Origin of the sequence: Micromonospora sp. NPDC048170, assembly GCF_040652795.1 — a bacterium.
Classification (GTDB): Bacteria; Actinomycetota; Actinomycetes; order Mycobacteriales; family Micromonosporaceae; genus Micromonospora.
Genome location: NZ_JBEZMR010000018.1, coordinates 1 through 57337, shown reverse-complemented (window position 1 = coordinate 57337; position 57337 = coordinate 1). Strand labels below are relative to the sequence as shown.

Genomic DNA, 57337 nt, shown 5'->3' with positions numbered 1-57337 from the left:
TCACCGGGCTCGGCGTGGAGCGGGTCACCGCGAACACGATGACCGTCAACGCCGCGTCCCGCCGGGTGATGGAGAAGTCCGGGCTGCGGTTCGTACGGACGTACGCCGGGGACTGGCCGGAGATGATCGACGGCGCGGAACACGGCGAGGTGGAGTACGCGCTGACCCGGCAGCAGTGGCTGCTCGCCACCGACCGACGTGACACCGACGGGCGAGCGGCCGACCACGCCGCCGGAGGTGCCGGCCCGCCCGGTCGGGCATGATCGAGGCGCACCCGCCGATCGTCGGCGGACGGGACCGGGGAAGGTGCGCGGGATGCGGGTCGTGTCGCTGGTGCCGTCGCTGACCGAGGCCGTGGCCCTGACCCTGCCGGGTCTGCTGGTCGGCGCCACCGACTGGTGCACCCACCCGGCCGGGCTGGACGTGGCACGGGTCGGCGGGAGCAAGTACCCCGACCTGGACCGGGTGCTCGCGCTGCGGCCCGACCTGGTCCTGCTCAACGTCGAGGAGAACCGCCGCGAGGATGCCGACGCGCTGGCCGCCGCCGGCGTACCGGTGCGGGTGACCTATCCGCGCACCGTCGACGAGGCACTGACCGAGTTGGCGGACCTCCTCCGCGACCTGGGCGCCTCGGCCGAACCGGAGTGGCTCACGGTGGCCCGTCGGGAGTGGGCCGGGCTGCCCGTGTTCCGGCCGGCCCGCACGGCGGTGGTGCCGGTCTGGCGACGGCCGTGGGTGGTGCTGGGCGCCGACACCTTCGCCGGCGACGTGCTGCGCCGGCTCGGCGTGACCAACGTGTACGGCGACGACGCCGAGCGCTATCCCCGGCCGACCCTCGACGAGCTGCGCGCCCGGGCACCGGAGCTGGTGGTGCTGCCCGACGAGCCGTACCGGTTCACCGCCGACGACGGGCCGGAGGCGTTTCCCGGCACCCCCTGCGCACTGCTCTCCGGCAGGCACCTGACCTGGTACGGCCCGTCGCTGGCCGAAGCGCCCGACATCCTCCGCGCCCAGCTCGCCGACCCGGTCGTCCGGTCGGGCTGACCCCGTCGCGGCCCGGCCTCGACCGGGTGGACACGCCGGTCAGCCGGCCGCGCGCCGGCGCCGTTCCCGGCGGGCGTCGACCACGCTCCACCCGATCGCGACGGACAGCGTCAGCACCACCACCGCGAGGGTCGACCAGACCGGCAGCTTCCCGACCGGCGTCTCGGCCAGGATCAGCTTCGCCCCGGCGAAGGCCAGCAGCACGGCCAGCCCGTACCGCAGGTAGCCGAAGTGGCGCAGCAGGCCGGCCAGGCAGAAGTACAGGCTGCGCAGGCCGAGCACCGCGAACGCGGTCGCCGTCCAGACGAGGAACGTGTCGGTGGTGATGGCCAGGATCGCCGCCACCGAGTCGATCGCGAAGACGACGTCGGTGGCCTCGATCGCGACCAGCGCCACCAGTAGCAGGGTGGCCCTGCGCCGGCCGTCGACCCGGACGGTGAACCGGCCGTCGTGGTAGCGGGACTCCGTGGGCACCAGCCGCCGGAACGCCCGGACCACGACGTTGCGGTCCGGGTCGACGTCCGGTTCGCCGCGTACGGCGAGTCGCCACCCCGTCCAGATCAGGAAGGCGCCGAGCACCACGCCGGCCCAGGTCAGCCGCTCCAGCAGCTCCGCACCGGCGAAGATGAAGGCCAGCCGGAACGCGAGCGCGCCGACGACCCCCCAGAAGAGCACCTTGTGCTGGTACTCGGCGGGTACCCGGAAGTACCCGAACAGCAGCGCGAAGACGAAGACGTTGTCGACGGAGAGCGCCTTCTCCAGCAGGTAACCGGAGAAGTACGCCACGGCCGGCTCGCCACCCCGCCACAGCAGGATCACCAGGCCGAAGGTGAGCCCCGCGGTGATCCAGACGCCGCTCCACAGCAGCGCCTCGCGCAGCTCGATCACATGGTTGTCGCGGTGGGAGAGCATGTCCACGGCGAGCATGACGGCGATGACCGCGCCCACCGCCGCCCAGGCCCAGAGAGGGGCAGCGAACGTCGCGTCGTCCACCCGGCGTCCTCCGCATCCCCGACGGCGGCTCCGCTCCCGGCGCGCGGCCCGGCCACGCCCCTACGGTCTGCCTCGCGGGTACGCCCCGGCGGCCACACCACGGGTACGCCCCCGGGCGGCGGCCCGGCTCGGGACCGGAGCGCGTCCGATCCCGAGCCTAGGCGAGCCGCCCACGGGCCGACGCCGGTCCGGGCAAGTCGACGCCACGGGCGGCCCGCCCCCGACGCGGCCGTCAGGCCACCGGGGTGGCCCGGGCCGCGTCCAGCCCGACGGGCGTGGTGTCGTCGACGTCGTAGGCGAGGGTGCTGGTCACCAGAACCACGCCGCTGACCTGCCCGGCCAGCCGGGCCGCCAGCTCGACTGCGCTGCGCCGGTCCAACCGGCCGTCGAGCGCCACCTCGCCGTCGCGCACCCGGACGGTGACCAGCCCGTCCCGTACCGCGAGCACCCGGCGCAGTACCTCCTGCACCACGTCCTCGCGGATCTCCGCGTCGGTGCGCAGGTGCACCCGCAGCAGGTCACCACGCGTGACGATGCCGACGAGCCGGCCCAGGTCGTCGAGCACCGGCAGCCGTTTCACCGACTCCCGGTCCATCTGCCGCGCGACGGCGGAGATCGTCGCCCCGGGCCAGGTCGTCACCGGCGGCGCGGTCATCAGGTCGCGCGCCAGCAGCGCGTCGGCCTTCTCCCGGGCGGTACGGCGGCGGCGCCCCTCGAAGACCCGTCGCTCGTCCGGGCGGCCGGCCCGCTCGACCTTGTGCAGCAGATCCGACTCGGACACGACGCCGAGGACCCGGCGGAACCCGTCCACCACTGGCACCCCGCTGATGCCTCGACGGACCAACGCGTCGACGATCTCCCGGTAGGGGGTCTCCTCCCCCACCGTCGCGACCTCCCGGGTCATCACGTCGCCCACCTGCCACGTCCTCATCACGACCTCCCTGTCGTTCCCACCTGCGACGCTACGGCCGCGGCGGCCCGTCGGGGCAGGGCCGCCGGACCGGTACGGCAGGGGTCCAAGGTCCCGGTCAGGTGGGGCCCGGTCGGCCCTGCCCGGCGCGCGCCGGCGGGCGTCCAATGGAGATGCCACCGGGAAGGCCCGGTGAGAGGCACGAAGGGACGTGGAGACAATGACCGCGACGATCGAGCGAACCACCGCCAGGACCGACGCTCCGGTCGCGGAGACCCGGCACATCGCCGAGACCACCCGGGAGCGGGCCGCCCGGTACGTCTTCGGCGGCATCCGGATCGCCCTCGGATGGACCTTCCTCTGGGCGTTCCTGGACAAGGTCTTCGGCCTGGGGTTCGCCACCGAGGCGAAGAACGCCTGGATCAACGGCGGCAGCCCCACCAAGGGCTTCCTGACCTTCGGCGCGGCGGGTCCGTTCGCGGACTTCTACAACGGCATCGCCGGGGCCGCCTGGGCTGACGTGCTCTTCATGGCCGGCCTGGCCGCGATCGGCGTGGCGCTGCTGCTCGGCATCGGCATGCGCGTCGCCGCCGTCGCCGGCGCGGTGCTCTACGTGATGATGTGGACGGTCGTCCTGCCTCCCGGGAACAACCCCTTCATGGACGAGCACCTGATCAACGCGGCGCTGCTGGTCGGTCTCGCACTGGTCAACGCCGGCGCCACCCTCGGCCTGGGCGCGACGTGGGCGAAGCTCCCCATCGTGCGGCGGTTCCCCTGGCTGCGGTGACCGGGCACAGCACCTCCCCTCAGCGGGCGTCACCACCGGTGACGCCCGCTTCCGCGTGCCCGCCCGGCCGCACGGGCGTGTCTCCCGGCCGCTTGCAGCTCGGCCACCGGGGCCGGGTGACCGGCCGCTCCCGGGTGGGTCTTCCGCCCGGTGGCGGCCGGCGGCGCCGGGACCGCCACGCGTCGGCCGGACGCCATCGGGCAGGATCTCGGGTGACGGACATCAGTACCGAAATGGCAGGAGACTCCCGAATGAACCAGGCAGCAGACGCCCGCTCGGGCAAGCCCGAGGTGGGTCCGATCGAGGGCGCGCCGCCCGCCGACCTCGTCATCGAGGACATCACCGTCGGCGAGGGGCCGGAGGCCCAGCCGGGTCAGCTGGTCAGCGTCCACTACGTGGGGGTCGCGCATTCCACCGGCCGCGAGTTCGACTCTTCGTGGAACCGCGGCGAGACGTTCACGTTCGGGCTCGGCGGTGGGCAGGTCATCTCCGGCTGGGACCAGGGCGTCGCGGGCATGCGGGTCGGCGGTCGCCGCCGGCTGACCATCCCGCCGCACCTGGGCTACGGCAACCGGGGTGCCGGCGGCGTCATCAAGCCGGGCGAGACCCTCGTCTTCGTCGTCGACCTGCTCGGCGTCCGCTGACCCGGCGGTGCACGACTGAGCGGGCGAGCCGGTGCGGACGGTGGACAGCGCCGTCGGCACCGGCCCGCCCGCCACGGCGCCCCGGATTCTCAGGCACCGAATTCAGCAGGGCACCAACTCGCGGTCGGCACACGGATCCACGATCGGGATGACGCGGTGCAGGCCGGTGGCCCGCAGCACCCGCTCGACCACCGGATCGGGGCGGAGCAGCACCAGCTCCCCGCCCCGGGCACGGACGCGCAGGTGCGCGGCGACCAGCGCCCGCACCCCGGCCGCCGAAAGCAGGCGGACGCCGGAGAGATCGAGCCGGAGCACGGGCCGGGCCGGAGCGGCCCAGAGCGCGGAGCGGAACGCGGCCACCGTGGCGATGTCGACCTCGCCGGTCGCCCGCACCTCCACCAGGTGGTCGCCCACGGTGGTCTCCACGTGGAGCCGGTCGTCGCGCTGTCCCATACCGACGAACCTATCCCCCACCACCGACATTTCCGCCCTGCTGAGGGACGGGATCCGGGTACGCCCAGGGTCATCCCCGGGGCCTCCCGGATCATCCTCAGGGATGACACGCCGACCGGTGGCTCAGTCCCGGCTGGCGCGGGTGCCGCCGGGCTGAGCCGCGTCGAGCGACGCGCCGGGGACCGGCCCGCGCGGTGACGGGCCGGTCCCCGGATGTGCGTACCGCCGGATCAGCCGCCGCGGACGGACGGCACCGGCGCCGGTGAGCCCCCGGCCACCGCGCCCGGATGCGGCGCGGCCGACGGGGACGGCCGCAACCCGGCCGGCACCGGCAGCGCGCTGCCCTTGACGAACTCGTCCCAGCTGACGTTCCAGGCCGTCCAGCCGTTGCCCTCGGTCAACTGCACCTCGGTGCCCTTGACGGTGACCAGGTCGCCGACCTGGGTGGCCCCCATCAGCCAGTCCGCGGCGGCGGCGCCGATGTTGGTGCACCCGTGCGAGACGTTGGTGTTGCCCTGGTCGCCCTCCGACCACGGTGCACCGTGGATGAACTCGCCGCCCCAGGTCAGCCGCTGGGCGTCCTCGACGTCGACCACGTAGGGGTCGGCCGACCCGCGGGTGTCGAACGTCGTCTGCTGGTGCTGCTCCATGATCACCATCTTGCCGCTGGAGGTCGGCGTGCTCGGCTTGCCCAGGCTGACCGGGATCTTGCGCACGACCTTGCCGTCATGCAACACCGACATCTGCTTGGTCGCGTTGTCGATCTCCAGCGCCGACTGCCGGCCGATCTTCGAGGTGGCGGTGCGGTCGGAGTCGCCGACCCGGTCCTTGCCGATCGGCAGGCCCTCCAGCCCGGCCCGCACGCTGATCGTGGTCCCCGGGCGCCAGAAGTCGGGGGCCCGGTAATAGACCTGACTGCCGTCGGACACCCACGACCAGGCACCCGGCTGGGGCGGGTTCGTCTTCACGAACAATCGGCGCTGAACGTCGCCCCTGGCCTCTTTCGGAATGGGCGGGTCGAAGGCGACGGTCACCGGCATCGCGGTGCCGTACGTCCGTTTGCCGGCGAAATACAGCGTGCTGGTGACTTCCGGCTTCTCCGATTTCGGCATCGTCGTGAAAGTGGTCTTCCGGGTGGTTGTCTTCCCCGAGTCGCCCGTTGCGGTCACCTCCGCGGTGTAGGTGCGTTTCGGCTTCAGGGGCGCCGTCGGCACCCAGCCCGAACCGTCCTCCCGGGGCTCCGCCTTGACCTGCGTCCCCTTGTCGTCGGTGATCCGGACGGCGGTGACCTTACCGTTCCTGACCGCCGTCCCCACCTCGGCGGTGATCGGCACCTCGCGGGCGCGGTCGGTAGGCGTCACGGTCAGGTCCGGGGCCGCCGCCTGCCCCTCGGCCGGCCGGGCGCCCGGTTTGCGGTCGGCGGTGCACCCGCCGAGGGCCAACGGCGTGGCCGCGATCGTCACGGCCAGCACCGCCAGTCGCCGCCTCAACTCCATGATGCGTCCCCCCATTAATTGGTGTCCCTCAGCCACATTCTCTCCAGGTCGAGCCGGACAGGTGCGCAATTTCGACGGAATCGGGAAAGCGATTATGGGAAGCATTTAGCCGTACTGCACGGAAATGGGGCTGCTCGTTCCGGCTTCCGGGTCCGTCCGGGATCGTCCGCGCCACCACCGCAGGGGCCCGGGATCCCGCCGCGTCCCCGTTGCCCCGCCCCGGGCGATTCACCGGCCGAGCTGGCGGGCCGTCGACGCGACAGGTCGCACCGACGGCCCCCGCTCACGTCCAGTCGTCGTCGCCGTGGTTGCGTTCCCACCGGCCGCCGACCGGCGGGGTGTCCATCCGGATGGCGGCGACGGCGTTACCGGCCAGGTCGTTGTCCTCGACCCGGCAGTCCACGCAGCTGCCCTGCTCGGTGATCCACAGACCGTGGTTCTGGGTGCTCGGATCCCGGTTGTCCCAGATCCGGTTGCCCCGGATGGTGGCCGAGTCGACGGCCGCGTTGATCGCGATGCCGGCCCGCACCGGCGGCCCGGCCGGCAGCTCGTACCGGGACCCCGGCGGCGGGGTGCCCCCGCTCCACCCGCTGGAGGCGTCGGGCCGTACGGGCGCCAGGGTGAGCTCCGTGTCGTCGTTCGCCGCCACCACGGCGATCTGGTCGCCGACCCGCACCACCTTGCCCCGGTGCCCGTCGTTGGGCCAGGTCGCCCGCCGGTCCACCACCTTCCGCTCGCTGTAGCGCACCGAGTCGCCGTGTCCGCTCATCGCCGCCGCGCACTGCCGCCCGTTGTTCCGGATCCGGTTGCCGACCAGGATCGCGTCGCGCAGCGGACGGTCGATACGGATGGCGTCGGCGCTGTTGCCGTAGAAGTCGTTGCTCTCGATGACGATCTCCTCGGCCACGTGCTCCTCGACCCCGCCGAGGTTGCGCTGGTGGTAGCCGTACCGGCCGTTGCCGCTGATCCGGTTGCCACGGATCGTGTACGGGCCCGGGGTGTTGCCGATGCTGACCCCGTCACGCAGGTTGCCGTCGATCACGCAGTCGGTCAGGATGCCGCCCCGCCCGGCGGTGTGCGTGGTGCCCTTCGCCGAGACGTGGAAGCCCGCCTCCAGGTTGCCGGTCATCGTGCAGGCGGAGACGATCAGGCCGTTCGCGCCCCAGTCGGAGATGCCGAAGCGGTTGCCCTGGGCGTGGCAGCCGATGATCCGCACACCTCGCGGGCGCAGGTTGCCCGCCTCCTGCAACTCCAGGAAGATGCCGTTGGTGGCGTTGGCCACCGCGCTGCAGTTGACGATGTTGAACCGTTCGACGCTGCCCCAGCCGCCGATGCCGACGCCGATCCCCGCGCCGCCCATCTCGGTGCCGTTGTCCAGTCGTCCGCAGCCGGCCACCAGCACCCCGTCGATCAGGCAGTCCTGGAGGAAGTCGCAGCCCAGACCCGTGGCGGCGGTGTGGTGGATGTAGAGGTTGCGGAAGACGCCCCGGACGACGTACTGCAGGCCGAGCCCCTTGGCCAGCGGGTTGTAGTCCGCCGACGCCACCCCAGATCCGTCGATCTCGAAGTCGGCGAAGGTGCAGTCGGCCAGGTGCCGGTCGCGGTCGGCACCGTGCTGGAGTGTGGTGTAGAAGGCCAGCGGCGCCGGGTCGGCCCGGTTGCCGGCGTTGCTGAGCACGAAGCGGGTCGCCCCCGGCCCGGCGCCGACGAGCGACACCCCCGTACGCCACACCGTGCCCGAGTCCCGCATCGAGTAGACCCCGGGCGGGCAGTAGATGACCCGGACGCGGCCGTCGGCGGCGTACGCGTCGCCGAGCCGGTCCACCAGCGCGGCGAGCGCCGGCTGGTCGTTGGTCGTCCCGTCCCCGGTCAGGCCGTGCTCACGGGCGTCGCAGAGCAGCGGGGCGCCCGCCACCGCGTGGCGGCGCACACCGGCGGCGGAGGGCATGTCCGGGTACGCCAACTCGTCCTCCCCTCGGCGAGACTGCCCGGCCGGCATTCCCGACGCGCCGCGAAGAAAACGCGACCCGCGACCGGTGCTGCGGTCGGCGGCAGAGCGGCCCCGGCACCGCCGCGAGGCGAAGCCGGGGCCGTCGTGGCCGGGGTCAGACGTTGGCGATCAGCAGCGCCGGCCGCTCGACGCAGTCGGCGACGTGCCGCAGGAAGCCGCCGGCCACCCCGCCGTCGCAGACCCGGTGGTCGAAGGTCAGGCTGAGCTGCGTCACCTTCCGCACCGCGAGCTGCCCGTCCACCACCCAGGGCTTGTCCACGATCCGCCCCACCCCGAGCAGCGCCGCCTCCGGGTGGTTGATGATCGGGGTGGAGCCGTCGACGCCGAAGACGCCGTAGTTGTTGAGCGTGAACGTGCCGCCGGTCAGCCGGGCCGGGGGCAGCGTGCCGGCCCGGGCGGCCGTGGTGGTCGCGGCCAGCTCGGCGGCCAACTCGGCGGTGGTGTGCCGCTGCGCGTCCCGCAGCACCGGCACGACCAGCCCCCGGTCGGTCTGGGCGGCGATGCCCAGGTGCACCCCGGCGGACTGCACGATCCGTTGGCCCTCGGTGTCGACCCGGGCGTTGAGCTGCGGATACCGGCGCAGCCCGGACAGGCAGATCCGGGCCAGCAGGGCCAGGATGCTCACCGGCGCGGCCGGGGTCGCCGCGTTGATCGCCGCGCGGGTCTCCAGCAGCCCGGTGGCGTCCACGTCCACCCAGATGGTCACCTCGGGGATCTCCCGCCGGCTGCGGGAGAGCTTGTCGGCGATCGCCTTGCGGATGCCGGTCAGCGGGATGACCAGGTCCTCCGTGCCGGGGGCCGGCGACGCGACGGGCTCGTCCGGCACCGCGGCGAGCCGCGCGGCCGGCGTCGCCACCTGGGTCGCGGCGGCCTCCACGTCCGCCCGGCGCACCACGCCGCCGGGCCCGGTGCCACGCAGGCTGGCCAGGTCGAGGCCGTGCTCGCGGGCCAACCGGCGCACGATCGGCGAGATGACCAGGGGCGCCGCCGCGGCGTGCGACTGCTCGGCCGCAGTCGACTCCGCCCGCGCGGGCGTCACCGGCGGCGCGGCCGGGGCGGGTTCGGGGGCGGCCACGAGACGGGGCCGGCGACGCCGCCGCCCCGGGCCGCCGTGGCCGGTGCCGTACCCGATGAGGACGTTGCCGGATCCGGCGCGCTCCTCCTCGCGGTAGACGGCATGCCCGGGCGGCTCGTCGCCGGATAGCGGCGCGATGGTGATCAGCGGCTGGCCGACCGGGCGGGCCTCGCCCGCCGCGCCGTGCAGCGCCACGACCCGCCCGGCGTACGGGCAGGGCACGTCGACGACGGCCTTGGCGGTCTCCACCTCGACGACGGTCTGGTCCACCGTGACCACGTCGCCCACGGCGACCCGCCACTCGACGATCTCCGCCTCGCTCAGCCCCTCGCCCAGGTCGGGCAGGAGGAAGACCTGCGCCCCGTCCACGGCGGTCACGCCGCACTCCCCCGGTTCAGCCAGCGCTCGTCCGGCTGGTCGTCCCACTGGAGCCGGGCCACCGTGTCGAGGATCCGGTCCACCGACGGCAGGTGGGTGTGCTCCAGCATCGGCGCCGGGTACGGGATGTCCAGCCCGGACACCCGCAGCACCGGGGCGTGCAGGGCGTGGAAGCAGCGCTCCTGCACGCGGGCGGCGATCTCGGCGCCGACCCCGGCGAAGCCCTGCGCCTCCTGGATCACCACGCACCGGCCGGTGCGGCGGACCGAGGCGGTGACGGTCTCGTCGTCGAACGGCACGATGCTGCGCACGTCCACGACCTCCAGGTCCCAGCCGTCCTCGCGGGCGGCCTCGGCGGCCTCCAGCGCGACCGGCACCGCCGGCCCGTACGCGACGAGGGTGGCGTCGCGGCCGGGCCGGCGTACGACCGCCCGGCCGATCGGCTCGGTGGCGGCGGGGAGCTCCGCCTCGGCGCTGGAGAAGTAGAGCTTCTTCGGCTCCATGAACACGACCGGGTCGGGATCGTCGATCGCCTGGCGCAGCAGCGAGTACGCGTCCTGCACCGTCGCCGGCGTGACGACCTTCAGGCCGGGGGTGTGCGCGTAGTACGCCTCGCTGGAGTCGCAGTGGTGCTCGACCCCGCCGATCCCGCCGGCGTACGGCACCCGGATGACGATCGGCACGCTGAGCGAGCCCCGGGTGCGGTTGCGCAGCTTCGCCACGTGCGAGGCGATCTGCTCGAACGCCGGGTACGCGAACGCGTCGAACTGCATCTCCACCACCGGGCGCAGCCCGGACATGGCCATACCGACCGCGAAACCGACGATGCCGGCCTCGGCGAGCGGCGTGTCGAAGCAGCGCTTGTCGCCGAAGCGGGCCTGGAGGCCGTCGGTGATCCGGAAGACGCCACCGAGCGCCCCGACGTCCTCGCCGAAGACGACCACCCGGTCGTCGTCGAGCATCGCGTCGGCGAGCGCGGCGTTGAGGGCCTTCGCCATGGTCAGGGTGGCCATCAGCGCTCACCCTCCTCGTCCTGGGCGGCGGCCAGCTCGGCGCGGACCTGCTCGCGCTGTTCGACCAGTTGCGGGGTGGGCTCGGCGTAGACGTGCTCGAAGAGGCTCATCGGGTCGACGGTCGGCTGCGCGTTCATGCGGGTGCGCAGGTCGGCGGCGTACGCCTCGGCCTCCTCGGCGACAGCGGCGACGCCCGCGTCGTCGAGCGCGCCGCGGGCCCGCAGGTACGTCTCCAGCCGGGCCACCGGGTCCCGGTCCCGCCACGCCTCGACCTCGGCGCCGTCGCGGTAGCGGGTGGCGTCGTCGGCGTTGGTGTGCGGCTCCATCCGGTAGGTGTGCGCCTCGACCAGGAACGGGCCCTTGCCGGATCGGGCGTGCTGCACCGCGCGGGTGAGCACCGCGAGCACGGCCACCGGGTCGTTACCGTCGAGCTGCTCGCTGGGCACGCCGTAGCCGACGCCCTTGTACGCCAGCGACGGGGCGGCGGTCTGCCGGGACAGCGGGACGCTGATCGCGTACTTGTTGTTCTGCACGAAGTAGACGACCGGCGCCTTGAACACGGCGGCGAAGTTGACGCCCTCGTGGAAGTCGCCCTCGCTGGTCGCCCCGTCGCCGATGAACGCCAGCGCGACCGTGTCCCGCCCCTGGTACGCCTCGCCGTAGGCCAGCCCGGCGGCGTGCACGCACTGGGTCGCCAGCGGGGTGCACTGCGGCGCGGTACGCCGGGCGGCGGGGTCGTAGCCGCAGTGCCAGTCGCCGCGCAGCAGGGTCAGCACCTCGACCGGGTCGAGGCCCCGGGAGACCAGGGCCATCGACTCGCGGTAGGTCGGGAAGACCCAGTCGTCCTCGCGCAGGGCGAGGACGGCACCGACCTGGCAGGCCTCCTGGCCGCGCGAGGACGGGTAGACCGCCAGCCGGCCCTGCTTGGTCAGGGCGGTCGCCTGGATGTCGAAGCGGCGGCCGACGACCATCCGCCGGTGCATCTCGACGAGCGCCTCGACGGGCGGCTCGGGGTAGTCGGCGGGGGCGCGCAGCGGCTTGCCGGCCGGGTCGAGCAGGCGAACGGGCTCGGTGGCCGGCAACAGCGGCTTTGCGGGGTCGGGCGGGGTGGCCGCCCGGCGGCTGCGCGGGGATGCCCTGCGGACCGCGGGTGTGGTCGTCACGGCGGGACCTCCTGGACGTGTGGTGGGCCTATGCTCCTGCTGTCGGATGATTGACTCAAGATCCAGGATAAACGCGGGACGGGTGGCATGGATTGGGCGACGAGGTGAGCCAGGAGTCCGAGGCTCGGGCGGAGCCGGTGGCCGGAACGGGACGTTCGGCGCGACCGCTGGACGACGTCGACCGGCGGATCCTCGACGAACTGGTCCGCGACGGCCGTACCTCGGTGCGCACCCTCGCCGAACGGATCCACATCTCCCGCACCAACGCGTACGCGCGGGTGGAGCGACTGCTGCGCGACGGGGTGATCACCGGCTTCCGGGCCCAGGTGGCGCCCGAGGCAGCCGGGCTGGGCACCTCGGCGTACATCGCGTTGAAGATCGAACAGAACACCTGGCGCGAGGTGTCGGCGGAGCTGGCCCGGGTCCGCTACATCGAGCACGCCGCCCTGCTCGGTGGCGACCACGATGTCCTCGCCCTGGTCCGGGCTCCGGACAACGCCACCCTGCGGGACGTGGTGCTGGGCCGGGTGCAGAGCATCGCCGGCGTGCTCTCCACCCGCACCTGGCTGGTCTTCGAGGAGTTCGACGGCGAACGCAGCCCGTGGGTGTGAGGAAGGCGCCCTTCCGCACACCCACACAGGAGGCCGTCAGCTTCGCGCCTACGGAACGGTGCGGATCGGCTCAACGCTCGGGCGGGGCCTCCAGCCCTTCCCGGTCGGCCAGCTCCAGCAGCGGCTCCAGGGAGAACCGCCGTTCGTCGAGGCCCGCGTGCGGGTCGCCGCGCTCGGCGAACCGGGCGGGCATCGTGGTCACGGTGAAGTCCTCCGGCCGGGCGTCGTCCAGTTCGGACCAGTCCAGCGGCGCGGAGACCAGCGCCCGTGGGGTCGGGCGGATCGAGTACGCCGAGGCCATCGTGTGGTCCCGCGACATCTGGTTGTAGTCGACGAAGACCGGCCGGTCCCGCTGCTCCCGCCACCAGGTGGTGGTGACCAGGTCCGGCAGGCGACGCTGCATCTCCCGGCCCAGCGCCAGCACCGCCCGCCGGCAGTCGCCGAAACTCCACCGGGGCTCGATGGACAGGTAGACGTGCAGGCCCCGCCCGCCGGTGGTCTTCGGGTAGCCGGCAAGTCCCTGCTCGGCGAGGAACGCGCGCACCTCGCGGGCCACCGGCACCACCTGGTCGAAGCCCACCCCCGGCATCGGGTCCAGGTCGATCCGCAGTTGGTCGGGTCGCTCGACGTCGGCGGCGGAGACCGGCCACGGGTGGAACCGCAGCGTGCCCAGGTTGGCCGCCCAGATCACCACCGCCAGTTCGCTCGGCGCGACCTCGTCGGCCGTACGCCCGCTCGGGAAGGTGATGTGGGCGGTGCGTACCCACTCGGGTGCCCCCGCCGGAAGCCGCTTCTGGTAGAAGGCGTCGCCCCGGTTGTCCTGCCGGGTGCCGATCTTCGCGCCGTCGAAGACGCCGCGCGGCCACCGCTCCAGCATGGTCGGCCGGTCCCGCAGAGCGCGCAGGATGCCGTCGCCGACGGCGAGGAAATAGCGCACCACGTCCAGCTTGGTCAGCCCGAGTTCCGGGAAGTATGGCTTGTCGGGGCTGGAGACACGCACCAGCCGCTCCCCCACCTGGATCTCCTCGGCCGGCGTCGCCACGCCCCACACCGTAACCCGCCCGGACGGCCGGCACGCCCGGTCACGGCCCGCGCGCCGCACCGCCCGGTCAGCCAGGTCCGGCGGGCGTCGCGGCTGCGCGTCGCCGGAGGGCGTCGCGGGTGCCACACGGCGGGGCACGGCACCCGCGGCGGCCTCCGGTCCCGGTGCGGTTCACCGGCACTCGGCGGTGGTGAGCAACCGGATCTGGGCGTCCACCCAGGCGGCGACCGCGCCCGCGCCCGGGGCGGGGCCGAGCGCACCGGCGAGGGCGTCGAGGCGAGCCGCGCCCCCGTCGAGGCCGACCGTGGCCAACGCGACGGCCGCCGCGCGCAACCGGTCGGGGAAGGTCGCCGGCAGGTGCCGCAGCCCGCTGTGGGCGGCCTCGGCGAGCAGCCCGAGCCCGTCGCGCAACGCGGCGCCCGCCCGGTCCGGCACCGGGGCCAGGCCGGTGGCCAGGGCGCCGTCTCCGGTCCCGGGCGCCAGGTCCGGCACGATCACCGTGCTGTCCGCGACCACCGCCAGCGGCTCCACGACCAACCCGTCGGCGGTACGCCGTACCGTGCCGCTGACGAAGCGAGGTGTGCCGTACGCGCCGGTCAACGCGGCGGCCAGGCTGTCCAGCGCCCCGGGGCAGACCGACCGGTGCACGGCGGAGACGGTGGCGACGGCGCCCGTCGGGTCGGTCACCTCCGCGTCGAGGCGCTGCTCGCCCGGGGCGTACCGGATCGAGCGGACCTCGGCGACGCGGACGAGGCGCACCGACTCGGCGTCCACCCGGGGCCGGACCAGCCGGGACGGCAACTCCGCGAGCGACGCGGACAGCGCGGACAGGTCGTCGACCAGCAGGGTGGCGGGCAGGTCCGCCCAGGCACCCGTGCCGGGCGTGACGGTGGTGCGGGCGATCCGGGCGGTGGCGAAGCGGATCCGCCGGCTGGCACTGCGTACCGCCGACTCGGTGACCACGTTGCCGGCGGCGAGCGCGCCGAGCGTGCTGCCGGCCACCCGGCGGCCGGCCAGTTGGTGCCCGGTCGACGGGGCGTCGTCGGTCGCCGGCCACTCCCGGCGCAGCACCAGCACCCCGCCGGTCTCCGGCTGGGCGAGGAAGACCTCGACGATCCGCTCGCCGCCGAGTTCCCGCACCCGGGCACCGATGCCGGTGAGCCGGAGGTGGCGCAGCGGCGCCTCGGCCGGTTCCTCGGTGCCCAGCACCCGGGCCGCCGGGCTGGCCCCGCCGTTGCGTACGGCCCGGCGGCGGGCGTGCAGCTCGGCGACGACCTCGGCGAGCAGGGCCGGCCGGTAGCGGGCGGACCGGTCGGCATACGCGTCGAGCTGGGCGACGAGTTCGTCGAGGGCGAGCAGCGGCCAGCACAGCCCGGCCGTGTCCAGGTCGCGGCGCGCCGCGGCGAGGGCGGGAACCGCGCCGCTGCCCAGATGTGCCGCCCCGGCGAGCAGCACCTCTCCGGCCAGCCCCACGGCACGGTCCAGGGCGGGCCGGTCCGGCACGGCGGAGCCACCCACCTGCACCTGCACCTCGCCGCGGGCGGGCTGCTCCCGGTCGGCGGCCCGGCACGCCCAGACGGCCAACGCGACCGCCTCGCCCCGGCCCTCGGCGGCGTCGGTCTGCGCGTAGCCCAACTGGTGGGGCACGAGGAAGCGGACCGTGCAGGAGGGCAGCTCGACCTGCGGCACCGCGTCCCGCCGGGTGGACCGGCGCACGATGGCCGGATAGCCACGCCGGAACGACCGCCGGGCAGCGGCCACCGCGGCACCCCCGACCGCCTCCTCGACCTCCTCATCACTGAACTCCCCCGGCGACCACCCCACCCCGCCCCCGCCGCCCTCGCCCTCGCCCTCCCCACTCCCACTCCCACTCCCACTCCCACTCCCCCGCCGATCTTGCACTTTTGGCCCGCCGTTCGGGTGGATTGCCGCATTTGACCGGGCACCAAGTGCAAGATCGCGGGAGGCGGGGGTTGGTGAGGGCGGGGTGGGGAGGGGGGTGGAGGGTGGGGTGGGCGGGCGGGGGCGTTGGTAGGCGAGGATCAGGGTCAGGAGGTGGCGGCAGACGCCGGGGGCGCCGCAGGTGCAGGCGCCCGCGGTGAGACCGCCGGCCGGGGGCAAGGTGCTGCGGGCGCCGTCGGGATGGTCGGCCACGACGGTGCCGTCGGCTCCGGTGCCCAGGATGGGCAGGTCACCGCCCTCGACCGCCCGGACGGCGCGGTTGACCAGGCCCCGGTTGGTCAGGGTGGCGAGCACCTCCGGCGTGAGCGCCAGCAGATCGGCACGCGTCACCGTTCCTCCTCGGTCCCGGCCCGGGCCGTCCGGTCCGCCTCGACCAGGCCGGTCGCCGACGCGGTGGCCAGCGGCGGTACGGATCGGCGCGGACGTCCGGGCTGTGATCGTCCGAACCTGCCTGGCCGGCACCCGGAACCCGCGGTGCCGACGCTGGCTGGTCTCGGCAACCGCCGTACGCGACGGGTCGCTAGCCTGGCTGGATGGCATCCGACGACGACACCTCGGAGCGGGTCCCGCAAGAGCGGTTTCCGCCGAGGCGGGCGGCCGGTCGGGGGCGCGGCTGGTACCGGGGTGACTGCCACGTGCACTCGACACGCTCGAACGGCGGAGAACTCACGCCGGGGCAACTCGCAGCCGACGCCCGCGAGATCGGGCTGGACTTCATCGCCATCACCGAGCACAACACGTCCGACACGCATGGCGAGTGGGGTCCACTCGCCGGCGACGATCTGCTGGTGGTCCTGGGCCAGGAGGTCACCACCCGGACCGGGCACTGGCTGGCCCTCGACATCGACCCCGGACAGGTGGTCGACTGGCGCTACGGCATCCGCGACGACGCGATCGACCGGCATCTGGGCCTGGTGCGACGAGCCGGTGGGCTCTGCGTGGCAGCCCACCCTCATGCGCCGTATCCCTCCGGCACGTTCATGTACCCGTTCCACGGGTTCGACGTGGTGGAGGTGTGGAACGGGCTGTGGAGCTCTGACCTGCCCTGGAACGCGGACAACGAGGCGGCACTGGCCGAGTGGGGTCGCAGCCTGGCCGCCGACCTCCACGGTGGGCGGTGGCGACCGGCGATGGGGAACAGCGACACGCACCTGGCTGGCCAGCTCGGCACACCGCACAACGTCGTGCTGGCCGACGAGTTGAGCACCGACGCCGTCCTCGCCGGCATCCGGGCCGGACGAAGCTGGATAGCCGGATCGACCACCATCGGGCTGTCGCTCACCGCCTCGACCGGTGGTCGCAGTGCCGGCATCGGCGAGCGGCTGAGGACCGGCGGTGGACCCACAGTGGTGGAAGTGGCCGTACGCGGTGTGCCGTCCGGCACCGTCAGCCTCCACACCGATCGGGGCAGGGTGCACCACGAATCCCTGCCCGGTGACGGATCCGGCGCCGTGCGGTGGCTCACCAGCGCGGCAGACTCCGCGTTCGTACGCGTCGAGGTGCGCCACCGCGAAGGGCACATGGCGGCGCTCACCAACCCCGTCATCCTCACCTGAACTCCACCCCGCTCCCGCCCGCCCGGCGGGAGCACGTCGCCCGGTCACCGGCTCACGTGGTCGGCGACGAACGCGGCCAACTCCCCCGGTGTCATGGCCCCCACCCCGGCACCCACGTCGGCGAGCCGCTGGGCCACGTCCCGGTCGTAGACCGGCTCGGCCTCCTCGTCGAGCGCGGCGAGCCCGAGCACGTGGGTGCCCTGCGCGACGAGTTGGCGGACCGTACGCACCAACGCGCCGGCGTCGCCGCCCTCGTAGAAGTCGGTGATCAACACGACGATGCTCCGCCGGGGGTTCTCCACCAGCCCGGCGGAGTACGCGACCGCGCGGGCGATGTCCGTGCCGCCGCCGAGCTGCACCTTCATCAGCAGCTCGACCGGGTCGTCCACGTCGGCGGTCAGGTCCACCACCTCGGTGTCGAACGCCACCAGGTGGGTGCGGACGCCGGGCAGCCCCCACAGGCAGGCGGCGGTGACCGCGGCGTGGATGACCGAGCCGGTCATCGAGCCCGACTGGTCGACCAGCAGGATCACCTGCCAGCGGTCGAGGTGCCGGCGGGTGCGGGAGTAGAAGTGCGGGGACCGGATGTGCAGCCGACGCTCGTCGGGGCGCCAGTGTGCCAGGTTCGCCTGGATGGTGCGCCGGACGTCGAAGTTGCGGGCCTGCCGGAAGCGGCTGGGTCGGCGGGCCCGGGTGCCCGAGAAGGACTGTCGTACCTCGGCGGCGAGCCGCTCCACCAGCTGCCGGACGACGGTCTCCACGATCCGCCGGGCCAGCCGCAGCACCTCCGGGTTCATCAGGTGCTTGGTGCGTAGCACCGCCCGCAGCAGGGTCGGGTTCGGTTCGATCCGGCCCAGCAGCTCCGGGTCGGTGACCACCTCGTGGATCTCGTACCGCTCGACGGCGTCGCGTTCCAGCCGCTCGACGGTTTCCCTGGGGAAGAGTCGGGTGATCCCGTCGAGCCAGTCCACCGTGGTCAGCGACGACGGCCCCGTGCCGCCGCGCCGCACGCCGCGCCGGGCCAGCTCCTCGTCGCGCCCGTAGAGCCAGTCCAGCGCCGCGTCCCGGGCCAGCGCCTCCGCGCTCAGCCCCGGGCCGCCCAGTCCGTCGTGGGCGGCCTCGCCGAGCACCAGCCGCCACCGCTCCAGCGTCGGGTCGGCCGCGTCCGTCATGGTGTGCTCCCCTCCCGGTCGAGCCCCTCCCTGACGAGCAGGGCGTCCACCTCTGCGTCGAGCGCCCGGGACCGGGCCACCACCATCGGGTCGACCGGCGTACGCAGCAGCGACCGGGCGGCGGCGCCGGTGGCACCACGCCGGGCCAGCAGGTGGCCGGCGATCGTCTCCCGCTCCCGGGGCGGGAACCACCCGAAGGCCTGCCGCAGCGCCGGCAGGGCGACCAGGAAGTCGTGCCCGGTCAGCTCGCCGAGCAGCGTGTCCAGCACGTCGAGCAGGTCCCGTTCGCCGCCGACCACCTGCTCGCGGGCCAGCGCGAAGAGCCCGCAGAGCCAGTCGCCGAGGGTGCCCGGCGCGGCCATCGCCCGTACCGCGTGGGCCGGTTCCCCGCCCGCGCCCAACGACCAGCGCAGGCCGAGCGCCGCGCCCCGCAGGTCGGGCGGGGCGGCGGGGTCGGCGGCGATCCGGGCCGTGGTGGCCAGCGTGGGCACCGGGTCGATGCCGAGGGCCGGGCCGGCGTGCCGGACCGCGTCGCGCAGTGCGACCAGGGCGGCCAGCCGCCCCGGTTCGGCCGGCCCTCCGCCGCGGATCCCCTCGGCCAGCCAGAGGGTACGCCGCACCGCGGCACGGATCGCGGCCCCCGACCCGGCGTCGCCGGCACTGCCGAGCAGCACGTCGTGCCGCCACAGGGCGAGCACGGCGGCCAACGCCCGGCCGAGCGCGTCGAGCCGGTTGGCCCCGCCTGCCGCCCGGGTGATCGCGGCCAGTGCCCGGGCCGATGGCTCCCGCAGCCCGCACAGCGCGGCGTCGAAGAGCAGTTCGCCGAGCCCGTCCACGTCGCCGGCGAGCGCGCCGGCCCGCTCCTCGATCCGGGCGGTCGCCGCGTCCGCGACGGTGGGGCCGTGCCCACCGGCCTCGATCAGCGCGGCGAGCCGGTCGTCGTCGGGGCGTGCCGCCCAGTGCTCGGTCAACTCCGGGGCGGCGCCCAGGGCGGGACCTCGCTCACGGACGTGACCGGGCACGCCGAGCACCCGCAGCCGGTGCAGCAGGCGGCTGCGGGCCAGGTCGGCCGGGTCGGTCAGCTTCAGCCGGACGTCGCCGTGCAGGTCGAGCCCGTGCCTGTCGAGTGCGGCGGCGACGTCGTGCACCAGCGGCGGCAGCGGGGTGTCGGGGTGCAGCCGCCCGGACCGGTCGCCGCTGAGGGCGGCGACCATCTCCACCACCGCCGGATGCGTCCCGGCCGGCAGCCTGCCCCGGGCCGTCCACGGCAGCGGCTGCTCCAGCGCGTCGGTGACCAGGGCCGACACCAACCCGTCGAGCACGTCGGTGCGGGCCGGGTGGGGGTGGCCGCGCAGCCGGGCCAGGCCGGCGGCCATGGTGCGCGCGGCGATCAGGTCGGCCGTGGAGACCGGCTGCCGCCGCTCACGCAACCGGCCCACCACCGTCTCCACCAGCGCGTCGGCGGCCCGTTGCGGGCCGTCGGACCAGAGCCGCTGGTAGTACGCCGGCGACGGCATGCCCGACTGGTAGCCGTCGAACGCGTCGAGCCGCCGGAAGGAGTACGGCACCAGGAAGCTGCGCGCCGTCGCGTCCCCCGCGGGCGCGGGAACCTCCGGCCAGTCCTCGTCGCCCGTGCCCCCGGCCGGTTCCTCGGCGGCGGCGAGCCGGACCAGTGCCGGCCGGTGGAACCCGCCGGTGACCACCAGCACCGGCCGGCCGCCGGCCCGGGCCCGCGCGGCGCGCACCCAGCGGGCCATGTACGCCTCCCGCGCGGTGTCGTCCGCCCCGGCGTCCGACTCGCCCCGCAGCAGGTCGAAGTAGGCGGCCAGCCGCTCGGCCAGCCCGTCGGGCGGCGCGATCTCGAACAGGTGGTCCCAGAGGGTGTCCACGTTGTCCACCGCGTACGCGGCGCAGAGTCGCTCGACGGCCGCGGCGTAGCGCTGTTCGGCGTCGGCGTACCGGTTGTCGCGGCGGGCGAACGCCGGATGCCAGGCCGGCAGGTCGATGAAGCGCACCTGGGCGCCGGCCCGGTGCCCGGCCGTCAGCGCCACCCACTCCGGCGAGTGGTCGCAGAACGGGCTCCACGACGCGTGCCGGTGGCCCTCGGCCCGGTGGGCGGTGAACACGGCGATCGGCAGCTCGTGGCCGAGCAGCAGCTCGTCGAGCCGGCCGTTCAGGTCAGCGGGCCCCTCCACCAGGACGTACGCCGGGTCGACCGCCGCGATGCTCCGGGCCACCAACCGGGCGCAGGCCGGGCTGTGGTGACGGATCCCGAGGAAGTGGACGTCGGCGGGCGCGCCGGGGGCGGCGTGGGGCTCGGCGGGGTCGGCCAGCTGGCCGGTGGCCGCCATCAGCCGGGCAGCAGGTGCCGGGCGTGGTGCAGCGCCTGCCACTGGGCGCCGGAGCGCCGGGGCACCTGCTGTTCCAGGTAGCGGCGCAGCCGGGCCAGGTCCTCCGCGTCGTCCTTGGCGGCGGTGCCGGCGAGGCAGGCGACCACGTCGGCCGCCTCGCCCGGCTCGCCGCGCAGAAACCAGCCACGCAACCCGACGGCGTGGGCCACCGACACCGCCTCGGCGGTGCTCATCACCGCCGACAGCCGCTCCATCGCGTCGCCCCGCTCGGTGATCCCGGTGCGCAGCTCGCGGAAGGTGGTGACCAGCACCTCGAGGACGTCCCGGCGGGGCGCAACGGTCACCCCGGAGCGCCGCAGCAGGGCGGTCGCCTCCGCCTCGACCAGGTCCAGCTCGGTGGCGATGTCCGGGATCGGGAACACCGTCTCGAAGTTGAACCGCCGCTTGAGCGCCGCGCTCATCTCGTTGACCCCACGGTCGCGGGTGTTCGCGGTGGCGATGACGTTGAACCCCTCCCGGGCGAACACCATCGCCGCCGGCCCGGGCAGCTCGGGGATGGCGAGCACCCGGTCCGACAACGGGGAGAGCAGGCAGTCCTGCACCTCCAGCGGGCAGCGGGTGATCTCCTCGAAGCGGACCAGCCTGCCCTCGGCCATGCCGCGCAGCAGCGGCGCGGGCACCAGCGAACGCGGCGACGGCCCGTCGGCCACCAGCAGCGCGTAGTTCCAGGAGTAGCGGATCTGGTCCTCGGTGGTCGACGCGCCACCCTGGATGGTCAGCGTCGAGTCGCCGCTGACGGCGGCGGCGAGCAGCTCCGACAACAGCGACTTGGCGGTGCCCGGCTCGCCGACCAGCATCAGCCCCCGGCTGGTGGCGAGCGCGACCAGCGCCCGGTCGATCAGCGACGGGTCGCCGACGAACTTGCGGGTGATCCCGGCGGCCGGATCGCCGAGGATGAACCGGCGGGCGGCACGCAGGCTCAACACCCAGCCCGGCGGCCGGGGATCGGTGTCGTCGGCCCGCAGCCGGGCCAGCTCGTCGGCGTGGCGGACCTCGGCCGGGGGCCGCTGCGCCCGTGCGGCCCTCGGGTCGGCCCCACTCACCGGGTCACCTCCGCGAGATCGCGCAGCAACTCGGAGGCGACGACCGGGTCCAGGTCGCCGAAGCGGACCCGACCCCGGCCGCGCCAGTCGCCGTGCGGGCGGTCGTTCACCCAGACCCCGGTGATCTTCTGTTCGGCGAACTCGCCCACCATGCCGATCGCGATGCCCGGCTCGATGTCGACCACGATCGCCCGGTCACCCGGCACGGCCCGCTCCAACCAGCACTGGACCCCGGCGTCCTGCGGGGCACCGCGCCGCCAGCCGCGCCGCTCCAGACCGAGCAGCCGGGCGGCCTCGGTGCCGACGCCCGCGAACCGGTCGAGCATCTTCTGTTCCCGCTCGTCGTCGGCGAGATGGTGCACCTCCCGGCCCAGTTGGGCGAAGGGCTGGAGGATCTCGTAGTCGGCGAAGAGCTCCGCCCAGGCCGGCACGTGCGCGCCGAGGTGCCACGGGTGCGGGATGCCCACCATGGCCTCCGCCGGCAGCTCGTACAGGTCGTCGGAGATGTCGGCGAGGCTGCGGTCCTCGGCGACCCGGAACGCGACGCCGACCGCGTCGGCCTCGTCGAAGGTCGCCCACACCAGCCGGCGTACGACGTGCCACAGCAACGGGTGGTCGAGGAAGTAGCGACGGAACTCGGTGGCCGGCCAGCGGCGACCCGTCACCATCGCCGCCTCGAAGCGGCGGATCTGGTCGGCGGCGAGCGTACGCACGTCCTTCTTCAGGCCGGCGAACTGTTGGTACGCCGCCGGCGCCAGCTCCTGGTCGTCGCGTGCTCCCGGCTTGGGCAGGTCCTTGCGGCGGGCCCCGGTGCCGTCCACCACGTACGGCTTGAGCTGCTCGTCGAAGCCGACGGTGAACCGGCGCGGGCCGTAGTCGAGGACCAGGCTGCCGTCGGCGGCCAGGCCCAGGTCGGGCACCAGCCGGTCGCCGAGTTGCTCGGCGTCGAGCCCGAGGCCGGCGGCGACCGCCGCGACCTGCTGCCCGGCCTGCTCGCGCAACCCCCGGAACGGCGCCTTCTGCGACAGGCCCCACAGGTGCGTCAGCGCCACGTCGGTGCCGATCGAGGCGAGCACGCCGAGACCGGCGACCGCCCGGCTGTGGCCGCCCTCGCCCGGCCAGGCGCGGATGAGCGGCGCGAGCCGGCGGGCGGTCTCGTCGTCGCCAATCCAGCCCAGCGCGGCGAGCACCCAGCTCTCCGTGGCCGGGTGCTCGGCGGCCCGCCAGCGCTCGAACAGCGCCCAGCCGAACTCGGCCAGCGACGTCGGGTCACACACCTGCCGCACGGCGTCGATGCCCGGGTAGGCCTCGCCGGGGCCGGAGAGCGCGAGCATGGTGCCGAGGTGCCGCACGGCATCGGTGGGCAGCGCCGTGGCACGCTCGCGTAGCAGCACCGGCGGCAGCACCTCCGGGTCGAACCAGCGCGGCAGGGTCGGCATCGTGCGGGGAAGCTCGTCCAGCGGGTCGGCGTCGAGCAGCGCGGCGACCGCGGCGGCGACGTCGGGACCGTACCCCTCGGCGGCCTGCCGCACCACGGTGGCGTCCTGGGCAGCCACGACGCGCAGGGCCCGCTCGGCGGCGCGGCGCGCGGGGCCGGGCTTGGCCACCGCCGCCGGGACCAGCGCACGGGCAGCCACCGCCGGGTGCCGGCGCAGCCAGGCCAGGGCCGTGTCCCGCACCTTCCTGAGCCGGTCGAGCCAACCCGCCATCAGGTCGGCGACGGCCGAGTCGGCCACCGGCAGCAGCGCGGTGGCGGCGCCCACCGGGTCGTCCCCGGCGCGGGACAGCACGGCCGGCAGGGCGGCCTCCTCGAAGCGACCCAGCACGCAGCGCATCCAGTACTCGGCGCGGTAGGGATGGTGGGGCCGCCACTCGGACAGCAGGGGGCGGGCCAGTTCCTCCGGCGCCGTCGTGAAGAAGGCGACCTGGAGGTGGCCGGCGGCCCGGCCGGCGGCCACCTCCCGGGCGATGCCCGCCATCGCACGAGGAGAGAGCCGGCTCGTCAGGTGCTCGGGGACCGTGGCCACGAAGCGGTCCCGTTCTCCCGGCAGCCAGTCGAACGCCGACTCCTCGACCCGCCGTACGCCCGGCACGATCGGCGCGGCGACCTTGCGGCGGTGCTGCCAGGGCGGATCGACCAGCACTGCCGGGAGCTGCTCCGGCGTGGCCGGCGGCACGGCCGGGGCCCGCTCGGTGAGCGCCTCCGCCACCCGTCGCCGGGCGGCCTCGCCCAGCCCGGCCGAGGCGGCGGCGACGGCGGCCGGACACCCGACGACGTGCCCGCGCAGCAGGGTCGCGGCCTCCCGGGCCGCCGGGGTGTTCGCCGTCGCCACCTCCGCGAGCAGCCGCACCCCACGCACCGGAAACCGCTCCAGCATGTCCAGCACGGCGCCCGACACGTACTTCTCGTCCAGCCGGTCGAGCAGCAGGCACATCGCCTCGTCGGTGGGGTACGCCGACATCAGCGACGCCAACCGCCGCTTCCCCTCGGCGGGGGTGTGCTCGACGTCGAACCACTGCGCCAGCAGCGGGGCGAACCGCGGGCCGACGGCCGCCGCCATGGTGGTGAGCAGGGTCGCGTCGCGGGTCAGGACGTGCACGGAGAACCGGTCGACCAGCGCGGTGACGTGCCTGGCCTCGGCGGTCGACAACAGCAGCAGCTCGGCGGAGTCGAGGTCGAAGTCGCGCTGCACCGCCTCGACGCCCTCGGCCACCCAGTCCGCCTCGGTGGGCACCAGGAAGGCGGTCGTCACGCGCGTCGCGAGCGGCCCGTCGCGGTACGCGGTCAGCGCGGCGCGGGCGGCCGCGTACTCCTCGTCGCTGGCGGCGGCCAGGTGTGCCCGGACGCGGCGGGCCACCCCGGGCCGCCCGTCGCGGTAGCCCCACACCCCGGTCCCGGCGGGGTCCCGGCTGAGCCTGCAGTTCTGGTCGCGGTCGCACCGGCCGCTGTGCAGGCCGGCCGCCTCGGCCATGGCGGAGGCGGTGAACACCACCCCGTCGGTTTCGACGAGCCCGTCGGCCAGGGCGACGGCCTTGTCCCTGCTGTACCAGCCGAGCTCGTGGGCCACGGCGACGATGAGCGCACCCGCGCCGAGCGGCGTGTGGTCACCGGCCAGGTGGGCCCACAGCGCGTCGAGCACGTCGCGATCGCCGCCACGGTCGGTCAGCCGGTCGATCCCGCCGCGCACCGACCGCACCAGCTCGTCGGCGGCGGCTGTCGCCTTCGCGCCGCGCGGCAGCGTCGGGCGGGCGGGGCCGCCGTGCCGGGGCACCATGCTGCGCCGCCACGCGCTCGGCACCACGAACGTCTCCTCGTCGGGCAGGGCGTCGGCGGGGGCGGTGGCGGGTGTGGGCCGGGCGGCGGTCTCGGCGTACCCCTTGCGCAGCTTCTCGGCGACCTGCCTGTCGACGTGCGCGGCGGCCTCCGCGGCGGTGGCCAGCTCCCTGACCTGGCTACGGCCGGTCGAGCCGAGGCGCCCGTACCGGATGGTCATTGTCGCGCCGTCCCGCTCCACCTGCCAGAACCTGGCCGCGCTGCCATCGGTGTACTCGAACGTGCGCACCCTGTCTCCCTGATCACCCGCGTCGTGCGGGGACCATAGCGGGCGGCACCGACACGCCGGGCAGCCGCCGGCCCGTCATCGGCACCGGCGGCGCACGCGGCGGTCGGGCGGCCCACGTCCGGCCGTCCGACCGCCGACGGGCTCAGCTCATCTCCTCCTGGAGTCGCGCCATGAGCATCTTCTTGCCCTGTTCGCCCGCCTTACGGTTGTTCTCCTGCATCTTCCGGAACCAGGTGGCGAGTTCCGAGTCGCCCCGCGCGTCGGCGTCGGCGATGTACGTCTCCAACCTCCCGATGTGCTGCAACGACTCCTGCAACACGTGGATCAGGTCGTAGTTCTGGTCCATCACCGGGCTCGCCGGCCCCCTGACCATGGTGGCCATGGCACACACCTCCCCGTCTCGGTGATCGGTGGAGGCAAGGATTACCCGGCCCGACCCCGATCACGCCCGGACGCGGGTCTCCGCGTCCCCGGTGGGTCTGCATGACCAGGCGGACAGGACGGAGGATGGTTCGTGGGCGAAGGTGGCACGGAATCGGGCAGGACCATGAAGAACACCGCGACGACGATCGACACCACCGGACCCGGCGCCGTGACCGGCGGCCCGCGCGGGTCATCGGCCCACTCATCTGACCTGGAGGATCACTGACCATGGCGACCTACGTGTTGATTCCCCCCGCCGGCAGCGGGCCCTGGTACTGGCACCTGTTGGCAGGCCAGCTGCGGGACCGGGGGCACGACGTGGTGGCGGTCGACCTGCCGTGCGCCGACGACTCGGCGGGGCTGGCGGAGTACGCCGACGCCGCCGTCCGGGCCATCGGGGACCGTACGGACCTGGTCGTCGTGGCCCAGTCGTTCGGCGCGTTCACCGGCCCACTGGTGTGCGACCGGGTCGACGCCGAACTGCTCGTGCTGCTGACCCCGATGGTGCCCTCGCCCGGTGAGTCGCCGGGCGAGTGGTGGGAGAACACCGGCTACGCACACGCCAGGCAGGTCCAGGCGCAGCGCGAGGGCTGGACGCCGGCGCAGGACGACGACCCCGGCGTCATCTTCTTCCACGAGCTGCCGCCACAGCTGGTCGAGGAGGCCACGGCGAACGCCCGCGACCAGTCGGGGACGCCGTTCGGGAAGCCCTGGCCGCTCGGCGCCTGGCCCGAGGTGCCGACCCGGGCGCTGCTCTGCCGGGGGGACCGCTTCTTCCCGATCGACTTCCTGCGGAAGCTGGTGTCCGACCGGCTGGGCATCACGCCCGACGAGATGGACGGCGGACACCCCGTGGCCCTGAGCCGGCCGCAGGAACTGGCCGACCGGCTGGAGGAGATCCGGCGGGAGGTCTGCGAGGGTCGCCCGACTCACGCCTGACGTCCGCGCGTGTAACGCCGCACGGCGCTTGGGCGCTGGTACTGACGGAGGCGTGCGTCCCGCCCGCCTCCCGCCGGCCGCTCCCCGCCAGGGAGCGTGCCCCGGCTGGAAACAGCCCCTGGGAGTCTGTGTGAAGAACCTCCGTCGCAAGACACTGGCTGCCGCGTCCGCCGTGACGCTCGGTGTCGGCCTCGCCGTCGCCGGCGGGGTGGCCCCGGCGGCGTCGGCCGCCGGCCCGGACACCACGTTCCTGGTGCTCGCCCCGCAGGGTGGCAAGACCGACAAGGCGGCCGCCCGCGTGGCCGCCGCCAACGGCACCGTGGTGGCCAGCTACGACCAGATCGGCGTGCTCGTCGTCCGGTCGACCAACCCCGACTTCGTCACGGACGTGGCGGGCGCGGGAGTCGACTCGGTGGCGTCCACCGCCGGCCTGGGCACCGCCCTCGAAGAGGGTGAGACCCTCGAGGTCTCCGCGGCCGAGGCGGCCAACACGACCGCCGACCCGACCAAGGAGCCCCTCTTCGGTCAGCAGTGGGACATGCCGATGATCGACGTCCCGCAGGCCCACGCCGTCAACGCCGGCCGGGCCGACGTGGTCGTGGGCGTACTGGACAGCGGCATCTCCTCCAGCCACCCCGATCTGAAGGACCAGATCGCCAAGAACAAGAGCGCGTCCTGCATCGGTGGGGTCTCCGACACCGCCGAGTCCGCCTGGAACCCGACCACCTCCGACCACGGCACCCACGTGGCCGGCACCATCGCCGCCGCCGTCAACGGCGTCGGGGTGACCGGTGTCGCTCCGGGCGTCAAGGTGGCCGCCGTGAAGGTGGTCAACGACGACGGCTACATCTTCCCGGAGGCCGCGGTCTGCGGGTTCATGTGGGCCGCCGAGCAGGGCATGCGGGTGACCAACAACAGCTACTACATCGACCCGTGGCAGCTCAACTGCCGCAACGACGCACGCCAGCGTCCGGTGTGGAAGGCCGTCCAGCGGGCGCTGCGCTACTCGCAGAGCAAGGGCGTGCTGCACGTCGCATCCGCGGGCAACTCGAACTTCGACCTCGCTCACAAGATCACCGACACGGGCAGCCCGAACAACGGGACGCCCGAGGAGCGCGAGAACCTCACCAACTCCTGCCTCGTCCTGCCGGGCGAGGCACCGGGCGTGGTGACCGTGTCGGCGGTCGGTCCGACCGGTCAGAAGAGCTACTACTCCTCGTACGGCCAGGGCGTGGTCGAGGTGACGGCGCCGGGTGGCGACACCCGCTTCCGTACCCGGGGGGTCAGCTCGACCCCCACCGACGGCATCCTGTCCACCACCTACAACACCACCACGAAGACCAACGGCTGGGGCTACAAGCAGGGCACCTCGATGTCCTCGCCGCACGCCACCGGCGTGGCCGCCCTGGCGGTCTCGGCGCACCCGGGCATGACGTCCGGTCAGCTGTCGGCCTTCCTGGGCAACACCGCCGAGTCGATCGCATGCCCCGGCGGCGTCTACAACCCGGTGCCGCTGATCGCGGCCGGCCCGAACGCCTACGACGCGACCTGCTCCGGCGGCAAGCGCAACGGCTTCTACGGCGCCGGCATGGTCAACGCGTACAACGTGGTGAAGTAACAGCACGGCACGACCCGTGGTGGGGCCCGGCGGTGATCCGCCGGGCCCGACCCGTCTTCGTTGCCTCGGCGGGGCGCCGGGAAGCTGTCAGCCGAGACCCGGGGGCGCGGGCAGGATCCGTCGCAGCGCCGGCGGCTTGGCCCGGGGCTGCCACTCCCGGGGGTAGCCCACCGAGACCTCCTCGAACCGCACGCCGTCGTGCCAGGTGGTACGAGGGATGTGCAGGTGGCCGTAGACCACCGCGGCGGCGTCGAAACGCAGGTGCCAGTCGGCGGTGGTCTCGGTGCCGCACCACTGGGCGAAGATCGGGTAGTGCAGCACCCGGGTCGGCTCGCGCAGCAGCGGCCAGTGGTTGACCAGCACCGTCGGCATCCCCGGCTCCCGCTCGGCGAGCCGCCGGGCGGTCTCGGCGACGCGGGCGGCGCACCACGCCGACCGGCTCGGGTACGGATCGGGGTGCAGCAGGAACTCGTCGGTGCAGACGACCCCCACCCGGTACGCCTCGGCCAGCGCCGCCTCGGGGGTGTCGAACCCGTCCGGGCGCCAGCTGTGGTCGTAGAGCAGGAACAGCGGCGCCACCAGCACCGGGCCGCCCACGCCCCGCCACACCGGGTACGGGTCCTCCGGGGTCAGCACGCCCAACCGCCGGCAGACGTCGACCAGGTACGCGTAGCGCGCGGTCCCCCGCAGCGTCACCGGGTCGGCCGGCGGGGTCCACAACTCGTGGTTGCCCGGCACCCAGACCACCCGCGCGAAGCGGCGGCTGAGCAGGCCGAGGGCCCACTCGACGTCCGCCACGGTGTCGCCCACGTCCCCGGCGACCAGCAGCCAGTCCTGCGGCGACCCGGGGCGCAGCCCCTCCACCACCTCCCGGTTGCCCGGGTGACCGACGTGCAGGTCGCTGATGGCGAGCAGGCTGCCGCCCTCGCCGTCATCCCCCGCCATGCCGCTGATCCTAGGCAGTGCCGCGTCCACTCCGCGAGGCCGCACCGGTCGCCCCGCCCGGCGGGGGCGTCCGGCGAGGTGGCCGGGGACCGCCGGGGCCCACCCGGTAGGATCGGCACGGGCCGTGACTGGCGCGTAGGGATGGAGAACCATCGGGAAGCGGTCCCGTCATGAGGACGCATGCCGAGCGCCTGGGCCTTCCGCACGTCACTGGAGGTCGCATGTCGTCGCTGAACGCCGAATCCACCGCATTCCGCAGCGCCCTCGAGGTGATCCGCGCCGTCGAGCCGCGGGTCGCCGACGCCATCGGCGCGGAGCTCGCCGACCAGCGTGAGTCGCTCAAGCTCATCGCCAGCGAGAACTACGCCTCCCCCGCCACCCTGCTGACCATGGGCAACTGGTTCAGCGACAAGTACGCCGAGGGCACCGTCGGCCGCCGCTTCTACGCGGGCTGCCAGAACGTCGACACCGTCGAGGCGCTCGCCGCCGAGCACGCCCGGGAGCTGTTCGGCGCCGCCCACGCGTACGTGCAGCCGCACTCCGGCATCGACGCCAACCTGGTCGCGTTCTGGGCGATCCTGGCCGACCGGGTGGAGTCGCCCGCGCTGAGGAAGGCCCAGGTGCGGCAGGTCAACGACCTCACCGAGGCGGACTGGTTCGCGCTGCGCCGGGAGCTGGGCAACCAGCGGATGCTCGGCATGTCCCTGGACGCGGGCGGCCACCTCACCCACGGGTTCCGGCCGAACATCTCCGGCAAGATGTTCGACCAGCGCAGCTACGGCACCGACCCGGCCACCGGCCTCGTGGACTACGACAAGGTCGCCGAGGCGGCCCGCGAGTTCAAGCCGCTGATCCTGGTCGCCGGCTATTCGGCGTACCCGCGGAAGGTCAACTTCCGGATCATGCGGGAGATCGCCGACTCGGTCGGCGCCACCTTCATGGTCGACATGGCGCACTTCGCCGGCCTGGTCGCCGGGAAGGTCTTCACCGGCGACTTCGACCCCGTGCCGCACGCGCACATCGTCACCACCACCACCCACAAGTCGCTGCGCGGCCCGCGTGGCGGCATGGTGCTCTGCCAGCCCGAGCTGGCCGACCAGGTCGACCGGGGCTGCCCGATGGTGCTCGGCGGCCCGCTGCCGCACGTGATGGCCGCCAAGGCCGTCGCCCTCGCCGAGGCCCGGCGCCCCGACTTCGCCGACTACGCGCAGCGGATCGTCGACAACGCGCAGGCGCTCGCCGACGGGCTGCTGCGCCGGGGCGGCAAGCTGGTCACCGGCGGCACCGACAACCACCTGGTGCTGATCGACGTCACCGGCTACGGGCTGACCGGCCGGCAGGCCGAGCAGGCGCTGCTCGACTCGGGCATCGTCACCAACCGCAACTCGGTGCCGCAGGACCCGAACGGCGCCTGGTACACGTCCGGCATCCGGGTCGGCACCCCGGCGCTGACCAGCCGGGGGCTGGGCACCGCGCAGATGGACGAGACGGCCGAGCTGATCCACACCGTGCTCAGCCAGACCAGGCCGGGCGCGAACCCGGACGGCACCGCGTCCAAGGCCAAGTACGTCCTCGACGCCGCCGTCGCGGACCGGGTCGGCAAGCAGGCCAGCGACCTGCTGACCGGCTTCCCGCTCTACCCGGCCGTCGACCTCGGCTGAGCCCGTTCCACCACGACGCCCCCGCCCGGCCCCACCGGCGCGGGGGCGTCCCCGTCACCGGCCCCGCCCTCGCGTGAGGCACGCGGGGCGGATGGGAACGGGGGTTCTCCCTGTCAGGCGACGGGGCGCTTCAGGTGGTAGCGGTGCACCTCGGTGCTGCCCTGGACGTTGTTCACGTCCTCGGCTGCGGAGACCAGTTCCCAGCCCTCCCGGCCGGCCCGGTTGAGGTGTGAGATCGCCGTGTCGCCGTACGCGGTGATGTCCCGGCGCGACCCGTCCGGGCCGTACCAGGTGAAACTGACGTGGAAGTTGCGACCCTGCCCCTGATAGCGGCGGACCAGCAACGCGTATTCCCAGGCGACCATGGCGTCCATTATGAGTGTCCACCGAGGACGATGGAACATGGGCAGTCGCGCATTGCCGTGCGGTGAACGCGATGTGTCATCCCACGTCGGCGGTCGCCGCCCGTCGGGCCGTCTCGTCGGCGACCAGGGCGGCCAGCCGGTCCAGCCCGAGGTCGATCTGTTCCGGGGTGACCGCGCTGACCGACAGCCGCAGCGCGTCGACCGGGGCGCCGTCGTCGTAGAAGTGCGCCATCGGCGTCCAGAGCAGCCCGTACTCGCGGGCGGAGCGGTGCAGCAGCGCGTCGTCGACGGCGAACGGCACGGTGACCACGACGAAGAACCCGCCGGCCGGGACGTTCCACCGCACCGGCGAGGTGCCCGCCGGGAACCGCCGGGCCAGGCCGTCGACCAGGTGGCGCAGGTTGCGGCCGTACGCGGCCCGTTCCCGGACGGTGGCCGCCACGAGGCTGCACCCGTGCTCCAGCAGCGCGCCGCCGACCACCGCCTGGGCGATCGCCGAGGTGTTCACCGTGACCATGCTCTTGATCTTGGCGAGCTGGTCGGCGAGCAGACCCACCGCGCCGTCCGCACCGGCGACGCGCTGGTCCGCGACCACGTAGCCCACGCGGGCGCCGGGCAGCACCGTCTTGGCGAACGAGCCCAGGTAGACCACCCGCCGCGCGGTGTCCAACGCCTTGAGCGTGGGCAGCCGCCCGGCGTCGGAGGCGGGGAAGAGTCCGTACGGGTTGTCCTCCAGCAGCAGCAGGTCCTCCTCGGCGGCCAGGTCGAGCAGCCGCCGCCGGTCGGCCAGGCCGATGCTGGTCCCGGACGGGTTCGCGAAGTCCGGCATCACGTAGCAGGCGCGTGGACGCAGCCCCGCCGCCCGGGCGCGGCGCACCTGCTCGCGCAGGTCGGTCAGGTCGATCCCGGTCGGGCCCCCCGCCACCGGCCGCACCGGCAGGTCCAGCAGCCGGGCGGCGCCGGTCAGCCCGACGTACGTCGGGGCAACGGCGAGCAGCACGTCGCGCGGGTCGGCCCGCAGCGCCCGCAGCACCAGGAACATCGCCTCCTGGCAGCCGACGGTCACCACGATCGCCGCCGGGTCGACCGTGACGTCCTCGTCGACGGCGAGGTTGCGGGCGACGAGGTGGTGCACGATGCCCTTGGTGCGGCCGTACTGGAACAGCGTCCGGTGCACCTGCGCGGGGCTCTGCCCGAGGTCGTCGGCCAGGTGCCGGCGGAACGTCTCCAGGTGCCGGTGCAGCGCCGCGACGTCGAAGAACTCCTCGTACGGCCGGCCGGCCGCCAGCGACACCGCCTCGGGATAGTGCTGGGCCACCTCGTTGAGGAAGTTCATCGAGTTCAGCGCCGGGTCGTCGACCGCCGGGTGCAGGTCGGCGACGTGCAGGTCAACCGGGTCGGCCATCGCTCAGCCCTCCGTCAGCACGCGCAGTTCCCGGACGGCCTCCGGGCCGGGGCAGCCGGCCAACGCCAGGGCGTCGCGGAATTCGCCGGCCAGCAGCGCCAGCGCCGTCTGTGCCCCGGCCCGGCCGCCAGCGGCGAGCGCCCACAGCATGGGTCGGCCGACCAGTACCCCGCGTGCGCCGAGGGCGAGCGCGCGCAGCACGTCGACGCCGTCGCGCACGCCGCTGTCCAGCAGCACCTCGCACCGGTCGGCCACCGCCGCCACCACCTCCGGCAGCACGGTGGCGGTGGCCGGTGCGCCGTCGAGTTGCCGTCCGCCGTGGTTGGAGACCACCACGGCGTCCGCGCCGGCGACCACCGCCAACTCCGCGTCGCGCGGGTCGAGAATGCCCTTCACCACCAGCGGCAGGGTGGTACGGCCGCGCAGCCACTCCAGGTCGGCCCAGGTCAGCGCGGGCGCGAAGACCTCGCCGGTGTGCGCGGCGATGGCGGAGACTCCCGGGGTGGCGGTGTGCACGAGGTCGCCTCGGTCGGCCGGCAGGTTGGCTGCCACCACGTGCGGCGGGATGGCGAACGCGTTGCGCACGTCGCGCCGCCGGGGGCCGAGGATCGGCACGTCCACGGTGACCGTCAGGGCCGTGCAGCCCGCCGCATGCGCCCGGTCCAGCAGATCGGCGACCAGGCCCCGGTCGCGCAGCCAGTAGAGCTGGAACCAGATCGTCGCGCTGGTCTCCGCGATCTGCTCGATCGGCACGCTGCTCAGGGTGCTGGCCAGGTACGGCACGCCGGCCGCGCCCGCGGCGGCGGCCAGCGCCAGCTCCCCGTCGGGGTGCACCAGCCGCTGGTACGCCATCGGCGCCACGGCCACCGGCATGGCGTACGACGTGCCGAGCAGCCGTGCCTCGGTGCGGGGGGTGTGCACGCCGCGCAGCACCCGGGGCAGCACGGCCACCCGGTCCAGCGCGCGGCGGTTGGCGGCGAGCGTCGTCTCGGCGCCGCTGCCACCGTCGATGTAGTCCCACACGTCGGGCGGGAGCACCGCCCGGGCCGGCTCGGCGAAGTCGGTCAGGCTGGCCGGCGACGGCTGTGCCACCGGCAGGTCCGACGTCGGCAGCACCCCCTCAGCCATCACCAGGCTCCCTTCCCACCGGCACCGCCCCGATGGTGGTCACCCCGCCACCCGGCACGCCGGCGACGCTCGCCGCGAACCGCCCGCGCAGGAACGCGGCGGCCTCGTCCTGGGCGCGCCGGCCGTCGTCGAACGCCCCGGGCATGGCGAAGAAGCCGTGGATCATGCCGGCGTACCGGGTGAGGGTGGTGGGCACCCCGGCGTCGCGCAGCCGCTGCGCGTACCGCTCCCCCTCGGCGCGCAGCGGGTCGTGCTCGGCGGTGATCACCAGTGCCGGGGGCAGTCCGGTCAGGTCCGCGGCGAGCAGCGGCGACGCCAGCGGGTGCCGCGCGTCGGCCGGGTCGGCGAGGTAGTGGCCCCGGTACCAGGCGACCGAGCGGCGGTTGAACAGCAGCGGATCGTCGCCGGCCCCGCCGGGTTCGGCGCTCTGGTCGGTGTTCGGGTACACCAGCAGTTGGGCGGCGAGCCGGGGCCCGCCGCGCTCCCGGGCCAGCAGGGTCACGGCGGCGGCGAGGTTGCCGCCGGCGCTGTCCCCGCCGACGGCCACCCGCTCCGGGTCGACGCCGAACTCCTCCGGATGCGCGGCGATCCACCGGGTGGCCGCGTGGCAGTCGTGCACCGCCGCCGGGAAGGGGTGTTCCGGGGCCAGCCGGTAGCCGACGGTGACCACCTGGCAGGGCACCGCGTTGGCCAGCCGCCGGCAGATGCCGTCGGCGGTGTCGATGCTGCCCAGCGTCCAGCCGCCGCCGAAGAAGTAGACCAGGGTGGGCAGCGGTCCCTGCCCCGCCGGCCGGTGGACGCGCACCGGGAGGTAGCCCGCCGGGCCGGGGACGTGCGTGTCGCGTACCTCGTGCACCGGCTCGACCGCGCCGCCGCCTGCGCGGATCGCGGCGAGGTCGGCGGCGCGGGCCTCGGCCAGGGTCCGGGTGTAGAGCGGCGGGGTGCCGGCCGCCTCACGGGCGGCCCGGTAGGCCGCCACCTGCGGATGGACGCTCACGCGGACCCTCCTCGGGTGTGGATCAGAAGCTTGTCGATGCCGCGCAGGAAGAGGCTGCCGCTGTACGTCGGCGCCTCGGCGACCGTGAGCCCGGGGAAGCGGGCCAGCAGCTTGGGCAGGGCGAGGCGGCCCTCCAGCCTGGACACCGCGGCGCCGAGACAGAAGTGCAGTCCGGCACCGAAGGCCAACGACGGCGGTCCGCCGCGGCGCGGGTCGAAGCGGTCCGGGTCGGGGAAGCGGGCCGGGTCGCGGTTGGCGGCGGCGAGGACCAGCAGCACGTTGTGGTCCCGCTCGACCGGCACCCCGCCGATCTCCGTGTCGCCGGGCGCGGCCCGGGCCAGCAGGTGCACCGGGGCCTCCAGCCGCAGGATCTCGTCGACCGCGCCCCGGGTCAGCGTGTCGTCGCCGGGCAGCGCGGCGACCACGTCGGGGTGGGCCAGCAGCAGCGGCAGCCCGTTGCCGAACATGTAGACGGTGGTGACGAACGCGGCGTTGAACAGGACGATCAGGTTGCTGACCAGTTCGTCCGGGGTCAGCTCCACGTCCCCGGAGTCGCTCGCCTCCACCAGGGCGCTGATCAGGTCCTCGCCGGGCCGGCGGCGGCGGTGGGCGATCAGCTCCGCGTAGAAGTCACGCAGTTCGGCGGCGGCGGTGTTGGCGGCGTCGCGGCGCTGCGGGGTCTTGCCCGCCACGTCCAGGTACTCGTCGATCCGCTCGACCCGCTGCCGGTAGAAGTCCAGTTCCCCGGCGGGAATGCCGATGAACTCCGCCATCACCAGGGCCGGCATCGGATACGCGAACTCCGCGACGAAGTCGAGGTCGGCGTCCCCGGCGTCGGCCATCCGGTCCAGCAGATCGTCCACGACGCGGTGCACGGTCGGTTCGAGCGCGCCCAGCCGGCGCGGCGTGAAGGTCTTCGCGAACACCGCCCGCATCCGGGTGTGCTCCGGCGGGTTGACGAACATCATCGACGTCTGGAGGGTGCGCAGCACCTCCTGTTCCTGCCAGCCCGGCGGCGCCTGCTTGTACCACCCCGGGTCGCGCAGCACCTGGCTGACCAGGTCGTAGCCGACGGCGACGGCGGCGAACGTGCGGTGCCCGCCGGTCGCCGGCACCGGGCTGACCGGTCCCAGTTCGTGCAGCCCCGCGTAGCAGGGGTACGGGTCCTGCCGGCCCTCGTCGCTGTAGAGACGGGTCAGCAGTCGGGTGACGTCCATGGTCGATCGGTCTCCCCACCAACGGTGGTGCGGGCGGCGGGGGTCGCCCGCCGCCCGCACCGATGTCACAGGCCGAGCAGTCGCAACGGTACGGCGTTCGCGAGCGCCTGGTTGCCGGCGTCGTTCGGGTGGATGTGGTCCCCCGAGTCGTACGCGGGCAGCAGCCGGCTGGGCTGGGCCGGGTCGCGCAGCACCCGGTCGAAGTCGAGCAGCCCGTCGAACTCGTCGCTGCCGCGCAGGTACGCGTTGACCGCCTGCCGGGTGGCCTCCTTCTCGGGCGTCCACACCCCCGGGTTGCCGTGCCCCTCGTACGGGGTGAGCGTCGACACCAGGCTGCGCAGGCCACGCGCCTTCACCTGCTGGTTGATCTGCCGCAGCGAGGCGATGATCTGCTCGGCGGAGTCGCCCGACATCCAGATGTCGTTGATGCCCAGGTGGGTGATCACGGTCCGGGCGTCGGTCTGCGCGAAGACGTCCTCGTCGAGCCGGGCCAGGGCGTTGGGGCCGAGCTCGTGGTAGCCGGGGAAGCCGCCCGCCCCGGGCTCGGTGCCCTCGTGGTTGAGCCGGTTGCCGGCGAGGCTGAGGTTGAGCACGCCCGGGGTGCGGACGTCCGGGCGGGCGTCGATGAGCCGGTCGGCGAGCAGGTCCGGCCAGCGCTTGTTGGCGTTGACGGTGCTGCCGTTGCCGTCGGCGATGGAGTCGCCGAAGACCACCACCGAGCCGGGGCTGTGCCGGCGCTGCACGTCGATGCCGGACAGGAAGAACCAGCAGCAGTTCGGCCGGATGGTGAACCCCGCGCCCCCGGCGGCGGAGGTCAGGTCGGTGGCGCCGATGAAGTTGGTCTGCCGGGACTGGCCGTGGAAGGTCACCGGCCCGGTGGGGGTCGGGAAGTGCACCGTGAGCACCAGGTCCTGCTGGTCGCCGACGGCCAGCGCGACGGGGTCGCTGACCAGCTCGGCACCCCGGTTCATGGTGGCCGAGGTGGCGCCGCCGAAGGTCAGCTCCCGCAGGGTCGAGGTGTCGATGTCGGACAGGTCGTCGGGGGTCGAGGTGTTCGGCTTGGCGACGGTGGCCCGACCGACCCGGACGGCCTGCTCGCCGTACGAGTTGCTGAGCCGTACCCGGAACTGCGGTCCGCCCACCGTGGTGTGCACGATCATCCGTACGCTCTGGTCGTTGAGGCCGTTGTTGGTCAGGCCGGTCGCATTGCCCCTGGTGACCGCAGCCGCCCAACTGCCCGCCCAGACTGCGCGCTGGCGGGCCGACTCGGCGTCCGAGGGACCGGCGCTGGCCACCATCGCCGGGGTGCCGGCGACGAGCAACGTGGCCACGGACGCGATGACATGCCATCTCTTCGGGGTCGACATTGAACCTCCATCGTTGGCAGCCCAGGGCCGTCCGCTGACGGCACCGCCTGGACGATGGTCCAGAAACCTAGCCGCCCCTTTTCACGACCGTCAATCAACCTGATCGACGTGATCAAATGTCCTCCGGTCCGGTCCGAGCGCCGTTCAGGCTCTGTCCGGTGACAGTCGGTGGTGCCTACGCTCACAGACGGCGGCGGTGCGGTCGCCGGGGCGCCGCGGCGTCCCGGGCTGCCCGGCGCACGGCGACACTTCTGCGGTGAGGGGGCTGTCGGATGACCGACCGACCGGAGCGACCGACCGGCTACGTGCACCGGGCGCTGGAGCTCTTCGCGGGCTTCGGTGACCGGGAGGCGCTGGTCGGGAACGGACGCCGGCTCAGCTACGCCGACGTCGCCGCGCAGGTGCGCGGGCTGGCCGCGGCGCTGCTCGGGCACGGCGTACGGCCGGGGCACGCGGTGCTGCTCGCGCTCGGCAACCCGGTGGAGGGGCCGCTGGTGCAGCTCGCCCTGCACCTGCTCGGCTGCCGGACGATGTGGATCGCCCCGGTCACCTCCCGCCGGGAGGTCGACGAGTTCGTCCGGCTGGCCCGCCCCGACGCGTTCGTCTACGACGCCCGCGACCCGGCCAGCCTGGGCCCGGAGCTGGCCGCCGGGCTGCCCGGCGTGCCCGTGCTCTGCCTCGGCCCGGGCGGCGCCGGACCGGACCTCGTCGCCGAGGCGGAGCGCGCCGCCGGGGACGACCTGCCGGCCGGGGTGCCGGTGCCGGAGTCCTTCCTCCAGACCAGCGGCACCACCGGCACCCCGAAGCTGGTGCACCACCGGGAGAGCTTCTACACGCAGGTCCTCGCCCTGGCAGCCGGCTTCCGCGCCGCCGGGCATCCGCCGCTGCGGCACCTGTCGCACTCGCCGATGTGGCTGGCCAGCGGCCAGATCACCACGCTGTTCAACCTCTTCACCGGCGGGGTGCTGTTCCCGCGCGACGGCTGGGACCCGGCGCGGTTCATCGACACCGTCGGGCGGGAGCGGATCAACTCGACGTTCGTCACCCCACCGATGCTCTACGAGGTGCTCGACCACCCGGCCCTGGACGGCGCGGACTTCTCCGCCATGTTCATGTTCAACGTGGGCGCCGGACCCGCCGCGCCCGCCCGGTTGCGTCAGGCGATCGCCCGCTTCGGCCCGGTGCTGCGCATCGTGTACGGCCTCAGCGAGGCGGTCGTGGTCACCGCCCTGCCGGGGCTGACCGAAGACCCGGCGCACCCGGAGCGGCTGCGGTCCTGCGGGCGACCCTACGGCGACGTGCGCGTACAGATCCGCGCCGAGGACGGCACGCCGCTGCCGCCCGGCGAGAACGGCGAGGTGTGGGTGCACACCGACCTGCGCTTCGCCGGCTACCACGGCCAGCCCGGGCTGACCGCCGAGACGCTGGCCGACGGCTGGGTCCGTACCCGCGACGTCGGGCACCTCGACGCCGACGGCTACCTCTACCTCGTCGACCGGTTGCAGGACCGGATCCTCACCCGGCGGCGTAGCTGGCCGATCTACTCCCGCCCGATCGAGGACGTCCTGGCCGGGCACCCGCAGGTGCGGGCGGCGGCCGTCATCGGTGTGCCGGACGAGGCGGCCGGCGAGCTGCCGTACGCCTTCGTGGTGCCGGCGCCCGGCGCGGCCGTGACCGCCGGGGAACTGGTCGACCTGGTGACCGCCGAGCTGAGCGACACCTGGGCGCCGGGCGGGGTCGAGTTCGTCGACCGGCTGCCGCTCAACCGCTCCGCCAAGGTGGACAAGCGCGCGCTGCGGGCCCGCTACGCCGGGGAACACCCGTCGTCGGTCGAGCAGCCGGAGGCGTCGATCGGCAGCCTGGCGTGACTCCCCGGCGGGAACTGACCGTCCTGGTCGCCGCCGACCTGATCTCCAACCTGGGCAGCCGGATCTCGGTGGTGGCCATCCCCTGGCTGGTGCTGGAGACCACCGGCAGCCCGGCGAAGATGGGCGTGGTGGCCGCCGCCGAGACGCTGCCCTACCTGTTCTCCAGCGCCCTGGGTGCGCCCTGGGCGGACCGGATCGGGTTGCGCCGCACCTCGATCCTGGCTGATGCCGGCAGCGCCGGACTGATGGTGGCGGTGGCCCTCACCCCGTGGCTCGGCTTCGGGGCGCTGGTCGCGCTGGTTGCCGTCGTCGGTGCGCTGCGGGGCGTCGGCGACCGGGTCAAGCACGTGATGTTCCGCCCGGCCGCCGAGGCCGCCGGGGTGCGGCTGATCCGGCTGACCTCCGTCTACGACGGGCTGGGCCGGCTGGTCACCCTGCTCGGCGCGGGGATGGGCGGGCTGCTCGTCTGGTGGTTCGGGGTGACGCGGGCGCTCCTCATCGACGCCGCCAGCTTCGCCGTCTGCGCCCTGCTGATCGGCCTGCTGGTCCGGCCGCCGGCCGCACCGACGGCAGCGGCGGCGCCGGAGCGATACCTGCGCGCGCTCGCGGGCGGGTTCCGCCACCTGGGCCGCGACCGGATGCTGCTGACCATGCTGCTGGTGATCTCGGCGCTGAACATGGTGGTCAACGCGAGCGTCGCGGTCTACATCCCACTCTGGGTGGACGACGTGCTGCGCAGCCCCGCCGGGCTGGGCCTGGTGCTCGGGGCGTTCGCGGCGGGCGCGCTGCTGGGCAACCTGCTGTTCACGGCGTTCGGCCCCCGGCTGCCCCGGTACCTGACCTTCGTCATCGGGGCGGCGGTCGGTGGCGCGCCGCGGCTGCTGGTCCTGGCGGTGAGCGAGGAGTTGGCGGTGGTGCTGGCGGTGACGTTCGCGTCCGGCATCGGCATCGCGGCGGTGAATCCGCTGCTCGGGGTCGCGATCTACGAGCGGGTACCGGCCGAGTTGCAGACCCGGGTGATCGGGCTCGCCGGCTCGCTGGCCTTCGCGGGCCTGCCGCTGGGCGCCCTGCTGGGCGGCTGGTCGGCGAGCGCCGCGGGCCTCGTCCCGGCCCTGCTGGCGATGACGGCGTTCTGCCTCGTCGTCACCCTCCTGCCGCTGCTGCCCGCCCTGCGCCCCCGGCCCGCCCCCACGCCGGCCGAGCGGGCCCCGCGTGTCGCGGGTCGGGCGTAGGGTCGGGGCGTGGCAGGACCGGGCGCCCAGGCGTTTGGCGGCGGCGTACCGGGCGCAGCGGCAGGCGTAACCCGACCGACCGCACCGTCTCCGCTGCCGTGACGGCTCATCCTGGATCGGGCGACGGGCCCTGTTCCGGGTGCCGGGCGTGGGCTAGCGTGCCGACATGCCATCGACGTTGAGCGAAGCGACGGATCCGTGGTGCCTTCGCGACGGAGAGAGCGCTGCCCTGTTGCGCGGGCATCCGTGGCGGCGTTTCGCGGTGCTGGGCGACAGCGTGGCCGAGGGGCTCTGCGAGCCCGTCGACGGCTATCCCGACGTGCAGTGGGCCGACCGGATCGCCGCTGAGCTGCGCGCCGTCCGGCCGGAGCTGGCGTACCTCAATCTGGGCGTGCGGGGGCTGCGGGCGCACGAGGTGGGCGCCGCGCAGCTCGCCCCGGCGCTGGCGTTCCGCCCCGACCTGGCGCTGGTGGTCTGCGGCGGCAACGACGCCTTCAGCCGGGGGTACGACGCGGACGCGGTCGACGCCGAGCTGACTGCCATGATCGAAACGCTCCAGGCTGCCGGGGCGGATGTGATCACCGTCGGCATGTTCGACGTGTCGCTCAGCCCGGCCGTGCCGGAGCAGCACCGCGCCGGCCTGGGCGAGCGGATGCGGCGGCTCTCCACGCACACCGGAGCGCTCGCGGAACGCCTCGGCACCCTGCACGTGCGGCTCACCGACCACCCGCTCACCGCCGATCCGTCGATGTACAGCAGCGACGGCCGGCACGGCAGCGCCCGCAGCGACGCGGTCGCCGCCGCCGAGACCGTCCGCCGCCTCGGCGCCCACCTGGTGCCTTGTCGTTGAAGAGTGCTCGTGCAATCCGTGGTGAGCCCCAAGATCCGCCACGGTGCCGGCCGGCGGAGGATCCACCCGCGGGACGCTGTCGAGCTGATGTCGTGAACGATTCAGGGCCGCCGGGTGCCGCAGCGGCTCCGGACACCGCCTGATGTCATCACTCCCAGCGGAAGTAGCGGGCCGCGATCCCGCCCAGCACGACGGTGAACGCCACCATCACGGCCAGGTGCGACAGCGTCGGCCAGGATCCCGCCCAGGCGTCCTGCACGGCCAGGGAGGCGGCCCCCAGCGGGGTGAAGTCGGCGATCTTCCGCACCAGGTCGGGCATCAGCGGCCCCGGCGTCCACACCCCGGCGAAGAACATCATCGGGAAGTAGATCAGCTGACCGATCCCCATCGAGGCCCGGGCGCTCGGTGTTACCGCCGTCACGAGCAGCGCGAGGGCGCACATCGTGGTCGACCCGAGCGTGAACGCCAGCACGAAGCCGACCGCGTTGCCGGGCGGCGGGACGTCGAAGACGGTCGCCGCCACCAGCCAGGCCAGGCCGCACGCGACCAGCAGTGCGGCGACGTTCACGGCCACCTGCGCGACGAGGACCGCCGCCGGCGAGACCGGGGTGGTCGACAGCCGGCGCAGGATGCCCCGCTCGCGATAGGTGCCCACCACGTTCACCAGCGTCATCATCGTCACCGTCGCGATGGCCAGCGTCATGGTGATGGGCAGGTAGACCTCCAGGGGGAGCCGGCCGTCCAGCTCGTCCGCCGGCTCCCGGAACCCCGGCATGGCCAGGCCGAGCACCAGGATCAGCAGGGCCGGGAACGCGATGGCGAAGAACGTGCCGACCGGATCCCGGAGGAACAGCTTCGCCTCGACGCGGATGATCTTGGAAAGGGCGGTCATCAGTTGCTCCTGGCAGCGGTGAGGGCGAGGATCGCGTCCTCGAGGGTGGGCCGTTCGACGCCGGGCACCTGGGCACCGGCGATCAGGTTGCGGGGAGTGTCGACGGCGACGACCCGGCCGGCCGCGACGACCGCCAACCGGTCGCACAGGCGCTCCGCCTCGTCCATGAAGTGGGTCACCAGCACGACCGTGACGCCACGGTCCCGGACCTGCCGGACCAGCTCCCACGTGTCGCGCCGCGCCTGCGGGTCCAGCCCGGTGGTCAGCTCGTCGAGGATCGCCACCCTCGGGTTGCCGACCAGCGCGAGCGCGATCGACAGCCGCTGTTTCTGCCCGCCGGAGAGCTTCGCGAACACCGTGTCCCGTTTGGGGGTCAGGCCCAGCTCGTCCATCAGCGCCCGCCAGTCGGCCGGGTGCGGATAGAACGAGCTGTACAGGTCGAGCGCCTCCCACACCTTGATCCGATCCGGCAGCTGGCTCTCCTGGAGTTGGATGCCCAGCTTCTGCCGCACCGCCGCGCGGTCCCGGCGCGGGTCCAGCCCCAGCACCCGTACCGTGCCGGAGTCCGGGGCCCGAAGCCCCTCGACGCACTCCACGGTGGTGGTCTTGCCGGCGCCGTTCGGGCCGACAAGCCCGAAGATCTCGCCCTCGTCCACGCTCAACGACACATCGGCGACGGCCACCTGGTCGGCGTACTGCTTGCGGAGGTTCCGCACCTCGATGACTGGCATGCCGCCAACGCTAGGAATCTCACCGGCCGCGGGTAATGGGTCCAGCTGCCCGGTGGAGGTGTACCCAGCCCCACCCCTGGTCGGTACCCTGCCCCAGTGCGGCGGCGGTCGGTGCGGCGAAGACTCCACCCGTGACTCGCTTCGCGCTCGCCATACCACGCTGCGTCACCCTGGTCGTGCTGAGCGTGGCCGGCTTCGTCTACGGGCACCTCCTCGTGCTCTGCGCCACGCTGGTGATCCCCTATCCGCTCGCCCTCTCCGGCCAGTTCCGCCTGGCCGCGCTGGCCCGCCGGCTCGCCCGCGCCTGGGCCGGGGCCGACCTGCCCGACCCCGTACGGGCGCCGCCGCCGGCACCGCACCGGCGCGAGGACGGCTGGTACGCCCACGACGGCACGGTGTTCAGGTCGCCTCGGCTGCCGGCGTTCCTGCTGAAGCTGGACCACCACGCGCAGGACCCGACGGTCGGCCGGGAATGGCTGTGGCTGATCTTCACTCCGGTCACCGGCGCGGTCCCGATCCTGGTGCCGCCCGCACTGATCACGGCCGGCGTGTTCCTGCTCGTCTCGCCTCCCTGGCCGCTCGCGTGGTCGGTGCCGGCGGCCGTCGGGTCGGTCGTGGCCGCGTTCCTGCTCGCGCCGGGTGCGTTGCGGGCGTACGGGCTCTGGGCCGGCGTGCTGCTGAGGACCGGGAAGCCGCCGCAGACGGCGGTCGGCCGGTGGGTCACCCGGACGTCGGCCGCGACCTGGCGGGGGGCCGGCCTGGCCGGGCTGTCCCTCGCCGCGTTCGGCGGCCTGCTGCTCAACCTGCTCGCCGCGGCCCTGTCGTGGGGCGGGCTGCTGCCGTACACCCTGCCGGTCACGCGGTCACTGGTGCAGCTCTACCGGCGCCACGTCGGACGGTGGACGGGCACCGACCTGCCCGCACCGTACCGGCCTTACCCGCCGTCGCCGAGCCCCGGCGAGGACGGCAACTACCGGGTCGGACGGGTCCTGTACACCGACCTCCCGGCGGCGATCCAAGGTCAGCGGCCAGGATGGCTGCTCGGTGACCCGGCCACCTGGCGGGACCAGCTGTGGTCACTGGGCTCGGTCGTCCTGGCCCCGCTCTCGTTCGTCCCGGCGGTCCTGGTCGGCTTCGGGTTCTACGGCCTGTTCTGCCAGCCCCTGACGTGGGTGGGCTGGGCGGTGCCGATCGGCCTGTTCACCGGCTACTGGATCACCCCGTTCTACCTGTCGTTCGGCATCGAGCACGTCGGCCTCGTCGGGCCGTGGTTTCCGGACTGGGCGAGCATGCCCGTCGGGCTGGCCATGTCGCTGCTCGGGTTGGGCCTGGCCGTCCCGCTGACGAGGCTGCGGCTGTGGTGGGACCGGCTCCTGCTCACCCCCACCGCGTCCACCGTGCTCGCCCTGCGGGTCGCACACCTCGCCACGACCCGGGCCGACGCCGTCGACGTGCAGGCGGCCGAGCTGCGCCGCATCGAACGCGACCTGCACGACGGCGCCCAGGCCCGGCTCATCGCCGTCGGGCTCGGCCTGGCCGCCGTCGCACGGCTCATGGAGACCGACCCGGTGCGGGCGCGCCGGGTCCTGGAACAGGCGCAGGAGACGTCCGCCGCCGCGCTGGCCGAACTGCGCGACCTGGTACGCGGCATCCATCCGCCGGTGCTGGCCGAGCGCGGACTCGGCGACGCGATCCGGGCGATCGCGCTCGACACCCCGCTGCCGGTGGACGTGGACGTCGACCTGCCCGGCCGGCTCGACGCGCCGGTCGAGTCGGCCGCCTACTTCGTCACCTGCGAGGCCCTCACCAACGCGGCCCGCTGCGCGGCCCACATCTCGGTCTCGCTGTCGTACCGCGACGGGCTGCTCCGGATGGTGGTGACCGACGACGGTCCCGGTGGGGCCGACCCGGCCGCAGGGACCGGCCTGCGCGGCATCCAACGGCGGCTCGCTACATTCGACGGGACCCTGACCCTGCACAGTCCGCCCGGCGGACCCACCGTCGTCACCATGGAGATCCCGTGCGCGTCGTCCTCGCCGAGGACCTCCACATCCTGAGGGATGGACTGGTCCTGCTCCTCGAAAGCCACGGCTTCACCATCGCCGAGGCCGTCGGCGACGGGCCGGCGCTGCGTGCCGCCCTGTCCCGGCACCGACCCGACGTGGCCATCGTCGACGTACGGCTGCCGCCGACCTTCACCGACGAGGGCCTCCAGGCGGCGCTGGCCGCCCGGCGGGACGTACCCGGCCTGCCGGTGCTGGTGCTGTCCCAGCACGTCGAGCAGCTCTACGCCCGGGAGTTGCTGGCCGACGGGGCCGGCGCGGTCGGCTACCTGCTCAAGGACCGCGTCCTGAACGCCGAGCAGTTCATCGACGCCGTACGCCGCGTCGCCTCGGGCGGCACCGCGATGGACCCCGAGGTGATCGCCAAGCTGCTGACGGCCGGGGGCACCGCCTCGCCCCTGGCCCGCCTCACGCCGCGCGAGCGCGACGTCCTCGAACTCATGGCCCAGGGACGTTCCAACGCCGCCATCTCGCAGCGCCTGTTCCTCAGCGAGAGTGCGGTGGGCAAGCACACCGCGAGCATCTTCGGCAAGCTCCAGCTCCCCCCGTCCTCCGACGACAACCGCCGCGTCCTCGCCGTCCTCGCCTACCTGAACGACGCCTGACAACCCGCCCCGCCCTCCCCGGCACGGCCCGCCACGCACCTGTGCGCACCGATCAGGCGAGCTGGTCCAGCGCCCGGGCGACGTTGTGCGCGACGATCGCGCGCATGCCGGCCCGGTCGGGGAAATCGCCGTCGAGCAGGCGTAGCGGACCCGCCACCAGCGACAGGTGCAGCGCGAGCCGGTAGAGGCACAGCCGGTCCTCGTCGAGACCGGCCACGGCCAGCGCCGGGTAGGCGTCGCCGAAACGCAACTCGAGGAAGGCGTGCTCCCACTCGACGTCGAGGAACATGGCGCCCTCGATGTCGACGAGCACCGGATGGTCGCGGTCGTCGACGAGCACGTGGTCCGGGCCGAGTTCACCGTGGATCAGGCCGTAGCGGGAACGGGGCGCCACGGCGGCGTACCGCTCGGCCAGGGTAGCGGCGAGACGGTCCCGCGCGGCGGCGATCCGCTCGACCCGGGCGGCGGCCTCGGACAGGTCCCGCAGCGCCCGGGCGAAGATGATCCGCTGCACCGCCCGGCCCGCCTTCGGGCCGTCGGACCCCGGGCGGCCGGACCCCGGGCGGCCGGACCCGGCTCGACGCCGGGCGTGCATTCTCCGGACGGCGTCACCGAGCCGAGCCAGCACCGCTTCGGCCCGTCGCGGGTCGCGCCAGCGCAGATCTTGCAGGGTGCCGCCCCGGACGTCCTCCACCACCGCCACCTCGCCGGGCAGCAGGGTCGCGGCGGGAGCGAGCAGCAGCCGGGGTACCCGCACCCCGGCAGCGGTGAACTCCCGGTGCGCCGCCGCGAACAGCCCCGCCCCGGTGGCGTGCCCGAACGGGTCGTCGGGTGCCGGTACCGCCTGCGCCGGCCAGTAGTCCTCCCTCGGATGCCACACGTAGGCGACGCCGGTGGATCCGTCGTCGAGGGTCAGCCGGTAGACGCCCTTCTTCGTGCCGCCCCTCAGCCGTTCGGCCGAGACCAGCACCCGCCCCCGCCCGAACGCCGCCCGCGCAACCGGCCGCAGGTCGTCGACCGTCAACCCCACCCGCACTCCACCCACCCACCCACCCACCCTCCCGACCGCCCCGCGCCCCGCGCCCCGCGCCCCGCGCCCGGGGATGGTCTGCGTCGATCATGCACTTGTCGCCCCGATTCATCCCGTACGTCCGATGTGCACGGGCCACAAGTGCATGATCGACGAGCGAGGCGGGGGGCGAGGCACGGCGGGGGTGGGGGGCGGGGGTGGGGGTGGTCAGGGTGTGACCAGGAGGCCGGAGAGCAGGACGCCTCGGGCCAGGTTGAGGACGCCGTCGCAGCCCGGGAAGCCGGTACGGATGCAGGCGCCGGCGGCCCGGCGGCCGAACAGGTACGGGGCGATGCTGTACGGGACGTCGGCGCTGACCGTCTCGCCGGTCTCGATGTGCACGAAGTCCAGCGGGACGTCGTCGGCCTTCACGTACTCCTGGAGGATGAAGCCGCCCCGCCCGACGGCGCGGGTCAGGCCGTCCCGCCACGCGTCGGCGTCGGTCTCCCGGCCGATCAGCACGTCCGTCCCGGCGGAGCCGTCGGCCGGCTTCGCCACCAGGCCGGCCTGGTCGGCCACCGCCCGGTCGAGCAGGTCGGCGGTGAGCGACCAGGTACGCGGCACGTACCGGTGCACCAGGTCCCGGTCCGTCACCGGCAGCGTGTCGGCGTCCTCCCACAGCCAGGCGAACGCGCGCTTGTTGGCGACCAGCCAGGCCGCCGTCGACACCCACATCGGCACCGTGCCCGCCGCGAGCCCCGCCGCCAGGGCGTCCAGCCCGGTGCTCGGGGTGACCCGGTTGGGCACGAAGAGCCGGAACACCCCGTCGACCGGGGCACCGTCGGCGACCAGTCTGCTCCGGCTGTCGAGCGTGACCTGGGAGACGGGCGCGACGACCAGGTCCAGCCCGAACGCGGCGGCCCGCTCGACCACCGGCGACAGCAGCCGGACGAACCGCTGCGGGTCGTCGAGTCCCGGGTACTCGGCGTCGAAGTCGACCAGCATGGCGACCCGGGCGCCGTCGGGCAGGCCGAGGCCGGCGCGGATCGCGGCGAAGCGCCGGTCCACCGCCGAGGGCGCCGCGGCCAGGCGGGCCCGGTCGGTGAGGCCGCGCCGCCGGTAGACGTCGACGAAGCGGCGCACCGTGGTGTCCGCGTCGAACGCCCCGCCGAGGCTGCTGTCGATGTTGTACTCCACGAACCGGGGCACCCCGTCGGAGAGCAGCACGTCCGGCCGGAACGCGTCGAGCAGCGCCGCGGTCAGCGGCTCGTCGTCGTCGAGCAGCCGGGTCTCGCCGTCGGGCACGTTCAGCAGCCGGCGCAGTTCCCCCGCCGTGCCGGCCCGCCGCCGGCACGCCTCGAAGATGAGCTGCGCGATCCGGTCGGAGACGGCGTTGAGCACGCCCAGCGACGTCTCGTCCATCACCGGCGGCCGGGCCAGCCGCCACTGCTTGTTGTACGTGGCCCGGCCGTCGAAGATCTCCCGCCAGGACCCGGCCCCGGCGGCCACCATCTCGGTGCGCAGCGGCGCGGGCAGGTCGAGCCATGCCCGCGCGGCGGAGGGCCAGCGGTAGTCGACGTCGTTCATCATCCGTCCTTCATGACGTGTTGGATGGCGGCCAGGAGCTGCTCGCGGCTCGGCTGCACGGCCCGGTCCAGCGCCGGGGCGAACGGCAGCACCGCGCCGTCGGGGCGGGTGACCCGGCGTGGCGGCGCGACCAGCCGCACCCGCTCGACCATGGTCGAGATGATCTCCCCCGCGATGCCGCAGGAACGGTTGGAGTCGTCCACCACCACCAGCCGCCCGGTGCGCGCCACCGACTCGGCGAGGGCGTCCCAGTCGAACGGGTAGAGCGTGCGCGGGTCGAAGACCTCCACCGACACCTCGTCGGCCAGCTCGTCGGCGACCGCGAGGGCGTCGTGCACCAGGTGCCCCACCGCGACGACGGTCACGTCGTCGCCGGGCCGGTGCACCCGGCCCCGGCCCAGCGGCACCGGTGCGAGCGCGGCCAGGTCCACGTCGGCGCGGACGTCCAACGCGCCGGCCGGGGCGAAGACCACCACCGGGTCGTCGCACCGCACCGCCGACACCAGCAGCCCGTACGCGTCGGCCGGGGTGGCCGGCACCACCGTGGTCACCCCGACGTGGGCGAAGAGGCTGTACGGGTGGTCGGAGTGCTGCCCCGCCCAGCCCGTCCGCGAACCGGAGCCCGGCACCAGGTACGTGACGGGTGCCGCGCACTGCCCGCCGGTCATCAGCGGGAACTTGTGCGCGTGGTTGACGATCTGCTCGAAGACGAGGAACAACAGCGACGGGATCTGGAACTCGACCACGGGTCGCATCCCGGCCAGGGCCGCTCCGGTGGCGAAACTGGTGAACGCCTGCTCCGACAGCGGGGTGTCGAGCACCCGCTCCGGGCCGAACCGCTTGAACAGCCCGGCGGTGACGTTCGAGGCGGCCACCCGGATGTCCTCGCCGAGCAGGAACACCGACTCGTCGCGGGCCAACTCGTCGGCGAGGGCCCGGGTGAGCGCCTTGCGGTAGGACAGTCTGGGCATCTAGCCACCTCCGGTGCGAGCGGTCAGCCCGCTGGCGTACAGGTGTGCCAGGGCGTCGGCCGGGTCCGGTTCCGCGCCGGCGAGCGCGAACCCGACGGCCGCCTCCAGCGTGGCCTCGACCTCGGCGTCCGCCCCGGCCCGTACGTCGGCGGGCAGTCGCCCACCCTGGATGTCCACCGGGTCGCGGGAGCGGCCCCGGGCGACCTCGTCGGGCGGGCGGTAGTCGAGGCGTACCGCGTGTTCGAAGGTGTGGTGGGCATCGAACCGGTAGGTCCGGGCCTCGATCAGCTCGGGGCCGCCGCCGGCTCGCATCCGGTCGACGGCGGCCCTCGCGGCGTCGCGTACCGCCTCGGGGTCCTGGCCGTCGACGACGGCGGCCGGGATGCCGAACGCGGCGGCCCGGCCGGGGATGCTGCCGGCGACCGCGCCCTCGACGGGCATGGTGGTGGCATAGCCGTTGTTCTCGCAGACGAACAGCACCGGCACCCGCCACAGCGCGGCCAGGTTGAACGCCTCCAGCAGCATCCCCTCGTTGACCGCGCCGTCGCCGAAGAAACTCACCCCGACCGTGTCGGCGCCCCGGCGGCGGCGCGCCCACACCGCGCCGGTGATGATCGCCCCGGACGCGCCGACGATGGCGTTGGCGCCGAGCACGCCGACCCCGAAGTCGGCGGCGTGCATCGAGCCGCCCCGGCCGGCGTTGAGGCCGGTGACCCGGCCGCACAGCTCGGCGAGCATCCGGGCCGGATCGGCGCCCTTGGCGAGCACGTGCCCGTGCCCCCGGTGGGTGCCGGCGACGACGTCGTCGGCACCCAGGGCGGCGCACACCCCGGCGGCGATCCCCTCCTGCCCCAGGTACGGGTGGATGCCGCCCACGATGTGCCCGGAGCGGACCAGCTCGATGGCCCGCTCCTCGAAGCGGCGGATCAGCCGTACCGTCCGGTAGAGCCGGACCGGGTCGGCGTCTGTCACCGGTCGCGCCCCGCCTTGACCTCGGCGAGGATGTCGTCCCAGAGCTGGGCGCGGGCGGCGAGCGCGGTGTTGACGGTGTCGGCGCACTCCTGCCACCTGGCGTCGTCGTCGCCGCACAGGTCGGCGAGCATCTGCATCGCCATCGGGGTGTGCTGCTCGCCGTCGACCTCGATGTGCCGCTCCAGGTAGTCGACGAACGTGTTCAGCCGCCGGCTGCGCTCGTTGACCGCGACGACCTGGGTGAACATGTCGGGGATCAGGTCCTCCCGGCCGAAGGCGAAGGCGGCGGCCTGGCAGTGCACCGGGGTCGTCTCGATGATCCGCCAGGTGGTGCCGGCAAACGCCGCCGACGGTGCGGGCACGCCGGCGGCGGCCAGCGACTCGGTCACCGGCCGGCCGGCCCGCAGCAGGTCGACCAGCTTCTCCACGGCCGTGGTGTCGGCGCCGGCCTCCCGCATGCCCCGCACGTACAGCTCGAAGTGGCTGATGTAGCCGTCGCCCAGCTCGTCGCTCTCCTCCACCATCACGATGTCGTTGATCAGGCGGCGGCTGGCCGTGGGACCGGTCGGGATCCACGGGACGGTGACGCAGGTGAGCTGCCGCTGCAACGACGTCAGCAGCGACATGAAGTCCCAGACGGCGAAGACGTGGTGCTCCATGAAGGTGACCAGCGCCTCGTGGGTGTCGAGGGCGGCGTAGAGCGGGTGCCGGACAACCGCCTCGCGGCGCTCGCTCACCGCCTTCTCCAGCCGCTCGATGCCCGGGTGCGTCTTCCCCCAGTCGTACCGTGACATGTCAGCCTCCCTGTGGGGCGCGGTGGCGCCAGATGACCGGGCAGTACTCGGGATCCGCGTAGTCCGGCCGCCCGTCGGGGGTGCGGCGGACCAGCACGTCGTGGTTGTACGCGGCGAGGGCGCCGTCGGAGAGCGGATACTCCCGCCAGGCGTTGTCGCCGTCCTGCAGGTGCAGCGAGATCGCCCGGCGCGGGCGGCCGCTGACGTTGGCGCCGCTGCCGTGGTAGGTGCGGCAGTGGTGGAAGCTCACGTGTCCTTTGGGGATCACCATCGGCACCTTGCGGATCCGCACGCCGTTGTGGGCCGCGTTCTCGGCGAGCATCTCCTCCAACTGGTCGCGGTCGCGCTCGGCGAAGTGCCGCACCACCGTGTCGTCGGCGCCGATCTCCGTCCAACGGTGCGAGCCGTCGACCATGGTGATGGTGCCCATCTCCTCGCCGCAGTCGTGCAAGGGGATGAACGCGGTGAGCATGTTCTCCGACGACGAGGACGCCCAGTAGTGCTTGTCGAAGTGCCAGGGCACGATGTTCGACGGCTCGCCGGAGACCGGCGGTTTGTAGATCAGCGTGGACTGGAAGATCCGGATCTCGGTGGCCCGGGCGAGCCGGGCGGCGACCGCGCCGATCAGCGGCTTGCGCAGGATCGCCCCGAGCCCGTCGTGCTCGTGGTGGACGTAGTCGTTGTGTCGCTGCACCGGGCCCTTCGACGGGTCCCAGTAGGCGAGCCTCGGCGGGCGCACCGGCAGGCGGCGGTCCCGCTCGCCGGCGTAGTAGCGGTCGGAGGCAGCCGTGAGGGCGTCCACCTCGTCGTCGGTGAGCAGCTTCTTCGACAGGTACCAGCCGTGCGCGGCGTAGAACGCCACGTCCTCGTCGGAGGGGAGCAGTGCCTCCTCCTCCGCGGTCAGCGTCGGCTCGAACTCGATCGTGGTCACGTCCGCACCTCCTGCGGTGTCACGGCCGCGACGGTGGGGGTCGCCCCCGCCGCGGCCAGTTCCCGTTCCTTGGCCTCGTAGAGCGCCCTGATGTTGCCGCTGCCGAAGGTCCGTGCCCCGCGCCGCTCGATCAGCTCCAGGAAGAGGGTGCGGCGCACGTGCAGGGACTCGGTGAAGATCTGCAGCAGCTGCCCGCCGTGGTCGCGGTCGACGAGCACGCCCAGGTCGCGCAGCCGGTCCAGCGGCACGTCCACCGGGCCGACCCGCGCCTCCAGGGCGTCGTAGTAGCTGGCGGGGGTGCCGGCGAAGCGCACGCCCCGGTCGGCGAGGGTGGCGACCGCGGTGACGATGTCGTCGGTGCGCAGCCCCAGGTGCTGCACCCCGGCACCGACGTGCTGGTCGAGGAAGGCGTCGAGCTGCCCCGCCCGGCGGGAGCGGTCCGGCTCCAGCAGCACCAGGGTGACCCGCCCCGAGGGGCTCTGCACCACCGTGGAGTTCATCGCCTGCCCGGCGACCTCGACGCGCTCGGCGAAGATCTCCGCGAACCCGAACACGTCCCGGTAGTACCGGACCGTCTCGTCGAGCTGCCCGGGCGGCAGGCAGACCGCCAGGTGGTCGATCTCGGCGAGCAGCTTGCCGCCGCCGTCCGGGGACGTCATCTCGACCGCCCCGGGCAGGAACTCGCCGGGGTCGCCGCGCCGGGACACGAGTCGGTGCAGCACGTCGCCGAAGCCACCCACCTCGGCGGTGACCACCTCCGCGTCCGCGCCGCCGAAGGTGGTCGGCGGCCTCACCCCCGCCGCTCCCCGGCGCACCAGTTCGGCGTACGCCCCGGCGACGTCGTCGACCTCCAGCGCCACCACGGCGACGCCGTCACCGTGCCGCTGCACGTACCGCGACGCCGGGTGCTCGGCGGTGAGCCCGGTGGTGAGCAGCACCCGGATGTCCGCCTGGCACAGCAGCAGCGACCGCTGGCCGGCCAGCCCGGTCTCGGGGCCGCCGTGGCCGCGCAGTTGGAGGCCGACCGCGCGGTCGAAGTAGAAGGCCGCCTGCCGGGCGTCCCCGACGAAGAGTTCGATGTGGTCGATCCCACGGATGTCCATGTCCTCAGCCCTTTCCACGGTTCCCCCGTGGTTGCCGTCCGGGCGGTCCCGCCCGGGGTGGAGCGTGGTCAGCCCCTCGGCCGGGCGGCCCGTGCGAGCAGCAGGCTCACGTTCTGGCCGCCGAAGCCGAAGGAGTTGGTCAGCGCGTACCCGGTGTCCGTCGCCCGTGGCTCCTTGCGGACGTGGTCCGCCCGGCAGGCCGGGTCCGGGTCGTCGAGGTTGTGCGTCGGCGGCAGCAGGCCCCGGCCGAGCGCCAGCGCGGTGGCCGCCGCCTCCAACACCCCGGAGGCGCCGAGCAGGTGGCCGGTGAGCGCCTTGGTGGAGCTGACCGGCACACCACCGTCACCGAACACCTCGGTCAGCGCCGTGGTCTCGGCGATGTCGCCGAGTTTCGTGCCGGTGCCGTGCGCGTTGACGTAGCCGACCCGCGCGGCGGGCACGCCGCCGCTGGCCAGGGCCCGCCGCATGCACTCCGCGGCGCCGGCTCCGTCGGGGCGTGGGGCGGTCGGGTGGTACGCGTCGGTGGTCGCCCCGTACCCGGCGACCTCGGCGTAGGCGGTGGCCCCCCGGGCGGCGGCGTGTTCGGCGCGTTCCAGCACCAGCAGGGCCGCGCCTTCGGCGAGGACGAACCCGTTGCGGCGGGCGTCGAACGGCCGGCTCGCCGCGGTCGGGTCGGCCCAGCCCCTGGCGAGCGCCCGGGCGTTGCCGAAGGTGTCGGCGAACGTGGGGAACAGCGGCGCCTCGCTGGCCCCGCAGAGCACCACGTCGGCCTCCCCGGCGCGGATCAGCCGGACCGCGTCGGCGACCGACTGGGCGCCGGAGGCGCAGGCGGTGCCGACCGACGAGGTGTAGCCGCGGATGCCGTACCGGATGGCGATCCGGGCCGCCGGCATGTTCGGCAGGATGCCGGTGAGCAGGTACGGGCTGACCGCCGCCCGGCCGCGCCCGGCGCGGGCCAACACCTGCGACTCCAGGGTGGACATCCCGCCGACGCCGCCGACGATCACGCCGGTGCGGCCCGGGTCCACGTCCCGGCCCACCTCGATGCCGGCGTCGGCGAGCGCGTCGGCAGCGGTGAGCAGGGCGAGCACCACGATCCGGTCCAGCACTCTGGTCTCCGGCCCGGTGGCGACGGTGCGCGGGTCGATCTCCGGGAGCACCCCGGCGACCTCCAGCGACTCGGCGGCGGGGTGCCCGGACGGCGGCCGGGCCAGCCCGGACCGTCCGGCGCAGAGCGCGTCGAAGGTGGCGTCGACGCCCCGGCCCACGGGGGTGAACAGCCCCATCCCGGTGATGACGGCGGTCATGACGGCGCCTCGCTGAGATACCGCTCCCGCAGCACCACCTTGCGTACCTTGCCGGTGACGGTGACCGGGATGTCGGCGGAGCGCACCGGCACGACCCGGCGCAGGGTCGCGCCGACGTCCGGGCCGAGCGCGGCCCGGACCCGCCCCGTGCGGTCGTCGTCCTCGTCGGCACCGGCGGCGAGTTCCAGCAGCACGTCGGTGACCACCCCGCCGGCCCCCGAGGTGATCACCACGGTGCAGTCGGTGACGTCCGGGCAGGCGGCGAGGACCCGCTCCTCGGACAGCGCGGTGTAGAACCACCGCCCGTCGCCCGCGTCGACCGCGTCGACGGCCCGGTCCAGGTGGTGGTAGCGGCCGTCGGCGTCGGCGTACACCAGGTCGCCGGTCAGGTACCAGCCGCGCTGGCGGGAGCGGTACGTGGTGACGGAGTCGTTCCAGTACCCGCGGAACAGCGACGGCGAGTCGACACCGAGCCAGCCCACCTCGCCGGTCGGCACCGGGTCGCCCCCGGCGTCGAGCACGGCGACCTTCGCGAACTGGTAGGGCCGGCCGACGCAGCGGCCGTACCGGTCGGTGTCGACGCGGTGCGTGATGTGGAACAGGGAGTGTCCCATCTCGCTGGAGCCGAGCCCGTCGATGAAGACCGAGCCCGGCACCCGGGTGGTCCCCTCCCGGGTCACCACGTTGCGGGAGCCGACCGCGACCAGCCGGCGTACGTGCGGTTCGTGCGAGCAGTCGCCGGTGTTGAACCACAGCGCCACCGAGTCCAGGTCGTACGCGGCCAGATCGAAACGGGCCAGCTCCGCCCAGGTCACCGAGAACCCGAACACCCCGTCGGGGCGCCAGCGCTGGATCGCGTCGAGCACCCGGTCCCCACCCTGGTCGGACAGGAGCAGCATCTCGGCCCGGTTGCCGAGGGCCTGGTTGACCATGAGCACGGTGGCGGTGTGCGGGGCGGGCAGCGCGTTGAGGATCCGGCCGGTGCCCTGCGCCTGCGGCATGGCGAGCAGGTGCCGGGTGGCGGCGAACAGGCTCGCGTGCGAGTGCAGCACCGCCTTGGGCACCCCGGTGGTGCCGGAGGTGTGGGTGATGACGACCGGGTCGTCGGCGTGGTGCCGGTACTGCTCCGGCGCGGCGGCCGGGTCGCCGGTGCCGGCCTCGGCGGGCGTGCCGAGCACCGGAACGCCGAGATCCTGGCCGGCCAGCAGGGCACGGTGCGCGTCGTCGGCGAGCACCCCGACGCCGCGCAGCCGGCGGACGTACTCGGCCGCGATCTCGGGACGGAGCCTGCCGTTCATCAGCGCCGGGATCGCGCCGAGCCGGGTCAGCGCGAGGAAGCTGAGCACCATGTCGGCGGCGTCGGTGGCCCAGACGGCGACCGGGTCGCGGGGCTTGACGCCCCGCTCGTGCAGCCAGGCGGCGCGGGCGGCGACCCGCTCGTCGAGCCGGCCCAGCGTGAGCGGACGCCCGGTCGGGTGGCCGTCCACGGCGGTGTCGAAGGTGAGGCCCGGCCCGGCCGGGTCGGCGCCGTGCGCCAGCACCCGGGCCAGCACGTTGCCGGCACCGATCCGCTCGTCGGCGGCCAGCACCCCGCGCAGTCCCCTGCTCCTCATGGTGCGTCTCCTCCCCCCAGCAGCACCGCGACGGCTCGGGCTTCGGGCTGTCCGCCCGGCACCCGCGCACCGCCGTCGTCGGATGCCTGTTCGATCAGGATCAGCAACGCCCGGTCGGCGTCGCCGTCGTGCAGCAGCAGGTCGGCCTCGGCGGTCCCCGCGGCGCGCGGTTCACCGGTGGGCGCGAGGCAGAGCACCGGCCCGCCCAGCCCCCAGCGGGCGGCCACGTGCCCGGCCACGCTGTTGGGCACCGACTGGAAGAAGAACAGCGGCCCGGGCCGCCCGCCGGCGGCGACCGTCGCGCGCACGTGCGCCGCGCTGGCCCGGTCCCCGGCCGCGCTGACCAGCACGACCGCGGTCCGTTCGCCGTCGGGGGCCGGCCGCCGCCCGTACGCCCGGGTCAGGCAGCGCTCGGCGACCGCCGCGACCAGGGGCGGGAAGCTGGAGTGCACGTACCCGGGCACCGGCGGTGGCGCGCCGTCGCCCGGCTCGGGCCAGGCCGCCTCGGCCAGCACGGTGAGGCGGGCGGCGGCGTGCCCGGCGGACGCGGTCATGCCGCACCGACCAGCAGCGCGGTGTTGGCGCCGCCGAAGGCGGCGTTGAGGCTCAGCGCGTACCCGGTGGCGGCGGGCCGGGGCGCGTCGCGGACGACGTCCAGCGGGCAGGCCGGGTCGGGGCCGAGCCAGCCGGCGTTGACGGGCAGTTTCCCGTGCCGCAGGGCGAGCACGGTCACCACCAGCTCCAGCAGGCCGGAGGCCTCCAGGGCGTGTCCGTGCAGCGCCTTCGTGGAGCTGACCGGGATGCGTGCCGCCGCCGCGCCGAGCGCGGTACGCAGTGCCGCCGCCTCGGCGGCGTCGCTGTGGCCGGTGCCGGTGGCGTTGGCGTTGACGTACCCGATCGCCTCCGCCGTGAGGCCGGCCCGGCGCAGCGCCGCGGTGACCGCGCGGGCCAGGCCGCGTCCGCCCGGCTCGGGCTGGCAGGGGTGGAAGGCGTCCCCCGCCCGGCCCCAGCCGAGCAGGTCGGCGACCGCCCGTCGGGCAACGGTCCGCGACTCCAGCACCACCGCGGCGACGCCGTCGCCGAGCAGCAGCCCGGTGCGGCCGGCGCTGAACGGGCGCACCGCGCCGTCGGTGGCGAGGGCGCGACCGGCGTCGAAGAGCGCGTACTGGTCCGGCTCCACCAGGTAGCCCGCGGCCACCACCGCCCGGGTCACGTCGCCGCGGCGGATCAGGGCCGCGGCGTCGGCGACCGCGCTGCTCGCCGAGACGCAGGCGGTGGTGTACGCCCGGACCGGGCCGGTGAGCCCCGTCCGGATGGCCAGCCCGGTGGCGAGCGCAGGCACGGCCGCACCGCCGTGCACGGCCAGCAGCAGGGCGGTGCCGGCCCGGCGGCCGGCGACGAGCCCGGCGTCCCGGCA

48 protein-coding genes, 1 pseudogene and 1 riboswitch (1 of these 50 cut by a window edge) are annotated in these 57337 nt (G+C 74.2%); of the genes and pseudogenes, 14 read left to right on the top strand and 35 right to left on the bottom strand.

Annotated features, from left to right (window positions below; all coding sequences use genetic code 11):
* Nucleotides 1-263 carry the 3' end of a GNAT family N-acetyltransferase gene (locus AB0D32_RS21595; RefSeq protein WP_357092843.1) on the top strand. Its footprint begins 367 nt before the window's first position, so only the last 263 of its 630 coding nucleotides appear in the window; its start codon lies beyond the left edge, outside the window; its stop codon occupies nucleotides 261-263.
* 52 nt (nucleotides 264-315) lie between these two features.
* Entirely contained in the window at nucleotides 316-1044 is a 729-nt protein-coding gene (locus tag AB0D32_RS21590) for a helical backbone metal receptor (RefSeq protein ID WP_357092840.1), read from the top strand.
* 39 nt (nucleotides 1045-1083) lie between these two features.
* On the opposite strand, the gene AB0D32_RS21585 is transcribed toward AB0D32_RS21590, so the two are convergent.
* Together AB0D32_RS21585 and AB0D32_RS21580 are read right to left on the bottom strand one after the other, a co-directional pair.
* Nucleotides 1084-2037 carry a TerC family protein gene (locus tag AB0D32_RS21585; protein WP_357092836.1) on the bottom strand — a complete coding sequence of 318 codons (954 nt, stop codon included), beginning with the start codon at nucleotides 2035-2037 and terminating at the stop codon, nucleotides 1084-1086.
* Nucleotides 2038-2269: 232 nt separating this feature from the next.
* Complete coding sequence (locus tag AB0D32_RS21580) at nucleotides 2270-2968, bottom strand: CBS domain-containing protein (protein ID WP_357092833.1); 699 nt, start codon at nucleotides 2966-2968, stop codon at nucleotides 2270-2272.
* A 190-nt stretch (nucleotides 2969-3158) separates the two neighbouring features.
* On the opposite strand from AB0D32_RS21580, the gene AB0D32_RS21575 reads away from it, so the two are divergent.
* On the top strand, nucleotides 3159-3734 hold the full coding sequence (locus AB0D32_RS21575; protein WP_357092830.1) for a hypothetical protein: 576 nt from the start codon (nucleotides 3159-3161) through the stop codon (nucleotides 3732-3734).
* 251 nt (nucleotides 3735-3985) lie between these two features.
* Nucleotides 3986-4378, top strand: a complete 393-nt coding sequence (locus AB0D32_RS21570; RefSeq protein WP_357092827.1) for an FKBP-type peptidyl-prolyl cis-trans isomerase — start codon at nucleotides 3986-3988, stop codon at nucleotides 4376-4378.
* Nucleotides 4379-4480: 102 nt separating this feature from the next.
* Here AB0D32_RS21570 and AB0D32_RS21565 read toward each other — a convergent pair whose 3' ends face one another.
* The 6 genes from AB0D32_RS21565 to pdhA all read right to left on the bottom strand — a co-directional run bounded on the left by AB0D32_RS21565 (nucleotide 4481) and on the right by pdhA (nucleotide 11967).
* Nucleotides 4481-4831 carry an STAS domain-containing protein gene (locus tag AB0D32_RS21565; RefSeq protein ID WP_357092824.1) on the bottom strand — a complete coding sequence of 117 codons (351 nt, stop codon included), beginning with the start codon at nucleotides 4829-4831 and terminating at the stop codon, nucleotides 4481-4483.
* A gap of 230 nt (nucleotides 4832-5061) precedes the next feature.
* Nucleotides 5062-6327: an Ig-like domain-containing protein gene (locus AB0D32_RS21560; RefSeq protein ID WP_357093022.1), complete on the bottom strand. Its 1266-nt coding sequence runs from the start codon at nucleotides 6325-6327 to the stop codon at nucleotides 5062-5064.
* 283 nt (nucleotides 6328-6610) lie between these two features.
* On the bottom strand, nucleotides 6611-8275 hold the full coding sequence (locus AB0D32_RS21555) for a right-handed parallel beta-helix repeat-containing protein (protein WP_357093019.1): 1665 nt from the start codon (nucleotides 8273-8275) through the stop codon (nucleotides 6611-6613).
* 157 nt (nucleotides 8276-8432) lie between these two features.
* Complete coding sequence (locus AB0D32_RS21550; protein ID WP_357092821.1) at nucleotides 8433-9791, bottom strand: dihydrolipoamide acetyltransferase family protein; 1359 nt, start codon at nucleotides 9789-9791, stop codon at nucleotides 8433-8435.
* Nucleotides 9788-10804 carry an alpha-ketoacid dehydrogenase subunit beta gene (locus tag AB0D32_RS21545; RefSeq protein ID WP_357092818.1) on the bottom strand — a complete coding sequence of 339 codons (1017 nt, stop codon included), beginning with the start codon at nucleotides 10802-10804 and terminating at the stop codon, nucleotides 9788-9790. Before AB0D32_RS21545 ends, AB0D32_RS21550 begins: the two co-directional genes overlap by 4 nt.
* Entirely contained in the window at nucleotides 10804-11967 is a 1164-nt protein-coding gene (gene pdhA, locus AB0D32_RS21540; protein WP_357092815.1) for a pyruvate dehydrogenase (acetyl-transferring) E1 component subunit alpha, read from the bottom strand. Before pdhA ends, AB0D32_RS21545 begins: the two co-directional genes overlap by 1 nt.
* 137 nt (nucleotides 11968-12104) lie before the next feature.
* Here pdhA and AB0D32_RS21535 point away from each other — a divergent pair, with 137 nt between their 5' ends.
* A complete protein-coding gene (locus AB0D32_RS21535; protein WP_357093017.1) occupies nucleotides 12105-12578 on the top strand; it encodes an Lrp/AsnC family transcriptional regulator in 474 nt (157 codons plus the stop codon).
* A gap of 70 nt (nucleotides 12579-12648) precedes the next feature.
* On the opposite strand, the gene AB0D32_RS21530 is transcribed toward AB0D32_RS21535, so the two are convergent.
* Together AB0D32_RS21530 and AB0D32_RS21525 are read right to left on the bottom strand one after the other, a co-directional pair.
* Complete coding sequence (locus AB0D32_RS21530) at nucleotides 12649-13620, bottom strand: DNA primase small subunit domain-containing protein (protein WP_357092812.1); 972 nt, start codon at nucleotides 13618-13620, stop codon at nucleotides 12649-12651.
* Nucleotides 13621-13791: 171 nt separating this feature from the next.
* Nucleotides 13792-15912 (bottom strand): hypothetical protein, encoded by a 2121-nt coding sequence (locus tag AB0D32_RS21525; protein WP_357092809.1) that lies wholly within the window; start codon nucleotides 15910-15912, stop codon nucleotides 13792-13794.
* Nucleotides 15913-16115: 203 nt separating this feature from the next.
* Between AB0D32_RS21525 and AB0D32_RS21520 the strand changes: the two genes are divergently transcribed.
* A complete protein-coding gene (locus tag AB0D32_RS21520; protein ID WP_357092806.1) occupies nucleotides 16116-17138 on the top strand; it encodes a CehA/McbA family metallohydrolase in 1023 nt (340 codons plus the stop codon).
* Between the two features lie 44 nt (nucleotides 17139-17182).
* Here AB0D32_RS21520 and AB0D32_RS21515 read toward each other — a convergent pair whose 3' ends face one another.
* The 5 genes from AB0D32_RS21515 to AB0D32_RS21495 all read right to left on the bottom strand — a co-directional run bounded on the left by AB0D32_RS21515 (nucleotide 17183) and on the right by AB0D32_RS21495 (nucleotide 25709).
* A complete protein-coding gene (locus tag AB0D32_RS21515) occupies nucleotides 17183-18310 on the bottom strand; it encodes a VWA domain-containing protein (protein WP_357092803.1) in 1128 nt (375 codons plus the stop codon).
* Nucleotides 18307-20661 (bottom strand): DUF5682 family protein, encoded by a 2355-nt coding sequence (locus AB0D32_RS21510; protein ID WP_357092800.1) that lies wholly within the window; start codon nucleotides 20659-20661, stop codon nucleotides 18307-18309. The genes AB0D32_RS21515 and AB0D32_RS21510 overlap by 4 nt, the downstream gene beginning before the upstream one ends.
* Nucleotides 20661-21764, bottom strand: a complete 1104-nt coding sequence (locus tag AB0D32_RS21505) for an AAA family ATPase (protein WP_357092797.1) — start codon at nucleotides 21762-21764, stop codon at nucleotides 20661-20663. Before AB0D32_RS21505 ends, AB0D32_RS21510 begins: the two co-directional genes overlap by 1 nt.
* Nucleotides 21761-25327, bottom strand: coding sequence for a DUF4132 domain-containing protein (locus tag AB0D32_RS21500; protein WP_357092794.1), 3567 nt, complete (start codon nucleotides 25325-25327; stop codon nucleotides 21761-21763). Before AB0D32_RS21500 ends, AB0D32_RS21505 begins: the two co-directional genes overlap by 4 nt.
* 142 nt (nucleotides 25328-25469) lie before the next feature.
* Nucleotides 25470-25709, bottom strand: coding sequence for a hypothetical protein (locus AB0D32_RS21495; protein ID WP_357092791.1), 240 nt, complete (start codon nucleotides 25707-25709; stop codon nucleotides 25470-25472).
* A 269-nt stretch (nucleotides 25710-25978) separates the two neighbouring features.
* Between AB0D32_RS21495 and AB0D32_RS21490 the strand changes: the two genes are divergently transcribed.
* Complete coding sequence (locus AB0D32_RS21490; protein ID WP_357092788.1) at nucleotides 25979-26689, top strand: alpha/beta hydrolase; 711 nt, start codon at nucleotides 25979-25981, stop codon at nucleotides 26687-26689.
* A 130-nt stretch (nucleotides 26690-26819) separates the two neighbouring features.
* Nucleotides 26820-28307, top strand: a complete 1488-nt coding sequence (locus AB0D32_RS21485; protein WP_357092785.1) for a S8 family serine peptidase — start codon at nucleotides 26820-26822, stop codon at nucleotides 28305-28307.
* Nucleotides 28308-28394: 87 nt separating this feature from the next.
* Here AB0D32_RS21485 and AB0D32_RS21480 read toward each other — a convergent pair whose 3' ends face one another.
* Entirely contained in the window at nucleotides 28395-29252 is an 858-nt protein-coding gene (locus tag AB0D32_RS21480) for a metallophosphoesterase (protein ID WP_357092782.1), read from the bottom strand.
* A gap of 114 nt (nucleotides 29253-29366) precedes the next feature.
* A riboswitch (ZMP/ZTP riboswitch) is annotated at nucleotides 29367-29456 on the top strand.
* Between the two features lie 17 nt (nucleotides 29457-29473).
* Here AB0D32_RS21480 and AB0D32_RS21475 point away from each other — a divergent pair.
* Complete coding sequence (locus AB0D32_RS21475; RefSeq protein WP_357092778.1) at nucleotides 29474-30913, top strand: glycine hydroxymethyltransferase; 1440 nt, start codon at nucleotides 29474-29476, stop codon at nucleotides 30911-30913.
* A gap of 113 nt (nucleotides 30914-31026) precedes the next feature.
* Here the strand turns inward: AB0D32_RS21475 and AB0D32_RS21470 are convergent, their stop codons facing one another.
* From AB0D32_RS21470 to AB0D32_RS21445, 6 genes and pseudogenes are all read right to left on the bottom strand, one after another.
* On the bottom strand, nucleotides 31027-31287 hold the full coding sequence (locus AB0D32_RS21470; protein WP_357092775.1) for a hypothetical protein: 261 nt from the start codon (nucleotides 31285-31287) through the stop codon (nucleotides 31027-31029).
* Between the two features lie 67 nt (nucleotides 31288-31354).
* Complete coding sequence (locus AB0D32_RS21465) at nucleotides 31355-32683, bottom strand: PLP-dependent aminotransferase family protein (RefSeq protein ID WP_357092772.1); 1329 nt, start codon at nucleotides 32681-32683, stop codon at nucleotides 31355-31357.
* 3 nt (nucleotides 32684-32686) lie between these two features.
* Nucleotides 32687-33811 (bottom strand): alpha-hydroxy acid oxidase, encoded by a 1125-nt coding sequence (locus tag AB0D32_RS21460; RefSeq protein ID WP_357092769.1) that lies wholly within the window; start codon nucleotides 33809-33811, stop codon nucleotides 32687-32689.
* Between the two features lie 76 nt (nucleotides 33812-33887).
* Nucleotides 33888-34808 (bottom strand): annotated as a pseudogene (locus tag AB0D32_RS21455) (alpha/beta hydrolase); the annotation flags it as partial.
* Nucleotides 34805-36025, bottom strand: a complete 1221-nt coding sequence (locus AB0D32_RS21450) for a cytochrome P450 (protein ID WP_357092766.1) — start codon at nucleotides 36023-36025, stop codon at nucleotides 34805-34807. The gene AB0D32_RS21450 and the pseudogene AB0D32_RS21455, both read right to left, overlap by 4 nt.
* Before the next feature lie 65 nt (nucleotides 36026-36090).
* Nucleotides 36091-37365, bottom strand: a complete 1275-nt coding sequence (locus AB0D32_RS21445; RefSeq protein WP_357093014.1) for an SGNH/GDSL hydrolase family protein — start codon at nucleotides 37363-37365, stop codon at nucleotides 36091-36093.
* Between the two features lie 299 nt (nucleotides 37366-37664).
* On the opposite strand from AB0D32_RS21445, the gene AB0D32_RS21440 reads away from it, so the two are divergent.
* The 3 genes from AB0D32_RS21440 (at nucleotide 37665) to AB0D32_RS21430 (ending at nucleotide 41342) form a co-directional block, all read left to right on the top strand.
* Complete coding sequence (locus AB0D32_RS21440; protein ID WP_357092763.1) at nucleotides 37665-39260, top strand: AMP-binding protein; 1596 nt, start codon at nucleotides 37665-37667, stop codon at nucleotides 39258-39260.
* Complete coding sequence (locus tag AB0D32_RS21435) at nucleotides 39257-40492, top strand: MFS transporter (RefSeq protein ID WP_357092760.1); 1236 nt, start codon at nucleotides 39257-39259, stop codon at nucleotides 40490-40492. Before AB0D32_RS21440 ends, AB0D32_RS21435 begins: the two co-directional genes overlap by 4 nt.
* Before the next feature lie 166 nt (nucleotides 40493-40658).
* Nucleotides 40659-41342 carry an SGNH/GDSL hydrolase family protein gene (locus tag AB0D32_RS21430; RefSeq protein WP_357092756.1) on the top strand — a complete coding sequence of 228 codons (684 nt, stop codon included), beginning with the start codon at nucleotides 40659-40661 and terminating at the stop codon, nucleotides 41340-41342.
* Between the two features lie 148 nt (nucleotides 41343-41490).
* Here the strand turns inward: AB0D32_RS21430 and AB0D32_RS21425 are convergent, their stop codons facing one another.
* Both AB0D32_RS21425 and AB0D32_RS21420 read right to left on the bottom strand, forming a co-directional pair.
* Nucleotides 41491-42234, bottom strand: coding sequence for an ABC transporter permease (locus AB0D32_RS21425; protein WP_357092754.1), 744 nt, complete (start codon nucleotides 42232-42234; stop codon nucleotides 41491-41493).
* Nucleotides 42234-42965, bottom strand: a complete 732-nt coding sequence (locus AB0D32_RS21420; RefSeq protein ID WP_357092751.1) for an ABC transporter ATP-binding protein — start codon at nucleotides 42963-42965, stop codon at nucleotides 42234-42236. Before AB0D32_RS21420 ends, AB0D32_RS21425 begins: the two co-directional genes overlap by 1 nt.
* Before the next feature lie 131 nt (nucleotides 42966-43096).
* On the opposite strand from AB0D32_RS21420, the gene AB0D32_RS21415 reads away from it, so the two are divergent.
* Nucleotides 43097-45022, top strand: a complete 1926-nt coding sequence (locus AB0D32_RS21415) for a histidine kinase (RefSeq protein WP_357092748.1) — start codon at nucleotides 43097-43099, stop codon at nucleotides 45020-45022.
* Nucleotides 44986-45633: a response regulator transcription factor gene (locus AB0D32_RS21410; protein WP_357092744.1), complete on the top strand. Its 648-nt coding sequence runs from the start codon at nucleotides 44986-44988 to the stop codon at nucleotides 45631-45633. The genes AB0D32_RS21415 and AB0D32_RS21410 overlap by 37 nt, the downstream gene beginning before the upstream one ends.
* A 52-nt stretch (nucleotides 45634-45685) precedes the next feature.
* Here AB0D32_RS21410 and AB0D32_RS21405 read toward each other — a convergent pair whose 3' ends face one another.
* From AB0D32_RS21405 to AB0D32_RS21355, 11 genes are all read right to left on the bottom strand, one after another.
* On the bottom strand, nucleotides 45686-46663 hold the full coding sequence (locus AB0D32_RS21405) for a phosphotransferase (RefSeq protein WP_357092741.1): 978 nt from the start codon (nucleotides 46661-46663) through the stop codon (nucleotides 45686-45688).
* A gap of 207 nt (nucleotides 46664-46870) precedes the next feature.
* On the bottom strand, nucleotides 46871-48229 hold the full coding sequence (locus tag AB0D32_RS21400) for a hypothetical protein (RefSeq protein ID WP_357092738.1): 1359 nt from the start codon (nucleotides 48227-48229) through the stop codon (nucleotides 46871-46873).
* Complete coding sequence (locus AB0D32_RS21395; RefSeq protein WP_357092735.1) at nucleotides 48229-49200, bottom strand: transketolase C-terminal domain-containing protein; 972 nt, start codon at nucleotides 49198-49200, stop codon at nucleotides 48229-48231. Before AB0D32_RS21395 ends, AB0D32_RS21400 begins: the two co-directional genes overlap by 1 nt.
* Nucleotides 49201-50172 carry a thiamine pyrophosphate-dependent dehydrogenase E1 component subunit alpha gene (locus AB0D32_RS21390; RefSeq protein ID WP_357092732.1) on the bottom strand — a complete coding sequence of 324 codons (972 nt, stop codon included), beginning with the start codon at nucleotides 50170-50172 and terminating at the stop codon, nucleotides 49201-49203.
* Complete coding sequence (locus tag AB0D32_RS21385) at nucleotides 50169-50966, bottom strand: DUF3050 domain-containing protein (RefSeq protein ID WP_357092729.1); 798 nt, start codon at nucleotides 50964-50966, stop codon at nucleotides 50169-50171. Before AB0D32_RS21385 ends, AB0D32_RS21390 begins: the two co-directional genes overlap by 4 nt.
* Nucleotide 50967: 1 nt before the next feature.
* A complete protein-coding gene (locus AB0D32_RS21380) occupies nucleotides 50968-51897 on the bottom strand; it encodes a phytanoyl-CoA dioxygenase family protein (protein WP_357092726.1) in 930 nt (309 codons plus the stop codon).
* Complete coding sequence (gene hppD, locus AB0D32_RS21375; protein ID WP_357092723.1) at nucleotides 51894-53000, bottom strand: 4-hydroxyphenylpyruvate dioxygenase; 1107 nt, start codon at nucleotides 52998-53000, stop codon at nucleotides 51894-51896. The genes AB0D32_RS21380 and hppD overlap by 4 nt, the downstream gene beginning before the upstream one ends.
* Before the next feature lie 68 nt (nucleotides 53001-53068).
* A complete protein-coding gene (locus AB0D32_RS21370; RefSeq protein WP_357092720.1) occupies nucleotides 53069-54307 on the bottom strand; it encodes a beta-ketoacyl-[acyl-carrier-protein] synthase family protein in 1239 nt (412 codons plus the stop codon).
* Nucleotides 54304-55920, bottom strand: coding sequence for a class I adenylate-forming enzyme family protein (locus tag AB0D32_RS21365; RefSeq protein ID WP_357092717.1), 1617 nt, complete (start codon nucleotides 55918-55920; stop codon nucleotides 54304-54306). Before AB0D32_RS21365 ends, AB0D32_RS21370 begins: the two co-directional genes overlap by 4 nt.
* A complete protein-coding gene (locus AB0D32_RS21360) occupies nucleotides 55917-56474 on the bottom strand; it encodes a beta-ketoacyl synthase chain length factor (protein ID WP_357092714.1) in 558 nt (185 codons plus the stop codon). The genes AB0D32_RS21365 and AB0D32_RS21360 overlap by 4 nt, the downstream gene beginning before the upstream one ends.
* Nucleotides 56471-57337, bottom strand: an 867-nt coding sequence (locus AB0D32_RS21355) for a beta-ketoacyl synthase N-terminal-like domain-containing protein (RefSeq protein WP_357092711.1), incomplete at its 5' end; no start/stop codon positions are given. The genes AB0D32_RS21360 and AB0D32_RS21355, both read right to left, overlap by 4 nt.

Coding starts and splice junctions, on each gene's coding strand:
- AB0D32_RS21515 (WP_357092803.1), bottom strand. CDS start 18,310: ATGACGGACGCGGCCGACCCGACGCTGGAGCGGTGGCGGCTGGTGCTC.
- AB0D32_RS21475 (WP_357092778.1), top strand. CDS start 29,474: ATGTCGTCGCTGAACGCCGAATCCACCGCATTCCGCAGCGCCCTCGAG.
- AB0D32_RS21420 (WP_357092751.1), bottom strand. CDS start 42,965: ATGCCAGTCATCGAGGTGCGGAACCTCCGCAAGCAGTACGCCGACCAG.
- AB0D32_RS21395 (WP_357092735.1), bottom strand. CDS start 49,200: ATGCCCAGACTGTCCTACCGCAAGGCGCTCACCCGGGCCCTCGCCGAC.
- AB0D32_RS21495 (WP_357092791.1), bottom strand. CDS start 25,709: ATGGCCACCATGGTCAGGGGGCCGGCGAGCCCGGTGATGGACCAGAAC.
- AB0D32_RS21590 (WP_357092840.1), top strand. CDS start 316: ATGCGGGTCGTGTCGCTGGTGCCGTCGCTGACCGAGGCCGTGGCCCTG.
- AB0D32_RS21510 (WP_357092800.1), bottom strand. CDS start 20,661: ATGGCGGCCACCGGCCAGCTGGCCGACCCCGCCGAGCCCCACGCCGCC.
- AB0D32_RS21370 (WP_357092720.1), bottom strand. CDS start 54,307: ATGACCGCCGTCATCACCGGGATGGGGCTGTTCACCCCCGTGGGCCGG.
- AB0D32_RS21470 (WP_357092775.1), bottom strand. CDS start 31,287: ATGGACGCCATGGTCGCCTGGGAATACGCGTTGCTGGTCCGCCGCTAT.
- AB0D32_RS21560 (WP_357093022.1), bottom strand. CDS start 6,327: ATGGAGTTGAGGCGGCGACTGGCGGTGCTGGCCGTGACGATCGCGGCC.
- AB0D32_RS21555 (WP_357093019.1), bottom strand. CDS start 8,275: ATGCCCTCCGCCGCCGGTGTGCGCCGCCACGCGGTGGCGGGCGCCCCG.
- AB0D32_RS21385 (WP_357092729.1), bottom strand. CDS start 50,966: ATGTCACGGTACGACTGGGGGAAGACGCACCCGGGCATCGAGCGGCTG.
- AB0D32_RS21430 (WP_357092756.1), top strand. CDS start 40,659: ATGCCATCGACGTTGAGCGAAGCGACGGATCCGTGGTGCCTTCGCGAC.
- AB0D32_RS21450 (WP_357092766.1), bottom strand. CDS start 36,025: ATGGACGTCACCCGACTGCTGACCCGTCTCTACAGCGACGAGGGCCGG.
- AB0D32_RS21570 (WP_357092827.1), top strand. CDS start 3,986: ATGAACCAGGCAGCAGACGCCCGCTCGGGCAAGCCCGAGGTGGGTCCG.
- hppD (WP_357092723.1), bottom strand. CDS start 53,000: ATGGACATCCGTGGGATCGACCACATCGAACTCTTCGTCGGGGACGCC.
- AB0D32_RS21440 (WP_357092763.1), top strand. CDS start 37,665: ATGACCGACCGACCGGAGCGACCGACCGGCTACGTGCACCGGGCGCTG.
- AB0D32_RS21360 (WP_357092714.1), bottom strand. CDS start 56,474: ATGACCGCGTCCGCCGGGCACGCCGCCGCCCGCCTCACCGTGCTGGCC.
- AB0D32_RS21480 (WP_357092782.1), bottom strand. CDS start 29,252: ATGGCGGGGGATGACGGCGAGGGCGGCAGCCTGCTCGCCATCAGCGAC.
- AB0D32_RS21565 (WP_357092824.1), bottom strand. CDS start 4,831: ATGGGACAGCGCGACGACCGGCTCCACGTGGAGACCACCGTGGGCGAC.
- AB0D32_RS21580 (WP_357092833.1), bottom strand. CDS start 2,968: ATGAGGACGTGGCAGGTGGGCGACGTGATGACCCGGGAGGTCGCGACG.
- AB0D32_RS21400 (WP_357092738.1), bottom strand. CDS start 48,229: ATGAACGACGTCGACTACCGCTGGCCCTCCGCCGCGCGGGCATGGCTC.
- AB0D32_RS21490 (WP_357092788.1), top strand. CDS start 25,979: ATGGCGACCTACGTGTTGATTCCCCCCGCCGGCAGCGGGCCCTGGTAC.
- AB0D32_RS21545 (WP_357092818.1), bottom strand. CDS start 10,804: ATGGCCACCCTGACCATGGCGAAGGCCCTCAACGCCGCGCTCGCCGAC.
- AB0D32_RS21365 (WP_357092717.1), bottom strand. CDS start 55,920: ATGAGGAGCAGGGGACTGCGCGGGGTGCTGGCCGCCGACGAGCGGATC.
- AB0D32_RS21465 (WP_357092772.1), bottom strand. CDS start 32,683: ATGGCCGACCCGGTTGACCTGCACGTCGCCGACCTGCACCCGGCGGTC.
- AB0D32_RS21425 (WP_357092754.1), bottom strand. CDS start 42,234: ATGACCGCCCTTTCCAAGATCATCCGCGTCGAGGCGAAGCTGTTCCTC.
- AB0D32_RS21520 (WP_357092806.1), top strand. CDS start 16,116: ATGGCATCCGACGACGACACCTCGGAGCGGGTCCCGCAAGAGCGGTTT.
- AB0D32_RS21460 (WP_357092769.1), bottom strand. CDS start 33,811: ATGGCTGAGGGGGTGCTGCCGACGTCGGACCTGCCGGTGGCACAGCCG.